General features: G+C 68.3%; 72 protein-coding genes, 2 tRNA genes and 1 pseudogene (1 of these 75 cut by a window edge). 62 read left to right on the top strand and 13 right to left on the bottom strand.

What is annotated here, in order from left to right:
- Together RR49_RS05975 and RR49_RS05970 are read right to left on the bottom strand one after the other, a co-directional pair.
- Positions 1 to 621 carry the 5' portion of a COG4705 family protein gene (locus RR49_RS05975; protein WP_045247150.1) on the bottom strand. The gene continues 165 nt to the left of window position 1, outside the view, so 621 of the gene's 786 nt are visible here — the first part of the coding sequence; its start codon is at positions 619 to 621; its stop codon lies beyond the left edge, outside the window.
- Positions 618 to 1,214 carry a DedA family protein gene (locus RR49_RS05970; protein ID WP_045247149.1) on the bottom strand — a complete coding sequence of 199 codons (597 nt, stop codon included), beginning with the start codon at positions 1,212 to 1,214 and terminating at the stop codon, positions 618 to 620. The genes RR49_RS05975 and RR49_RS05970 overlap by 4 nt, the downstream gene beginning before the upstream one ends.
- Before the next feature lie 77 nt (positions 1,215 to 1,291).
- On the opposite strand from RR49_RS05970, the gene RR49_RS05965 reads away from it, so the two are divergent.
- Entirely contained in the window at positions 1,292 to 2,041 is a 750-nt protein-coding gene (locus RR49_RS05965) for an ABC transporter permease (protein WP_245610957.1), read from the top strand.
- A gap of 81 nt (positions 2,042 to 2,122) precedes the next feature.
- Here RR49_RS05965 and RR49_RS05960 read toward each other — a convergent pair whose 3' ends face one another.
- Complete coding sequence (locus RR49_RS05960) at positions 2,123 to 2,563, bottom strand: Hsp20/alpha crystallin family protein (RefSeq protein ID WP_045247147.1); 441 nt, start codon at positions 2,561 to 2,563, stop codon at positions 2,123 to 2,125.
- Between the two features lie 348 nt (positions 2,564 to 2,911).
- Positions 2,912 to 3,517, bottom strand: a complete 606-nt coding sequence (locus tag RR49_RS05955) for a DUF1269 domain-containing protein (protein WP_045247146.1) — start codon at positions 3,515 to 3,517, stop codon at positions 2,912 to 2,914.
- Between the two features lie 152 nt (positions 3,518 to 3,669).
- Between RR49_RS05955 and RR49_RS05950 the strand changes: the two genes are divergently transcribed.
- A complete protein-coding gene (locus tag RR49_RS05950; protein ID WP_045247145.1) occupies positions 3,670 to 4,950 on the top strand; it encodes a PucR family transcriptional regulator in 1,281 nt (426 codons plus the stop codon).
- Between the two features lie 190 nt (positions 4,951 to 5,140).
- On the opposite strand, the gene RR49_RS15140 is transcribed toward RR49_RS05950, so the two are convergent.
- Both RR49_RS15140 and RR49_RS15395 read right to left on the bottom strand, forming a co-directional pair.
- A complete protein-coding gene (locus RR49_RS15140; RefSeq protein WP_048809179.1) occupies positions 5,141 to 5,779 on the bottom strand; it encodes an Rv1352/Rv1906c domain-containing protein in 639 nt (212 codons plus the stop codon).
- Between the two features lie 154 nt (positions 5,780 to 5,933).
- Positions 5,934 to 6,179, bottom strand: coding sequence for a helix-turn-helix domain-containing protein (locus tag RR49_RS15395; protein ID WP_048809178.1), 246 nt, complete (start codon positions 6,177 to 6,179; stop codon positions 5,934 to 5,936).
- Between the two features lie 104 nt (positions 6,180 to 6,283).
- On the opposite strand from RR49_RS15395, the gene RR49_RS05940 reads away from it, so the two are divergent.
- The 58 genes and pseudogenes from RR49_RS05940 (at position 6,284) to RR49_RS15660 (ending at position 44,405) form a co-directional block, all read left to right on the top strand.
- On the top strand, positions 6,284 to 6,517 hold the full coding sequence (locus tag RR49_RS05940) for a helix-turn-helix domain-containing protein (RefSeq protein ID WP_045247144.1): 234 nt from the start codon (positions 6,284 to 6,286) through the stop codon (positions 6,515 to 6,517).
- Positions 6,514 to 6,762: an aminoacyl-tRNA hydrolase gene (locus RR49_RS05935; RefSeq protein WP_045247143.1), complete on the top strand. Its 249-nt coding sequence runs from the start codon at positions 6,514 to 6,516 to the stop codon at positions 6,760 to 6,762. The genes RR49_RS05940 and RR49_RS05935 overlap by 4 nt, the downstream gene beginning before the upstream one ends.
- A 113-nt stretch (positions 6,763 to 6,875) precedes the next feature.
- Positions 6,876 to 7,694 carry a hypothetical protein gene (locus tag RR49_RS05930; RefSeq protein ID WP_157013164.1) on the top strand — a complete coding sequence of 273 codons (819 nt, stop codon included), beginning with the start codon at positions 6,876 to 6,878 and terminating at the stop codon, positions 7,692 to 7,694.
- Complete coding sequence (locus RR49_RS05925; RefSeq protein WP_045247141.1) at positions 7,691 to 8,113, top strand: hypothetical protein; 423 nt, start codon at positions 7,691 to 7,693, stop codon at positions 8,111 to 8,113. Before RR49_RS05930 ends, RR49_RS05925 begins: the two co-directional genes overlap by 4 nt.
- Positions 8,110 to 8,448: a hypothetical protein gene (locus RR49_RS05920; RefSeq protein WP_045247140.1), complete on the top strand. Its 339-nt coding sequence runs from the start codon at positions 8,110 to 8,112 to the stop codon at positions 8,446 to 8,448. Before RR49_RS05925 ends, RR49_RS05920 begins: the two co-directional genes overlap by 4 nt.
- Entirely contained in the window at positions 8,448 to 8,600 is a 153-nt protein-coding gene (locus tag RR49_RS15670) for a hypothetical protein (RefSeq protein WP_048809177.1), read from the top strand. The genes RR49_RS05920 and RR49_RS15670 overlap by 1 nt, the downstream gene beginning before the upstream one ends.
- On the top strand, positions 8,597 to 9,178 hold the full coding sequence (locus tag RR49_RS05915; RefSeq protein WP_045247139.1) for a hypothetical protein: 582 nt from the start codon (positions 8,597 to 8,599) through the stop codon (positions 9,176 to 9,178). The genes RR49_RS15670 and RR49_RS05915 overlap by 4 nt, the downstream gene beginning before the upstream one ends.
- On the top strand, positions 9,175 to 9,339 hold the full coding sequence (locus RR49_RS15665; RefSeq protein WP_048809176.1) for a hypothetical protein: 165 nt from the start codon (positions 9,175 to 9,177) through the stop codon (positions 9,337 to 9,339). The genes RR49_RS05915 and RR49_RS15665 overlap by 4 nt, the downstream gene beginning before the upstream one ends.
- Before the next feature lie 22 nt (positions 9,340 to 9,361).
- Positions 9,362 to 9,904, top strand: coding sequence for an NUMOD4 motif-containing HNH endonuclease (locus RR49_RS05910; RefSeq protein ID WP_045247138.1), 543 nt, complete (start codon positions 9,362 to 9,364; stop codon positions 9,902 to 9,904).
- Between the two features lies 1 nt (position 9,905).
- Positions 9,906 to 11,135, top strand: a complete 1,230-nt coding sequence (locus RR49_RS05905; RefSeq protein ID WP_045247137.1) for an ATP-binding protein — start codon at positions 9,906 to 9,908, stop codon at positions 11,133 to 11,135.
- Complete coding sequence (locus RR49_RS05900) at positions 11,132 to 11,752, top strand: hypothetical protein (RefSeq protein ID WP_048809175.1); 621 nt, start codon at positions 11,132 to 11,134, stop codon at positions 11,750 to 11,752. The genes RR49_RS05905 and RR49_RS05900 overlap by 4 nt, the downstream gene beginning before the upstream one ends.
- Complete coding sequence (locus tag RR49_RS05895) at positions 11,752 to 12,654, top strand: recombinase RecT (protein WP_045247135.1); 903 nt, start codon at positions 11,752 to 11,754, stop codon at positions 12,652 to 12,654. Before RR49_RS05900 ends, RR49_RS05895 begins: the two co-directional genes overlap by 1 nt.
- Positions 12,654 to 13,025, top strand: coding sequence for a hypothetical protein (locus tag RR49_RS05890; RefSeq protein ID WP_048809174.1), 372 nt, complete (start codon positions 12,654 to 12,656; stop codon positions 13,023 to 13,025). The genes RR49_RS05895 and RR49_RS05890 overlap by 1 nt, the downstream gene beginning before the upstream one ends.
- Before the next feature lie 111 nt (positions 13,026 to 13,136).
- Positions 13,137 to 13,574 (top strand): hypothetical protein, encoded by a 438-nt coding sequence (locus RR49_RS05885; RefSeq protein WP_048809173.1) that lies wholly within the window; start codon positions 13,137 to 13,139, stop codon positions 13,572 to 13,574.
- Positions 13,571 to 13,873 (top strand): glutaredoxin family protein, encoded by a 303-nt coding sequence (locus RR49_RS05880; RefSeq protein WP_045247133.1) that lies wholly within the window; start codon positions 13,571 to 13,573, stop codon positions 13,871 to 13,873. Before RR49_RS05885 ends, RR49_RS05880 begins: the two co-directional genes overlap by 4 nt.
- The gene (locus RR49_RS05875) at positions 13,870 to 14,325 is read left to right on the top strand and encodes a hypothetical protein (protein ID WP_045247132.1); all 456 of its coding nucleotides are present in this window, start codon (positions 13,870 to 13,872) and stop codon (positions 14,323 to 14,325) included. Before RR49_RS05880 ends, RR49_RS05875 begins: the two co-directional genes overlap by 4 nt.
- On the top strand, positions 14,322 to 14,711 hold the full coding sequence (locus tag RR49_RS05870; RefSeq protein ID WP_048809172.1) for an HNH endonuclease: 390 nt from the start codon (positions 14,322 to 14,324) through the stop codon (positions 14,709 to 14,711). The genes RR49_RS05875 and RR49_RS05870 overlap by 4 nt, the downstream gene beginning before the upstream one ends.
- Entirely contained in the window at positions 14,711 to 15,388 is a 678-nt protein-coding gene (locus RR49_RS15135) for a hypothetical protein (RefSeq protein WP_048809171.1), read from the top strand. Before RR49_RS05870 ends, RR49_RS15135 begins: the two co-directional genes overlap by 1 nt.
- Positions 15,389 to 15,695: 307 nt before the next feature.
- On the top strand, positions 15,696 to 15,956 hold the full coding sequence (locus RR49_RS05855) for a hypothetical protein (protein WP_045247130.1): 261 nt from the start codon (positions 15,696 to 15,698) through the stop codon (positions 15,954 to 15,956).
- Positions 15,956 to 16,435 (top strand): single-stranded DNA-binding protein, encoded by a 480-nt coding sequence (locus RR49_RS05850; protein WP_045247129.1) that lies wholly within the window; start codon positions 15,956 to 15,958, stop codon positions 16,433 to 16,435. Before RR49_RS05855 ends, RR49_RS05850 begins: the two co-directional genes overlap by 1 nt.
- Before the next feature lie 38 nt (positions 16,436 to 16,473).
- A pseudogene (locus tag RR49_RS16220) lies at positions 16,474 to 16,845 on the top strand (HNH endonuclease signature motif containing protein); the annotation flags it as partial.
- A gap of 377 nt (positions 16,846 to 17,222) precedes the next feature.
- On the top strand, positions 17,223 to 17,867 hold the full coding sequence (locus RR49_RS05840; RefSeq protein WP_045247128.1) for a hypothetical protein: 645 nt from the start codon (positions 17,223 to 17,225) through the stop codon (positions 17,865 to 17,867).
- Positions 17,864 to 18,064: a hypothetical protein gene (locus tag RR49_RS05835; RefSeq protein ID WP_045247127.1), complete on the top strand. Its 201-nt coding sequence runs from the start codon at positions 17,864 to 17,866 to the stop codon at positions 18,062 to 18,064. The genes RR49_RS05840 and RR49_RS05835 overlap by 4 nt, the downstream gene beginning before the upstream one ends.
- Complete coding sequence (locus tag RR49_RS05830) at positions 18,061 to 18,288, top strand: hypothetical protein (RefSeq protein ID WP_045247126.1); 228 nt, start codon at positions 18,061 to 18,063, stop codon at positions 18,286 to 18,288. Before RR49_RS05835 ends, RR49_RS05830 begins: the two co-directional genes overlap by 4 nt.
- On the top strand, positions 18,285 to 18,623 hold the full coding sequence (locus RR49_RS05825; protein WP_045247125.1) for a hypothetical protein: 339 nt from the start codon (positions 18,285 to 18,287) through the stop codon (positions 18,621 to 18,623). The genes RR49_RS05830 and RR49_RS05825 overlap by 4 nt, the downstream gene beginning before the upstream one ends.
- 216 nt (positions 18,624 to 18,839) lie before the next feature.
- A complete protein-coding gene (locus RR49_RS05820) occupies positions 18,840 to 19,349 on the top strand; it encodes a class I SAM-dependent methyltransferase (protein ID WP_048809168.1) in 510 nt (169 codons plus the stop codon).
- 34 nt (positions 19,350 to 19,383) lie between these two features.
- Positions 19,384 to 19,719 (top strand): hypothetical protein, encoded by a 336-nt coding sequence (locus tag RR49_RS05815; RefSeq protein WP_157013163.1) that lies wholly within the window; start codon positions 19,384 to 19,386, stop codon positions 19,717 to 19,719.
- A gap of 47 nt (positions 19,720 to 19,766) precedes the next feature.
- Entirely contained in the window at positions 19,767 to 19,982 is a 216-nt protein-coding gene (locus RR49_RS05810) for a helix-turn-helix domain-containing protein (RefSeq protein ID WP_045247122.1), read from the top strand.
- A 192-nt stretch (positions 19,983 to 20,174) separates the two neighbouring features.
- Positions 20,175 to 20,675, top strand: coding sequence for a helix-turn-helix domain-containing protein (locus tag RR49_RS05805; protein WP_045247121.1), 501 nt, complete (start codon positions 20,175 to 20,177; stop codon positions 20,673 to 20,675).
- Complete coding sequence (locus RR49_RS05800) at positions 20,672 to 21,964, top strand: PBSX family phage terminase large subunit (RefSeq protein ID WP_045247120.1); 1,293 nt, start codon at positions 20,672 to 20,674, stop codon at positions 21,962 to 21,964. The genes RR49_RS05805 and RR49_RS05800 overlap by 4 nt, the downstream gene beginning before the upstream one ends.
- A gap of 20 nt (positions 21,965 to 21,984) precedes the next feature.
- On the top strand, positions 21,985 to 23,589 hold the full coding sequence (locus tag RR49_RS05795; RefSeq protein WP_045247119.1) for a phage portal protein: 1,605 nt from the start codon (positions 21,985 to 21,987) through the stop codon (positions 23,587 to 23,589).
- A complete protein-coding gene (locus RR49_RS05790) occupies positions 23,570 to 25,480 on the top strand; it encodes a phage minor capsid protein (protein ID WP_045247118.1) in 1,911 nt (636 codons plus the stop codon). Before RR49_RS05795 ends, RR49_RS05790 begins: the two co-directional genes overlap by 20 nt.
- Before the next feature lie 172 nt (positions 25,481 to 25,652).
- Entirely contained in the window at positions 25,653 to 26,120 is a 468-nt protein-coding gene (locus tag RR49_RS05785) for a Dps family protein (protein ID WP_045247117.1), read from the top strand.
- Positions 26,121 to 26,251: 131 nt separating this feature from the next.
- The gene (locus tag RR49_RS05780) at positions 26,252 to 26,836 is read left to right on the top strand and encodes a hypothetical protein (protein WP_045247116.1); all 585 of its coding nucleotides are present in this window, start codon (positions 26,252 to 26,254) and stop codon (positions 26,834 to 26,836) included.
- Between the two features lie 18 nt (positions 26,837 to 26,854).
- Positions 26,855 to 27,703: a phage major capsid protein gene (locus tag RR49_RS05775; protein ID WP_045247115.1), complete on the top strand. Its 849-nt coding sequence runs from the start codon at positions 26,855 to 26,857 to the stop codon at positions 27,701 to 27,703.
- A gap of 17 nt (positions 27,704 to 27,720) precedes the next feature.
- Positions 27,721 to 28,092 carry a hypothetical protein gene (locus RR49_RS05770; RefSeq protein ID WP_045247114.1) on the top strand — a complete coding sequence of 124 codons (372 nt, stop codon included), beginning with the start codon at positions 27,721 to 27,723 and terminating at the stop codon, positions 28,090 to 28,092.
- A 4-nt stretch (positions 28,093 to 28,096) separates the two neighbouring features.
- Complete coding sequence (locus RR49_RS05765; RefSeq protein WP_045247113.1) at positions 28,097 to 28,432, top strand: hypothetical protein; 336 nt, start codon at positions 28,097 to 28,099, stop codon at positions 28,430 to 28,432.
- A 64-nt stretch (positions 28,433 to 28,496) separates the two neighbouring features.
- Positions 28,497 to 28,958: a hypothetical protein gene (locus RR49_RS15130; RefSeq protein WP_157013161.1), complete on the top strand. Its 462-nt coding sequence runs from the start codon at positions 28,497 to 28,499 to the stop codon at positions 28,956 to 28,958.
- Positions 28,955 to 29,293, top strand: coding sequence for a hypothetical protein (locus RR49_RS15125; protein WP_048809166.1), 339 nt, complete (start codon positions 28,955 to 28,957; stop codon positions 29,291 to 29,293). Before RR49_RS15130 ends, RR49_RS15125 begins: the two co-directional genes overlap by 4 nt.
- Before the next feature lie 11 nt (positions 29,294 to 29,304).
- Positions 29,305 to 29,640, top strand: coding sequence for a hypothetical protein (locus RR49_RS05750; RefSeq protein WP_048809165.1), 336 nt, complete (start codon positions 29,305 to 29,307; stop codon positions 29,638 to 29,640).
- Positions 29,640 to 30,092, top strand: a complete 453-nt coding sequence (locus tag RR49_RS15120) for a minor capsid protein (RefSeq protein ID WP_048809164.1) — start codon at positions 29,640 to 29,642, stop codon at positions 30,090 to 30,092. The genes RR49_RS05750 and RR49_RS15120 overlap by 1 nt, the downstream gene beginning before the upstream one ends.
- A 99-nt stretch (positions 30,093 to 30,191) precedes the next feature.
- Positions 30,192 to 30,899, top strand: coding sequence for a phage tail tube protein (locus RR49_RS05740; protein WP_045247111.1), 708 nt, complete (start codon positions 30,192 to 30,194; stop codon positions 30,897 to 30,899).
- A 72-nt stretch (positions 30,900 to 30,971) separates the two neighbouring features.
- Entirely contained in the window at positions 30,972 to 31,406 is a 435-nt protein-coding gene (locus RR49_RS15115; protein ID WP_048809163.1) for a DUF7426 family protein, read from the top strand.
- A 35-nt stretch (positions 31,407 to 31,441) separates the two neighbouring features.
- On the top strand, positions 31,442 to 31,627 hold the full coding sequence (locus RR49_RS05730; RefSeq protein WP_045247110.1) for a hypothetical protein: 186 nt from the start codon (positions 31,442 to 31,444) through the stop codon (positions 31,625 to 31,627).
- Positions 31,620 to 32,189 carry an NUMOD4 motif-containing HNH endonuclease gene (locus tag RR49_RS15385; protein ID WP_048809162.1) on the top strand — a complete coding sequence of 190 codons (570 nt, stop codon included), beginning with the start codon at positions 31,620 to 31,622 and terminating at the stop codon, positions 32,187 to 32,189. Before RR49_RS05730 ends, RR49_RS15385 begins: the two co-directional genes overlap by 8 nt.
- The gene (locus RR49_RS05720; RefSeq protein WP_045247109.1) at positions 32,186 to 34,987 is read left to right on the top strand and encodes a hypothetical protein; all 2,802 of its coding nucleotides are present in this window, start codon (positions 32,186 to 32,188) and stop codon (positions 34,985 to 34,987) included. Before RR49_RS15385 ends, RR49_RS05720 begins: the two co-directional genes overlap by 4 nt.
- A complete protein-coding gene (locus tag RR49_RS05715; protein WP_045247108.1) occupies positions 34,984 to 35,844 on the top strand; it encodes a hypothetical protein in 861 nt (286 codons plus the stop codon). Before RR49_RS05720 ends, RR49_RS05715 begins: the two co-directional genes overlap by 4 nt.
- Positions 35,845 to 35,850: 6 nt before the next feature.
- The gene (locus tag RR49_RS05710; protein WP_045247107.1) at positions 35,851 to 37,044 is read left to right on the top strand and encodes a hypothetical protein; all 1,194 of its coding nucleotides are present in this window, start codon (positions 35,851 to 35,853) and stop codon (positions 37,042 to 37,044) included.
- Positions 37,037 to 37,855: a hypothetical protein gene (locus tag RR49_RS05705; RefSeq protein WP_045247106.1), complete on the top strand. Its 819-nt coding sequence runs from the start codon at positions 37,037 to 37,039 to the stop codon at positions 37,853 to 37,855. The genes RR49_RS05710 and RR49_RS05705 overlap by 8 nt, the downstream gene beginning before the upstream one ends.
- Positions 37,852 to 38,862, top strand: coding sequence for a hypothetical protein (locus RR49_RS05700; protein ID WP_045247105.1), 1,011 nt, complete (start codon positions 37,852 to 37,854; stop codon positions 38,860 to 38,862). The genes RR49_RS05705 and RR49_RS05700 overlap by 4 nt, the downstream gene beginning before the upstream one ends.
- Positions 38,863 to 38,900: 38 nt before the next feature.
- Complete coding sequence (locus RR49_RS05695; protein WP_211255144.1) at positions 38,901 to 39,752, top strand: M15 family metallopeptidase domain-containing protein; 852 nt, start codon at positions 38,901 to 38,903, stop codon at positions 39,750 to 39,752.
- Positions 39,753 to 39,772: 20 nt separating this feature from the next.
- Positions 39,773 to 40,207 (top strand): DUF2746 domain-containing protein, encoded by a 435-nt coding sequence (locus RR49_RS05690; RefSeq protein WP_048809161.1) that lies wholly within the window; start codon positions 39,773 to 39,775, stop codon positions 40,205 to 40,207.
- 2 nt (positions 40,208 to 40,209) lie between these two features.
- Entirely contained in the window at positions 40,210 to 40,596 is a 387-nt protein-coding gene (locus RR49_RS05685) for a hypothetical protein (protein WP_045247103.1), read from the top strand.
- Positions 40,596 to 40,979, top strand: coding sequence for a hypothetical protein (locus RR49_RS05680; protein ID WP_045247102.1), 384 nt, complete (start codon positions 40,596 to 40,598; stop codon positions 40,977 to 40,979). The genes RR49_RS05685 and RR49_RS05680 overlap by 1 nt, the downstream gene beginning before the upstream one ends.
- A complete protein-coding gene (locus RR49_RS05675) occupies positions 40,979 to 42,568 on the top strand; it encodes an SGNH/GDSL hydrolase family protein (RefSeq protein WP_045247101.1) in 1,590 nt (529 codons plus the stop codon). Before RR49_RS05680 ends, RR49_RS05675 begins: the two co-directional genes overlap by 1 nt.
- 200 nt (positions 42,569 to 42,768) lie before the next feature.
- Positions 42,769 to 43,674: a tyrosine-type recombinase/integrase gene (locus tag RR49_RS05670; RefSeq protein WP_048809160.1), complete on the top strand. Its 906-nt coding sequence runs from the start codon at positions 42,769 to 42,771 to the stop codon at positions 43,672 to 43,674.
- 306 nt (positions 43,675 to 43,980) lie between these two features.
- A complete protein-coding gene (locus RR49_RS05665) occupies positions 43,981 to 44,238 on the top strand; it encodes a hypothetical protein (RefSeq protein WP_045247099.1) in 258 nt (85 codons plus the stop codon).
- A gap of 29 nt (positions 44,239 to 44,267) precedes the next feature.
- Positions 44,268 to 44,405 (top strand): hypothetical protein, encoded by a 138-nt coding sequence (locus RR49_RS15660; RefSeq protein WP_157013159.1) that lies wholly within the window; start codon positions 44,268 to 44,270, stop codon positions 44,403 to 44,405.
- Positions 44,406 to 44,924: 519 nt separating this feature from the next.
- On the opposite strand, the gene RR49_RS05660 is transcribed toward RR49_RS15660, so the two are convergent.
- From RR49_RS05660 to serS, 6 genes are all read right to left on the bottom strand, one after another.
- Positions 44,925 to 46,028 carry a tyrosine-type recombinase/integrase gene (locus RR49_RS05660; protein WP_048809158.1) on the bottom strand — a complete coding sequence of 368 codons (1,104 nt, stop codon included), beginning with the start codon at positions 46,026 to 46,028 and terminating at the stop codon, positions 44,925 to 44,927.
- A 75-nt stretch (positions 46,029 to 46,103) separates the two neighbouring features.
- A tRNA-Ser gene (locus RR49_RS05655) sits at positions 46,104 to 46,195 on the bottom strand.
- Positions 46,196 to 46,341: 146 nt separating this feature from the next.
- Entirely contained in the window at positions 46,342 to 47,610 is a 1,269-nt protein-coding gene (locus RR49_RS05650) for an LCP family protein (RefSeq protein ID WP_048809157.1), read from the bottom strand.
- A gap of 78 nt (positions 47,611 to 47,688) precedes the next feature.
- A tRNA-Ser gene (locus RR49_RS05645) sits at positions 47,689 to 47,773 on the bottom strand.
- Positions 47,774 to 47,913: 140 nt separating this feature from the next.
- Positions 47,914 to 48,738 carry an HAD family hydrolase gene (locus tag RR49_RS05640; RefSeq protein ID WP_048809156.1) on the bottom strand — a complete coding sequence of 275 codons (825 nt, stop codon included), beginning with the start codon at positions 48,736 to 48,738 and terminating at the stop codon, positions 47,914 to 47,916.
- Positions 48,735 to 50,015, bottom strand: a complete 1,281-nt coding sequence (gene serS, locus RR49_RS05635) for a serine--tRNA ligase (protein ID WP_045247097.1) — start codon at positions 50,013 to 50,015, stop codon at positions 48,735 to 48,737. The genes RR49_RS05640 and serS overlap by 4 nt, the downstream gene beginning before the upstream one ends.
- Positions 50,016 to 50,089: 74 nt before the next feature.
- Here serS and RR49_RS05630 point away from each other — a divergent pair, with 74 nt between their 5' ends.
- The gene (locus RR49_RS05630) at positions 50,090 to 51,085 is read left to right on the top strand and encodes a diacylglycerol/lipid kinase family protein (RefSeq protein ID WP_045247096.1); all 996 of its coding nucleotides are present in this window, start codon (positions 50,090 to 50,092) and stop codon (positions 51,083 to 51,085) included.
- Here the strand turns inward: RR49_RS05630 and RR49_RS05625 are convergent.
- Positions 51,072 to 51,428 carry a hypothetical protein gene (locus tag RR49_RS05625; RefSeq protein WP_045247095.1) on the bottom strand — a complete coding sequence of 119 codons (357 nt, stop codon included), beginning with the start codon at positions 51,426 to 51,428 and terminating at the stop codon, positions 51,072 to 51,074. The two genes, RR49_RS05630 and RR49_RS05625, sit on opposite strands and share 14 nt — an antisense overlap.
- A 204-nt stretch (positions 51,429 to 51,632) precedes the next feature.
- On the opposite strand from RR49_RS05625, the gene RR49_RS05620 reads away from it, so the two are divergent.
- On the top strand, positions 51,633 to 52,702 hold a 1,070-nt coding region (locus RR49_RS05620), incomplete at its 3' end, for a sigma-70 family RNA polymerase sigma factor (RefSeq protein WP_157013158.1).

The raw sequence follows: 52,702 nt of genomic DNA, 5'->3' as shown, positions 1-52,702 counted from the left end.
GACCGAGGCGCCGAGCGGACGGGTGAGCACGTAGGCGAACCAGAACGCGAACACGGCGCCGAAGCGCAGGAAGCGGTAGCCGAGTGCCGGAACGAGGATGAGCACCGCGAACACGAGGATCGACGGAGCGTAGCCGAGTCCCAGGGTCACCGCGGCGAAGTCGCCGACCGCCGTGCCGAGGGCGAAGGTGCCGATGACGGCCGCCCAGTAGAACGCCTCGCGCCGGGTCGTGGTGATCGCGTGCACCGACAGGGTGCGCTCCACCCGCCACCAGACGAGGAAGACGGCCGCGAGGAACACCGCGTAGAGCGTCGCCGACACCGCATACGGAAGGCCCACGACGACGTGCGCGACATCGGCGGCCATCGTGCCGAAGACGCCCACCATCGCGACGGCGAACCAGTAGACCTCGGGCACGTAGCGCCGACGCGTGAACTGCAGCGCCAGTGCCGCGCAGAACAGCACGAACGCGATCAGCACGGCGACCACCGGCGGCAGCACCCGGATCGAGAAGTCCGACAGCGCCTCGCCCAGCGCCGTCGACGCGGCTTTGGCCACCCAGAACGACGGCGTCGGATCGGGCACGCGCGAGGGCGCGGCATCCGAAGTCGTCGCGCTCATGCGCGCTTGGCCTTCGAGCGCTTCACGAGCGCCCCGATGACGACCGGCGCGACGGTCACGAGCACGATCGCGATGCTGATCCACTCGATGTTGTTGGCGACCCACGGCACCCCGCCGAGCAGGGCGCCGGCGAGCCCGAGAATGCCCGCCCAGATCACGGCGCCGATCGCGTTCCACATCGAGAAGCGGGCACGCGGCATGTCGGAGACGCCCGCCGCGGGCGAGATGTAGGTGCGCACGATCGGCACGAAACGGGCCAGGATGATCGCGCCCACCCCGTAGCGCTCGAAGAAGCCGTGTGCTTCGGCGAGGTACTCAGGCTTGAACAGCCGCGCCCCGGGACGGAAGAGGCGCCGCCCGTAGCGACGACCGATCCAGAACGACAGCTCGGCGCCGACGATCGCGGCGACCGCGGCGATCGCCGCGATCAGCACCCAGGAGGTGTTCAGCGGCACCGCGAGGATCGCCGCGGCGAACAGGAGGCTGTCGCCGGGCAGGAAGGGGAAGAACAGACCGTTCTCGATGAAGACGATGACGGCGACGAGCACGAGGGCGAGGGGACCGAGGCTTCCGAGACTGTCGATGATGTTCACGCGCCCATCCTGGCGGTGCGATTCAAAGAATGCGCCGAGATTCGGGCCTCAGGATGCCGCGGGGCTACGCTCGCGCTGTGAATCCGCCGACCGACCTGCTCCCCTCGCTCGTCGGTGTCGGGGTGCTCGCGGCCGTCACGACGGTCGTGCTCGCCGCCTTCCGCGTGCCGGGCCTGTGGTCGCCGCTGCTGGCGATCGTGCGCGGCGCGGTGCAGCTCGCGGTGATCAGCGTGCTGCTGACCGGACTCATCACCGACGCGAGGCTGATCGCACTGACCCTCGTCGCGATGTTCGTGATCGCGGCGTCGGTGGCGACCGGACGCATCGGATGGTCGCGGCGCCACGCGGCGATGATGACGACATCCATCGTGTCGGGGGTCGTGTTCGCGACGACGATCGTGTTCGCGACCGGTGCGCTCGAGCTGACCGCACGCTACGCGCTGGCGATCGGCGCGATCGTCATCGGCAACGCCATGAGCATCGCGACCCTCACCGGCCGCATGTTCACCCGCGGAATCGTCGACCACTGGGACGAGGTGGAGGGGTGGCTCGCCCTCGGCGCGCGGCCCCGGCAGTCGACCCTGGCGCTGGCGCGGCAGGCCGTGCGCGATGCCCTCATCCCCTCGATCGACCAGACCAAGACGACCGGTCTCGTCGTGCTGCCGGGCGCCTTCGTCGGCGCGATCTTCGGGGGGATCTCGCCGCTGGAGGCGGGCCGGTTCCAGATCGTCGTGCTCGCGGCCATCATGGCGGCCGGGGCGGTCACATCCGTGCTCGTCGCGCTCTGGATGGGACCGGTGCGGATGAAACCCGCCGACCTGCGGTAGCTGCGGGAATGCGCGAACGCCCCCGGCCCGTACTCGGGCCAGGGGCGCTCCGTCTGTGCGCCGGTCGGCGCGGTCGATGGGTCAGGCGGCGGGAGTCGCGCCCTCGGTCACGGTGACCGCCTCGGCGGCGCCGGCCACGGCCACCTTGCGCGGCTTCGCCTTCTCGCTGACAGGCAGGGTCACGCTCAACACGCCGTCGCGGTAGCTCGCCGAGATGGTCTCCGTGTCGATGCCACGCCCGAGCTGCAGCTGGCGCAGGTAGGCGCCGGCTTCCCGCTCGCGGGTGATCCAGCTGACGCCCTCGCCGCTGGGCAGGGTGCGCTCGGCGCGGATGGTGAGCAGCTGTCCGTCGACGTCGACGTCGATCGAACCCGGGTCGACGCCCGGGAGGTCGGCGGTGAGCACGTAGTGGTCGCCGTCGCGGTAGACGTCCATCGGCATCTGGCGCGGACCACGGCGGGTCTGGTCGAGAGTCGTGGTCGCGAAGCGCTCCAGGTCGCGGAGCAGGTCGTAGGTCGCCATGGGTTCTCCTGTGTGAGCGGGGCGGATGCAGCATCCACCCGGGTCTGCGAAAGTTGAGTCTGATTGGCTCAACTAGAGCGAGATTAGCACTCGGGCAGTGAGAGTGCCAGCGAAGGCGGCGTCGTTCGCCGACGGCGAAATGGGTGAGATCCCGGGGCGGGACCGCTCCATCGCGGTCCGGAGCCCACGACTGCGCATTGTGCACAGTCCCCCGGAGCAGGCCGGCTCGCCGAAGGATGCCACGCCCACCGGCAGACCGAAGACCCTACTTCCGCCCGGCCCGCCCGCCGAACGCGCGGCGAAGGGCTGCCGGCGCTCCTGCACCGGCAGCCCTCTTCGCATGGCGGATCAACTGGCGCCGAGCTTCTCCTTCAGCGCCGCGGTGCGCTCCGCCGCATCGGTCTTGCGCTCGGCCTTGCGCTGCTCACGCGCGTGACGCCGCGCCTCCTTCTCGGCTTCACGGTAGGCCTCCTCGGCGGCCTCCATCTCGTCGAGCACCTCCTCGCGCGGGCGCCGGATGACGACGCCGTCGAGCTTCGCCATCTCACCGTCGACGACCTCACGGGCGTACTCGGTGACCTCGGCGATGAGGGCGGTGCCGCCGATCGGGATGGCACTGCTGATCTGCTCGAGCGCGCCCGCCGAGCGGTCGACGCGCCGCAGATCGAAGGCGCCGCCCACGAGCAGCCCGCCCGTCCAGCCGAGCAGCATGCCGATGGGTCCGCCGATCACGCCGATCAGGAGTCCCACGAGGCTGCCGCCCCAGGTGCCCATGGCGCCGTTGTTGTCGACGCCGTCGGGCATCGAGATGCGCCCGTCGGCGTCGCGGGTGACGACGGCCGCGGCGGCGACGTCGACGCGGCCTTCCATGCCTGCTCCCTTCAGCTCGCTGAGCGCCTGGAAGGCGTTCGAGCGGTCGTCGAAGGTGACGGCGATGATGTTCGATTCGGGCATGACGGTGACCTCCTGATCACGGGGGATGTTCGCGGGCGGTTGTCCCGCATGACCACCACGATCGCGGTGTTCGCGTCGCCGCTCATCGGTCGCTTCGACCACTCTTCACAGCGCTCTCTGTGCAGAGTGCACGGTGCGCCTAGGCTGACCGCATGTCCTCCCCGGGTCGGCTGCGCGAGCTCGTTTGCACGCTCGACGGCGCCCCCACGACGGCCGCCTCACTGCCCGACGACGAGCTGGAACGCCTGCATGCCCCACTCGGCGAGGGGCCGGTGCGCTGGGTGGTCGCGACCGTGGACCACACGCTCGGTGTACTGAGAGCGCGGCCCGATGCGGACGCACTCGCGCCGTGGCCCCACATGCGCGCCCTCGCCGAGCACGTGCTCGCCGAGGCGATCGAGCGGTGCGTCGCATCGGAACCGACCACCCCCGACGAGCGCCTGGCAGAGCGCGCGTTCGCCGACGACATCGTCGCTCGCGACATTCCGCTGGGGCGGGTCGTCGACACGATGCGCATGATGCAGCACGCGTGGCTCGACGCCCTCGTCTCTCGGGCGGTCGAACTCGGAGGGGCGGCCGACGTCCCCGCACTCACCCACGTCGTGACCCAGACCGTCGACGGGTGGGTAGGTGCGTTCATCTCGGCAATCGATGCGGAGCGGCGCCGTGCGTTCCAGTCGGAACACGCACGCCGGCGGGCGATGGTGCGCTCCCTCGTCGCGGGAGAAGCGGTCGACGACCAGGTGGCCTCATCCGTGCTGGGGGTTCCGGTCGAGAGCTGGCATCTGGCGAGCACGATCGGCGCACCGCCCGGAGCGACGATGACCCCGCGCGCGGTGGACGCGGTCGCCGATGCCCTGCAGCGCGCGGTCGGCACCACGCGCTCGGTGCGGCACGCGACAGGGTCTGGCGAGGTCTGGCTCTGGGTCACGACAGACGGCCCGGTGCGCGTGGAATCCCTCGATGCGCTGCGATTCGACGACACACTGCTCGTCGGCATCGGCGAAGCCCATCCGGGTCGCGCGGGTTTCCGGAGAAGCCATCTCAAGTCACTCGCGGCGCTCGCGGTGAGTCGGGGCGAGCGCCGCCGCCGCGGCGCGCTCTACCGCGACGTCGCCCTACGGGCGCTCCTGCTGCAGGACCCGGAACGGGCGATGTGGTTCGCCGAGACAGTGCTGCAAGACCTGTCGGCAGACACGGACGAGATGGCCGAGCTGCGCGAGACCGTGCGAGTGTTCTTCGACACACGCACGCGCATCGCACCCGCCGCCGACCGCCTGTTCATCCATCGGAACACCCTGGTCAGCAGGCTCGAGAAGGCCGAGCGGCTGATGGGTCATCGTCTCATCGAGCGGACCACGGCCACCCAGGCCGCGCTCGAGGTGCGCGCCTCCGAGCCGTTCATCGCGGCCCGCGCGCAGGCCGACTCCTGACGCACTCGAGAACTCACGGACAACGCGAAAACCCCCGGGCATCCGGGGGTTTCTGGCGGAGACGGAGGGATTTGAACCCTCCCTCGCACCGCGGCAACGCGTTAGAGGATTGAAATTTCGCGGGTGGCCAGTCCGAAATGAAGCTACGAGCACCCACGAAATCGGCCATTCGTTGACGCAGTCAACAGAGCTATCCCAACTTCGTCCAAGTGCCGCAGCCGCTTGACTCGAACACCTGACCCTCTCGCAGGGTCGCAGTTGCTGCGCCCTCCTGCACGACGTTGTTATCGAGAATCCGAGAGTCCGAATCGGTTCCCGCCTTCCATGCGTAGTAGCAGAGCCCCGAGTCGATCTGCCCCGTCCGGTACGTGCCCGCAGCGACGTCGGTGCCCACGACGTAGACGCCGCCCGAGAATGAGTTCTCAGCGATCTTCTGCTCTGTCGCGGACACGGCAGCTTCACGCTGACTCACGGCGTCCTCTCGCGCCTTCAAGTCGGCTTCGCGCGCGGCTATGTCAGCATCCTTCTGGGCTGCGCTGTTCCGGGCAGCAGCTAGCGAGTCGCCAAGGTTCTTCGCCTCGGCCTTCGCGATGCTGAGGTCAGACTCGGTGTTTGCTAGTTGAGTCGATAGGAGTTCAACGGACCGTGCCTGGTCCTGGATTCGAAGGATAGTCGGCACCCCGATTGCAGCTACCACCACGATCGCACCGAGAATCGCGAGCGCCGGCACCCAGGCCTTCCCGCCCGGCTTCACCTCTCGCCCGATGCCCCTAATCCGCTCGCGCCAAGTCGCGGGCCCTTCCGGTGCTGGCTCAACTTCGTCTCCCATGATTACCCCCACTGATGAATGTGCAGTGACCACTCTGCCGCTTGTAAGTGTCCCATGCCAGTCCTATAGTCGAACAAACATTCGAAACTTGGGGGTTTGATTGCTCACTGTCGCAGTAGTCGCAGAGGTAGCACGAGCATGTGGCGTAAGCCCGTCATTCGCCATTGAGCGCTTGCTCGGCGCGATCGGCGATGGCTCGATAGCTGACGTCCAATGCTCGGCAGAGCTCAGCGAGTGCGGACAGTGGAATGTCACGGTGCCCATTGAGGTAGTTGAGGACGGTGCTCTTGGCGTAGCCCGTACGACGCACGAGCTCATCGATGGTGATGCGTTGCTTCGCGCGCTGGCCCCTTAGTTCGGCTGCCACCGCAGCATTGAAGGCGTCTCCGTAATCTCCCATACGGGGACCATAGCAGCAATTTGACTACCAAGGGTAGTCAAATTGCTACCTTGAAAGTTCGGACAACGCTTGTTCGGTACTCATTCGTACTCTATAGTCTTCATATGACTACCGACTCGAAGACACCAGCGGAGCTGGTCGAGGACGCAATCCTCGCCGCGGATCGCTCGGTGAAGTGGACCGCCGAGCGTGCGGGTCTCGCGATTCCGACCCTGCGCCGCAAGGTTCGCGGCGGCGGAGAATTCACGATCAGCGAGATCGCCCGAATCGCTAAGGCACTCGGCCTCCATCCCACACAGCTCCTACCCGAGGAATTCCGAGTAGAGGATGCGGCGTGAGCACCCAAGCGCTGTTCACGCTCCGCGAGATCGCAGAGCAGCTCAGCATCCCGTACGAGGTCGTGCGGGACAACGTCTACGCAGGGCGCTGGCCGCACTCGAAGTTCAGCGAGCGCACTCGTCGCATGTCCGCCGAGGACGTAGAGCGGGTTCGTGCGATGACGCATCACGAGCCGAGTGACCCGACACGGTCTGAGGCTCACCAGCGGACGAAGCGCATGCGTGAGCTGCTTCGGGCGGTCTGACGTGGCAGGCATGGCGTGGCCTGGTGCGGCATGGCCTGGCGCGGCAGGGCATGGCAGGCGCGGATGGGCCTGGTTTGGCAGGGCTTGGCGCGGCAGGGCACGGCAGGCATGGCATGGCAGCGCTGGTTCCGGCAGGGCTCGGCTGGGCGCGGTGCGGCCGGCATGAGGAAGTTCGCGCGAGTGGATCACATCGACGTTCGAGTCGTCGACGCGCACGGGCGGTCACGCGACCGCACCACGAGAAAGCGCCCCGCAGCAACGGGGCGCTCGAACGAGATGGGATTCTCATGGCGAGTGTAACCGAAGGCGCAGCGATTCAGATCGACCGGATCGCTGCGGAGACAGTGCGCGTTCCGATCGTCGGCACATCGCCGCTGATCGTGCATAACTTCTCCGAGAAGTCGAAGCGTCAGATGCTCGACGCGCAGCAGGGCCGGAAGAAGCTGAAGGAGGTCCGCGACCCGCGATCCGAGTACACCGCGGCGCTGTATCGGATCAGCGATCCGAACGGTGACCGTTTCGGGTTCCCCGTTACCGCCTTCAAGGCGGCGACCATTGGCGCCGCTCGGTTCTACGACAAGTCGGTGTCGATGACGTCGCTGCGTCAGTTCATCTTCATGCGCGGCATCCTCTCCGAGGCCGACCCGCAGCAACTCGTCGAGATCGTCGGGGAGCCGCGGATGCGGGAAGACGTGGTGCGTCTCGGCGGCCCGTCGAGATCCGCAGACCTCCGGTACCGCCCTGAGTTCCCGACGTGGTCGGCGGTTCTCGAGGTGACGTTCGTTACCTCCTCGATCTCGCGTCAGTCGGTCTTGTCTCTCATCGATGCGGGCGGCCTGGGCATCGGGGTCGGCGAGTGGCGTCCCGAGAAGCGCGGTGAATTCGGCACCTACGCGGTCGACGCGTCACGTGAAATCGAAGTGCTCTCATGAGCCTCCGCGATGAGCTGCTCAGCATCCGCGCCGCGTACGGCGCCCTGACACCGATGAACGTGGTCGACGCGTCCCGTGCGGAGGATGCGCCCCTTCACTGGCGGTTCGAGTGGCGAGACGACGTTGCGGCAGAGAAGTACCGCCGGGACCAGGCAGCCGAGTTGATCCGCAGCGTCAAGATCACATTCGCGTCCGATGCGGAGACCACCACAGACGTGCGCGCCTTCGTCGCGGTCCGCGGGGAGGACAGCCCGTCGGAAGGCTACGTGCCGACCGAGGAGGTGCTCGCCGACCCGTTCAGCGCGCGCCTGCTCCTCAGCGAGCTGAAGCGTGAGATCCGCATCCTCCAGGCGAAGTACGGACACCTTGCGAAGTTCCGCGAGCTGCTGCTCGAAGCAGCAAAGGAGAAGGCAGCATGAGCGACGCGTTCGACGTCGTGGATATCGCCGAGGGGCTGCGCGCCTTGGCGAACACGGTGGTGCTGTTCCCGGACGAGCGGCCCGGGTTGAAGTACCCGGACAGCCCGCTCACGGTGACCGTGATCGCTGACTCGGTCGAGTCCGTGGCCGCGTGGGCCGAGCATCTTCGCGAGCGCATCGAGGTCACGGATCTGGCGGACGGGCAAAGGGTGACGGCGGTCCGTCACCTCTGCGGGGCCGTGCGATTCGAAGTCGTCCACGTCGGCACGCCCGAGCGCACGCTGATGCGCCCGGCCGATGTGACGGAGTCGTTCGAGTGCGTGGAGGTCGCGTGATGGATGCCTCGAAGGTGGCCGTCCGCCGCACCGATCGTGCACGTGCTCGCGCGGTGCTCGCTTCGCGGGTGGACGAGGTCGCGGAGAAGGTCGCGCCCTGGATGATCCCGTTCCTCGTCGCCATGGCGATCTGGGGGGCGGCGGTCCTGTGAGTGTCCCGCAGATCGTCATGAACGGCGACTCCCCCCGGGCGCGCCTGTTCGACCCGATCGAGTCCCACGAGGCCGCGGACGCGTCCGCGTCGTCCGTCGCCGCGTCTCAGGCCGCTGTCCTCGACGTCCTCGCGTTCGGGATCGCGCTGACCGATAAGCAGATCGTCGTCGAGGTGCGGCGCGCCGGGCACCGGTTCTCCGACTCCCGCATCCGCACCGCCCGCGGGGAGCTCGTCGCCGACGACCGTGTGCACAAGGCCGGACGGGTGAAGCAGGACGGCGTGTCCGCCGCGGTTTGGCGCATTGGCCCGACTCTCCCCTACCAGTCCCGTGTCGAGGACGTCCGCGACCGTCTGCTCGCGGCGGGCATCACCCGCACGGACCAGCAGATCTCGCAGGCGATCACTACCGCGTGGGAGTCGTACCGCGACCAGCACGACACCGACCCGGATCTCGACATCGAAGACGCCCGCCGGCCGAACACGTGGCTGGACCTTGTCTGGTCCGTGTTCGACAGCCTCGAGGTCGACCTCGAGGAGAACACCCTCCACGACCGTCTCGGCGGTGACCCGCTGTGATCGGGTTCGCCGCCGCCCTCATCCTCGGTCTGCTGCTCGCGCCGTTCGCGATCGCTGACCGCCCCATCAACGGACTCGACCTGCTGGTCGTGGTCCTTCTCATCGCGGGTCTGGCAGGGCTCCGCGCGATCAGATCCCGCCGCCGAAAGGAACACCGATGAACCGCATGGATGGAGACCGCTGATGGCCCGGTGGCTCGCCGTTGTCGGCTACGAAGGCATCTACGAGGTTAGCGACGAGGGTGCAGTTCGATCCCTCCCCCGCCGCGACTCTCTCGGCCGCGCCATATCCGGGTCCGAGCTGCGCGCCGCCGTCCGCGACAGCGGACACCTCCACCTGAGCCTGTGGCGAGACGGTCGAGGGCGCACGTTCGAGGTCCACCGCATCGTCGGCGAGGCGTTCCTCGGCCCACTGCCGGCCGGACTCGAAACCCGTCACCTCGACGGCAACCCCGCTCACAACGCCGTGTCGAACCTTCGCTACGGCACGAGGGGCGAGAACAACGAGGACCGCGTGCTCCACGGCACGCACCACAACTCCTCCAAGACCGAGTGCCCCCGTGGGCACCAGCTCGTCGCTCCGAACCTCCGCCTCGGCGCACTCGCGAACGGCGGCCGCCAGTGCCGCGCCTGCGGCCAAGAACACTCCCGCGCACACCACGCGCGTGAACCCTTCAACCCGGCGCGCGCCAACGCCGCGTACGCCCGAATCATGCAGGAGGCCTGAGATGGCAAAGACATTCACCGTCCAGAACTACAAGGGGATCCGTGAGATCACCCTCCACCCGACTGGCTCGTTGGTCGTAGTCGCCGGCGCGAACGGTGCCGGGAAGTCGAGCTTCATCGACGCGATCGCCGAGCTGGTCGATCCTCGCGGTGTCCGCCTGACGCCGAAGCCGATCCGTGACGGCGAGGCCGAGGCGCGCGCCGAGTTCGTCGACGACGACCTGCAGGTGCGGATCGTGCGCACGTGGAAGAAGGACGACGCGGGGAAGCTTGAGGTGTTCGCGCTCGATGGCGCGAAGTACTCGAAGCCTGCGGAGATCGTCGCGGAGCTGACGGGCGGGCTGATCTTCGACCCGGTCGCGTTCCTGAACCTCGACGAGAAGCGGCAGCGTGACGCGCTGCTCGAGAAGGTTGACCTGCCGTTCGACATCGACGAGGTGGCGCGCGAGAAGGCGGGCGCCGAGCAGCGCCGCCTTGAGGCTGGGCGCGACGTGCGCCGCCTCCAGGGCGCTCTCGCGTCGATGCCGAACCCGCTCGACGCTCCCGCCGAGGAGGTGTCGGGAGCCGCGGTGCTCGCCGAGATCGAGGCCGCTCAGGACCTCCAGCGCCACCGCGAGCGGGTGATGAGCGAGCTCGATGATGCGGCGGAAGACGTCGCATCCCTCACGGCGCGCATCGCCAAGCTCACAGAGGAGCTGGAGGAAGCATCCGCGCAGGTCAAGACGTTGACCGAGGCGCGGGACGCTCTGCCCGCGCCGGTCGACATCGAGCCGCTGCGCGAGAAGCTCGCGGCCGTCGACGAGACCAACGCCGCCGTGCGCGCGAGACGCGAGTACGCGAAGGTCGCTGACGAGTGCGCCGCCGCGGAGACCGCGCAGGCCGCCGCGAACCGCGAACTCGAGGCGATCGAGAAGCGCAAGCGGGAAGGCCTCGCCGCGGCCACGTTCCCCGTCGACGGCCTGTCCGTGGATGAGAACGGCGTCACCTTCGACGGCGTCCCGTTCACGCAGGTCAACTCCGCGATGCGCCGCCGCGTCGCGTTCGCGATCGCCACCGCCGGCGACCCGAAGCTCCGCCTGGTGATTATCAAGGACGGCGACCTCCTGGACGCCGATTCCCTCGCCGCGATCCGTGAGCTCGCCGACGAGCGCGGCTACACGGTCCTCGTGGAGCGCGACCGTGACGAGTCCCGGCAGATCGGCTTCACCATCGAGGACGGCGCACTCGCATGAGCGCTCTTGCTGTTCTGGACCGTACTCTCGCCGACTCCGCTGACCGTGAGTCGTGGCTGGGCGTGCACGACCGCGTCATCGGGTCGTCGACGGCGGGGAAGTTCGCGAAGCCGGGTTCGGTAGAGACGTACGTCCGGCAGATCCTCGAGCCCCGCACGTTCGCCGGCAACGAGACGACCCGGTCGGGTCACGACTGGGAGCCGGCGCTGCTCGCCGCGGTCGGCGCGGAGCCGAACAGCTTGTTCGTCCACGCCCCCGACAACGACCGGTTCGCGGCCACCATCGACGGCACGAAGCCCGCCGCGGACGGGTTCGCGATCGTCGAGACGAAGACGAAGCACGAGAAGGTCGTCGCTGGTCCCACACCGTACGAGGTGCGGCAGCTCGCCTGGCAGCTCTACTGCATCCCGGAAGCGACGCACGCCGAGTGGGTGTGGGGTGAGCTGGTCCGCGACCCCGCGTCGCCGGTCGGGTGGCGGCTCCGCCGTCCGCCGCAGACGCTCCTGTTCACCCGCGACCACCCCGCGATCGCCTCCGCCACCGAACTCATTGTGCCGATCGGGCACGCCGTTCTCGCCGCGCTCACCGCGGCCACTCTCATGAAGGTTCCGTTCTGATGTCCGAAGTTGCTCTGCCCAGTTCCGTCCGCCCTGACACCTGGAACGCCGACACCGCCGCGATGATGGAGTTCGCTGGCCTCACGTGGATCGAGGGTGTCGGCGACGCTGCGCACCGCGTGTTCGCACCGTCCGGTGTGATGGCCGCGTTCATCGCCGCGTGCGCCCGTACCGGTCTCGACCCGACTGCGAAGCAGATCTACGCCGCGCAGATGGGTGGCAAGTGGACCGTGCTCGTCGGCATCGACGGGATGCGGGTTGTCGCGCAGCGCACCGGCCAGTACGACGGGCAAGACCCGATCGAGTGGCTCGCGGCCGAGGACGGCCAGTGGACCACGGTGCCGCCGAAGGCACCGTACGCGGCGCGCGTCGCGATCTACCGGAAGGGCGTCAGCCGTCCGCTCGTTCAGACGGTGACGCTCGCCGAGTTCGGTGGCCGCGGAGGGAACTGGTCTCAGCGCCCATCGCACATGCTCGGCATCCGTGCGGAGTCTCACGCATTCCGACGTGCATTCCCGATGGAGCTGGCCGGCCTGTACACGCCGGAGGACTTCGAGTCCGACGATGTCGACACGTCCGATGCCCCGTGGGAGGAGCGCGAGGACTGGGGGGCGCTGATCGCGTCCGCCACGACCACGGGCGATCTCGCACGGGTCGGTGCGCGGATCGCCGAGTCCGGGCAGGGGAACGACGACATCCGCGCCGCCTACCGTGCGCGTGCCGCCGTTCTCGCGACCGAAGCGAACACCGTCGACGCGGATGTCGTCGACGACCAGACTCCCGCCGAGGGTGAGGACGCGTCCCCCACGCCCCCCGCCTCGCCCTCGGCGGGCACCCCGGACGACTACGAGGCCGCCGCATCGGCGGAGTTCGACGCCGCTGTCGAGAGGGGTGAGATCTGATGCCACTCCCCACACAGACGCGTCTGAATGACCACCTCATGCGCTGGGACAGGGAGATCAAGGATTTCGACACTGCGATCACCACCTACGGGCAGCGGAAAGCGGACCACGAGTATCGCCGGGCCGTGGTGATGGAGGAGGCGAAGCATCGTGGCGACGCGAAGCTCTCGCAGGCTGCCGCCGAGCGGATCGCTGACGCCGATCCGGAAGCCCATCGGCTCCACCGCGAGTTCCGCGCCGCCGAATCGACGGTCGAGGCAAAGAAGGCGCGACTCAGATGGTGCGCCGCGGTCGCGGACGCACTCCGATCGGAGGTGAGCACCGAGCGCGCAGAGCGCCAGCTGTACGCCGACCACAGCGTCGACCCGTAACCCGTCCGGTCGGCGTCCCCCATCGCTGACCGAACGAAACCGGGGGCCGAGCTGATTCCAGCAGCTCGGCCCCCACCACCCAATCACTATCCCTGAGCAGGAAAGCAGACCATGGGCTCCCCCATTCTTCCCGACCCGGTCCCGGAGCAGGTGCAGACGGATACCGTCGGCGCCCCGCCGCCCCGCCGGAACCGCACATCCGCCCGCAAGGCCGGCTCCTCGTTCGAGCGTTCCATCGCCGACTGGCTCGCCAGCCGCCTCAACGACGACCGCATCGACCGCCGCGTGAAGCGAGGCGTGAAGGACCGCGGCGACATCACCGGTGTGCGCACCATCCGCGGCGGACGCGTCGTCATCGAAGCGAAGAACACCACCCGCATCGACCTGTCCGGGTGGCTGCGTGAAGCGGAGGCCGAGCGCGGCAACGACGACGCGGTCGTGGGCTTGGTCGTCCACAAGCGTCGCGGGATCGCGGACCCTGCAGAGCAGTACGTCACGATGCGGCTCGAAGGCCTCGCTGTTCTCCTCGAGGGTGGGTTCGACGCATGAGCCTTCCCTCTCACCTCACCGCGCCGCCGTCCGGCGATATCACCGTGTGGACGAAGCCCTCCTGCGTGCAGTGCACGGCGGTGAAGCGTCGCCTGACCGAGGCCGGGGTGCCGTTCACCGAGCGCGACCTCACAGCGGAGGAGCACGAGAGCGACCTCGAGTACTTCCGGAAGCTCGGCTACCGCAGCGCGCCGATCACGGCGCACGGGGCGGTCGCTGTCCCCGGGTTCGTACCGGCCGAGATCGACAGGATCATCGCCGCCTGGCGCGCTGAGAAGGATGCGGAGGTCGGCGCATGAGCGCGCTCTTCGAGCTCGACGACTTCCCCGAGACGCGAACCGAGTGGGTCATCGTGGGCGACTGGGAGCGCTGCGGGCTCTGCGGGACGCGCTGCAGCTTCAACCAGGGCGGCACCCGCACGGGCACCGTGTGCGACGACTGCGCGCAGATCGACGGGTGCCGGATCCGAGAACACGACGCGATCGTGATGCGCGGCCGGGACCGGAACCTGCCGGGTGCCGTGCGCATCGCCCGCTGCCTGCACTGCGCGTGGTTCCTGAACGCGCACCGGTGGGAAGACGGGCAGTCGATCCCCCTCACCGTCGACGAAGTCGCGCAGGCGATGGAGCACCACGTCAGGCCGCTGCACACGTCGCACTGGGGCGTGTCGCACGAGATCGACCAGCATGACGACCTCGTGGCCGCGCAGGCGCGACGTCGCTCGAGCTACCTCGGGAGCGTGGCAGTATGAGCACCCCGCATCCTCCGGTCGACGTGAAGCGTGCCGTAATCCGCCGCGACGGCGAGTACTGCCTTCTCGCGCTGTCCCGATGCCAGGGCGAGGCGACGACCACCGATCACCGCGCGAACCGCGGCATGGGCGGCTCCCGCGTCCTCAACGACCCCGTGAACCTGATCGCCGCGTGCGCTCTGTGCAACGGGGACAAGGCCGACGCGCCCGCGCTGGTGCTGCTCGAACTCGAGCTGCGTGGCCTGTGGGTGCGGCCCGCGGCGACGCACGAGAAGACCCTCGCGCGTGCCCGCGAGACGCCGGTGGAAGCGCTCGACGGTACCCGCTGGTTCCTGCTGTCCGAGTCCGAGCGGATCAGCGTCGAGGAAGCGATGGGGGCCCGCTGATGCCGTGGTTCAAGGTCGACGACGCTCTCGCGTTCAGCATGAAGGCGATCAACGCCGGGAACCCTGCTCTCGGCCTGTGGGTGCGGGCGGGCTCGTGGTCGATGCAGCAGCTCACGGACGGGTTCGTGCCCGGGTCGATGGTGCCGGCGCTCGGTGGGACGGAGGCGGACGCGGAGGCGCTGGTGACGGCTCGGCTGTGGCATCCGCATGACGGCGGGTTCCGGTTCCATGACTGGTCGGACTATCAGCCGACGAAGGAGCAGGTGCTCGCTGAGCGTGCTGCCGCGACGGAACGCAAGCGGGTGTCACGCGAGAAGTCACGTCAGAGGTCACAGGGTGAGTCACGCCGTGACGCACGCGGGATAGACGCCGTGATTCCGGCTTCCCCGACCCGACCCGACCCGACCCGACCCCCCTCTACTACTCCTGACGGAGCAGTAGAGGGGTCGCGCGAGGCTGCGCTCTCCCCCTTCTGCCCGAAGCATCAGCCGAACGGCCCCGACGGGAAGTCCTGCCGGGCGTGCGGCGACGCGCGCATGGCGCTCGAGGTGTCGCGGGCTGCGACTCGTGCGAAGCCGACGCCGCTGCCGACGCGTGACCCGGAGTGCGAGACGCATCCCGGCTATCCGCTGCCGTGCGACCGGTGCGCTCGCGAAGCGGCGGAGGTGGCCTCGTGAGAGTCGAGATCCACCTCGCCGACAGCACGTGGGCGGAAGTGCTCACGTTCGCCGAGGAGCACGGGACGACGGTCGCGCGGGTGATCGAGGCGGCACTGCGCGACGCGGTGCGGCCGTCGTCGATCGCGAAGCTCCGCAACGCGGCGCGACGGAACCAGGTCTTGCAGGCGTGGGGAGAAGGCCTCACGGACGCGGCGATCGCTGAACGCACTGGGGAGGTCCGCGGCTACGTCGCGGGCGTCCGTAGGTCGAAGAACCTCCCTCCGCATTCCGTGCGGAGGGCCACTGGAACACGAAGGAAACGAGCATGAGCACATTGGGATATCCCCGATCGCAGGTCGTGTACCTGCACCTCAACCCGGGTCGCTACGCAAGGGACCTGATCGTCTCGAAGGTCGCGAAGTCGCGTGAAGCGCAGGTCGAGCCGGGGACGGTCATCGTAAAGGCCAAGATCACCGTCCCGGCCGGGTTCTTCGACGAGGCGATCCCGTACGTCGAGATCGAGTTCAAGCCCGGCGACGAGATCCAGCCTGCCGAGGTCACCGTCAGCGCGGAGGTCGAGAACTGATGGCCGGCGAGACCGTCATCACCGTCGTGGGCAACCTCACGGCCGACCCCGAGCTGCGGTACACGCAGAACGGGCTGCCCGTCGCGAACTTCACCATCGCGTCGACCCCCCGCACGTTCGACCGTCAGGCGAACGAGTGGAAGGACGGCGAGGCCCTGTTCCTGCGGGCGTCGGTCTGGCGTGAGTTCGCCGAGCACGTGGCGGGTTCGCTGACCAAGGGCAGTCGTGTCATCGCGACCGGTCGTCTGCGTCAGCGCTCCTACCAAGACCGTGACGGGCAGACCCGCACCGCCATCGAGCTCGAGGTCGACGAGATCGGCCCCTCGCTGCGCTACGCCGTGGCCACGGTGACGCGAGCAGTGAGCAACGCGAGCGCTGCGCGACCGGGCGTCTCTGAGCAGTGGGCGACTCCTGAGTCGGGCGGCGATGAGTGGTCCACGCCGGGATCGGCGTACGGGGATTCGGAGACACCGTTTTGATCGCTCAGTCTGGGGTTTTGTCTACCACGCGCGGTAACATGATGGCAGCCCCGAGGAGCGCGCCAACGCTCGCTCGGGGCCTGACCCACTCGCTTGACTCAACCAAGGATGGGCTAGCAGTGAATGCTACCCGCACCGCGCTTCCCATCGATCTGAGCACCGTCGACATCAAGGCAGTCCTGGCCAGGTTCGACCAATCCAAGTCGGGCGGGTGCTGGCCATGGACCGGCGGGACTGGGAAGGCCGGGTACGGGCTCGTGTCGCGAGGCCGCTCCCGCACACGCTTACTGGCGCATCGCGTGGTCTACACGATCCTCCGCGGTCCAATCCCCGGCGAACTTCCGCTCGACCACCTATGTCGAAACCGGATCTGCGTGAACCCAGCGCACCTGGAACCGGTGACGGTCGGGGAGAACAACCGTCGAGGGTTCGGCGCATCAGGTATCCACGCCCGCCAGACGCATTGTGTTCACGGGCACGAGTTCACCGCGGAGAACACCGCGATCCTTCCTAGCGGTAGCCGGAAGTGTCACGCATGCTCGCGAGAGCGGGATCGGCGGCGGCCCAGCGGGTGGGCACGCGGACGAGCTGGGGGCGGCTCATGACTGTCTTATGTGCGACGACCGTGGGGCTCCGCGGCATCCGCCCGTGCACCCACTTCGGCCTCCACCGGGTGACGTGCCCGGATCATCCCGGGTGGGCGGAGACGCTGCGTCCGGGCACGTGCCGGGGGTGCCTGCCTCGGCAGGCTGACCGAGGGTTCCTCTGCCAACGCTGCTACGAGCTCGTGGAGTCCGCGTGCCTGCGGTGGCCGCGGTGGCTGCGTCTCGTGCTCGCCGCCGACGGGCGCCTCGTCGCCCCGGAAGGCGGCGGGCAGGCCGACGGGTACTCGAACCTTCAGGTCACGACCCTCGCGATCGACGAGTGCACCCGCCTCCTCGCGTCCCGCGCGGACCGGACCGTCGACCTGTGGGTGCACGATGAAGCCGGAGCGGCCGACGCGATCCGATTCGCGCACGCCGCGCACAACGCGTTCGACGCCCTGCAGACCGAGGAACGCCCGAAGCACATCGAACGGGTCCGCTGCCCCGGCTGCGGGTTCCTCACCCTCACGGAGAACCCCACCCGGGAGCACCGCGGGAAGACGATCATCGAGTGCCAGCAGTGCGGGCACGTGCTCGACGAGATCCGCCTCCCGTCCGCGCCCCGCTGGTTCGGGTCCGAGGACTGCGAGTCCGACGACCACCTCGACTGCCGTGGCCTCGAGTGCCGGTGCGCCTGCCACATGGTCGGCCGCGCGTCCCTCCCCCAGGGCATCCATGCGGTGTTCGACGCGGACCAGCACACCACCGGGTACGTCGACCGGTCCGTGTGGGTTATCACCGCCGGCGTCGTCCACTACGAACCCATCGAAGAACGGAGAACAGCATGACCACGTTGCAGGTCGAATCCGACCCGGTCGTCTGCACGGTGTGTGAGACGGCAGTGGCCCGGTTCAACGATCAGGGTCTCGCGTCGAAGCTCACCATCCACGGCATGGAGTGCGCCGGCCATGGCTTCACGGGCTGCGCGCATGACGGGCCCTGCTACCGCCGGGTCACCGACCACGAGAACGGGAGCAAGTCATGAGGAAGCGTCTCGCGCGCATCGTGCGCCGTTTGGCCGCCTGGCGGTACCTGCCGCAACGTGCGTTCGCGCCGCTGGAACGTCTCGCGTTCTGGCTCGCGCCGCACTCGCTGACCTGCAAGTCGTGCGGGGCGCGTTTCGTCCAGCCGTCGTTCGGGTCACTCGCCCATGCGCGGCGGGCATTCGACCACTACATCGACGTCCACGAGGATGGGAGCAAGTCGTGAGCAACCCACATCGGATCGAGGTCACCGATCCCGAATCCACTTTCACGAGCGGTGTCCGCATCGTCTGCGACGCCCCGGTGGGTGCACCCTGCCGCCTGTGGTGCGATGAGACCGAATGCGAGGAGGGCGCCAGCGAGAACCATGAATCGCACACCCTCAGCGACCAGGGATACTGCGCGCGCACCGAGGGATGGTTCGATGACTTCCCTGCCGACTGCTACGACGGCGACGTGCTTGCGTTCGACGCCCTGCACTCGGGGCCGGTGATCCTGACATGGAACGGCGACTGGATGGTGTGGAGCTACGACACCGGTTCGACCAGTCAGGAGTCGTGATGCTCGAAGGACGCGATAGAGCGCACACGATGCGCGAGGCCAACCGCCGCTGGCCACACGAACACGAATCAGGTGAGGTGACGAGTACCGCTCGGGCCGTGCGTCGCCTTACCTTCCGTCAGGGCGTCGAATGGGCGCTCGAAGAGATAGCGGCGGGGCGAATCGACCGCCCCGAACCGACCGATCCGTCGGCAGACCACGAGGATGGGGGCAGCGATGCCTGAACCGCTCGTGCTCGATCCGGCCTCTGGCAGCCGGATGATGTACTTCGACAAGGCCGACGACCGCGTGCTGTTCGGTGACATCCGTAACGAATCTCACGTCCTCTGCGACGGGCGCGCCCTCAACATCGAACCGGACATGGAGATGGACTTCCGGGCGCTGCCGTTCGAGGACGGCGCGTTCCGCGTGGTCGTGTTCGACCCGCCGCACCTCGTCCGCGTCGGTGACAACGCCTGGATGGGCAAGAAGTACGGTCGCCTCGATCCGCTGAACTGGCGCACCGATCTCGCCGAAGGCTTCGCGGAGTGCTTCCGCGTGCTCGCCGACGACGGTGTGCTGATCTTCAAGTGGAACGAGACGCAGATCCCGGTGTCACAGATCCTCGCGCTCACCCCGTACCGCCCACTCGTCGGGCACAAGTCGGGGAAGACGGCGCGAACTCATTGGGTGACGTTCATCAAGACGCCCCTACCGACCGATCGGGGGTCTGACGTTGCCGGCTGACCGTGAAGCCCTGGCCCGCCTCCTGCATGACGCGGTGACCGCGAAGGCCCGCGCCGAGCGCGCCAACGTCGACCAGTGGGAGGACCTCGCCGCCTACTTCCGGGCGAACTTCCTGCGCATGGCGGACGCGGTGATCACCGCCGGGTGGGCGCCAGCACCGTCCCTGTTCGAGCTCGCGCCGCCCGTCGAAGATCAGGCGCTGCGTGAGCGGATCAAGCTCGCGATCCAGACCGCCCAGGACGACGAGGGTCACCTGCTCTACTCGATCCCGCCAGGCGTCGCCGGCATGTACGCCGACGCCGTCATGCGGGTGTTCACCGGCCGCCCGTACCCGTACGCCACCGATTCAAGCGAACACCCTCCCGCTTGAACCACCACCCGACCGATTCAACTCCCCTCGAACACTCGGAGCACGACATGACACCAGACATCCCGGAGTGGATCACCGTCGCCGTCGCGGCGAAGATCACCGGCAAAGCACCCCGCACCATCTACCGGTGGATCGACCGCGACCTCCTCGCCACACGAGAAGACAGCCAGGGCCGCATCCTCGTCCTCTCGAAATCCGTCGGCCGCGTCGCACTCGACCAGAAACGCGGCCGCCCGAAAGGAATCCCGACACGCCGACCCTGAACACCGCCGAAAAAAGATGCAAATGTGGCAAAAACGGCATGATCAGACGTAGATGGTGGATCACTCCGCCCAACGACAGAAGCCCCGGACCTCACAGAGGACACCGGGGCTTCGTCACTCCCCGACCACCGTGACCGCGCACCCGCGCAGCAACCCTGAACGTGGCCTGGCGCCACCGAAGAGGTGACACCGATGGCGATCAACGACACCCAACGCGACGAAGTCCTCCGACTCCACGCCCAAGGCATCGCCCGAAACGAAATCGCCCGCCGAGTCGGCATCAGCGCCGGATCCGTCACCAACATCTGCAACGCCCACCACCGCAGCTTTGACCGGTCAGCGACAAAAGCCGCACAGGCGGCTCGATCACTCGACCTCGCCGCGGCCCGTCTGAAGCTCGCCGAGCGCCTCGATGTCGCCGCGAACGCGATGCTCGACATGATCGAGCAGCCGTTCACGGTGTACGCGTTCGGTGGTCGCGACAACGTGTTCAACTCGGCGACGCTCGACTCCGCTCCTGTGGATGCGCGCCGCACGATCATCACGTCGGCGGCGATCGTGTTCGACAAGCTGTCGAAGGTCATCGAGTCGACGACGGAGGGCAGCGCGGACGCGGAGTCTGTGCTGGACCGGCTCGAGGCGGAGTTCGACGGCGAGTTCACCGACGTGGATGATGCGGAGTTCGGGCAGTGACTCGTCCGCCGGCGTTGTCGCGGAAGCAGCGGTGGAGCATCGCGCGCGCGTCGTCGCGGAAGATCGCGCTGTGGGTTGGTGCGGTGTCCGCCGGGAAGACGATGGTGTCGCTGTTCGCGCTGTTCATCGCGATCCGTCACACGCGCGGCCGCGGGCTGATCGTCATCGTCGGGAAGACGCTGCAGACGATCGAGCGGAACGTGATCGGCGAGATGCAGAAGCCCGAACTGTACGGGCGTCTCGCGAAGCAGGTGAAGCACACGACCGGGTCGAACACGGCGGTGATCCTCGGCCGGGTCGTGCACCTTGTCGGCGCGAACGATGCCCGCTCTGAGGAGAAGATCCGAGGCTCGACGATCGAGCTCGCGTACGTCGACGAGGCGACGCTGGTCCCGGAGGCGTTCTGGGCGATGCTCCTCACCCGTCTCCGCGTCGCCGGCGCCCGGCTCCTCGCGACCACGAACCCCGGCTCGTCACAGCACTGGCTGCGTGTGAAGTACATCCTCGACGCCGTCGCGCAGAACATGATCGTGTTCCACTTCACGATGCACGACAACCCGCTCTACTTCGAGGGCGGCGACCCGGGCCCGGCGTACATCGCCGACATGGAAGCCGCGTTCCGCAAGAGCAAGCTGTTCTTCGACCGGTTCATCCGCGGCCTGTGGACGAACGCTGAGGGCGCGATCTACGACGGCTGGGACCCCGCCGAGCACGTCATCGCGTGGGAGAACCTGCCCCCGATGTACCGGCTCCTCGGCGTCGGCATGGACTTCGGTATCCAGCACGCCACGTCGGTGGTGCTCCTCGGCCTCGGCTACGACCGGAAGCTGTACCTGATCGACGAGCTGCGGATCGAAGCGGACGCGCAGACGCAACGCCAGTCCCCCAGCCAGCAGGCGAAAGCGATCGCCGTATGGCTGAAGGCTAACCACCTCCCCGAGGGTCACCTGCGACCGGAACTGATCTTCGCGGACCCCGCCGCTGCACCGTTCCGGCAGGAGCTGCGCGAGTCGGAAGGCGTCGACACGATCGCAGCTGACAACGCGGTCGCGTACGGCATCGGCCTGATCGCGTCGCTCCTCGCCCGCGGGCTCATGAAGGTCACCGACCGCTGCACGGGCGTCATCAAGGAAATGCCCGACTACCGGTACGACCCGAAGGCCACGGAGAAGGGCCTCGACGAACCGATCAAGGTCGGCGACGACTCCCTCGACGCGTTCCGGTACGTCGTCGCATCCACCGAACACGAATGGCGCGACGAAGTCGGCCCGCGACCGCACACGTTCTAACCCGCGACGGGAGGTCACTGATGCCGCTTCCCGCGTCCTCCACCACCGCCCAGTGGCCGCCGAAGGTTCTCGACAACCTGCTCCCCGCGATGGCCCGGTGGGGCGCATGGTGGGCGAACGACCTCGCCCGCCTGCAGGCGGTGTACGGCGGCGGCCTCATGCCCGACCGGACCGGGTTCTTCGCGTCCGACACGGGCGGGATGAAGGTCCACTCCCTCGGCCCGATCCGCTGGTTCATCGCGCAGCCCGCCGTCGGCACACAGTTGAACACGAAACTGCCCGTCCCGATCGCGGCGGAGATCTGCCAGGCGTCCGCGGACCTGCTGTTCTCCGACCCGGTCACCGTGACCCACACGGACGAGGCGGCGCAGGCGCGGCTCGGTGAACTCCTGGACGACGGGTTCCACGCGTCGATCGCGGAGGCCGCGGAGATGTCCGCGGCGCTCGGCGGCGTGTACCTGCGGGTCACGTGGGACGACACACTGAACCCGGATGCCCCATTCACGACCGTGAAGGACGCGGACGAAGCGATCCCCGAGTTCCGGTTCGGTGTGCTCACCGCGGTCACGTTCTGGGCGGTCGTCGCCCGCGACGGCAAGCAGGTGTGGCGACACCTCGAACGCCACGAACTCACCTCGACGGGCGTCGGCGTGATCCTCCACGGCCTGTACGTCGGCGACGACACGACCCTCGGCATCCGCATCCCGCTCTCCTCCCGACCCGAGACGGCCCCCCTCGCCGTGTACACCGACCTGAACAGTGAGGGCACGATCAGCACCGGCTCGCCGGGTCTCGCGGTCGTGTACGTCCCGAACCAGACCCCGAACCGGTCGTGGCGGAAGGATCCCCTCGGGCAGAACCTCGGCCGCTCCGACCTCGACGGCATCGAGCACCTGATGGATCAGCTCGCGGAGACCATGTCGGACTGGATGCGTGCCCGCCGCGCCGCGCGCGCTCGCGTGCTGGTCGCGAAGGAACTCGCGAAGTCCGCCGGCCCCGGCCAGGCGTCCGTGATCGACATGGACCAGGAGACGTACGTCTCCACCGACATGTCAGCGAACTCGGGTTCCTCGCCGGCCCCGCTGTCGATGGCGGACCGCATGAACGTCATGCAGCCCACGTTCGACCCTGCCGGGTACAAGGCGACCGCGGACGAGCTGATCGAGCAGATCCTGCAGATGGCCGGCTACTCGATGTCGACGTTCGGTGTGCAGGGCGACCAGCGCGGCGACCGGACCGCGACGGAGATCGAAGCCCGCGAACGCCGCTCCCTGATGACCCGCGCCCGGAAGATCCGCATCTGGCGTCCCGCGCTCGAGGAGTACGTCGAGAAGCTGCTCGCCATCGACCGGGTGTTCTTCAACCACCCGAACCCGACCGAGGGCGTGCAGGTCGAGTTCTCCGACGGGGTGCAGGAGTCGCAGCTGCGTCTCGCGCAGACCGTGCAGGCCCTGTACGCGTCGGAGTCCGCGTCCGTCGAGGAGCGCGTCAGCATGCTGCACCCCGACTGGGACGAGACGCAGATCGGTGAAGAGGTCGCCAAGATCAAGGACGAGTTCGCGCACACGCTCCCCGACCCGACCATGAACCCGTTCGGTCAGGCCGATGGCGCAGCAGCCGTCTGAGCCGTCGTCGCAGCAGATCGCGGCGGCCCTGATCGGCTTGTACGTCCTCGCTGAGCACGAACTCCTCGCGGGCCTGACCGCTGTGCTGCGTGCACCGTGGTCGGTTCAGCGGGACGCGATGATCCTGAACCGTGCCCGCCTGCTGGTGAGGCAGGTGCTCACGTACCTGACGGCACGGTCCACGCCGATGCTGCAGGCGATGGTCACGGCCGCGTCGGCGGAGGGACGCCGCGACGCGGAGCTCGTGCTCGAGCGCGCGCTTCGTGCCGGCGGCGGTGCGGGCGGCCGTGTCCCCCCAGGCCGTGACGTGACCCTCCCCGGCGGGGAACCGTTCGACCTGTCCCTGTCGCATGGTGAGCGGGCGGCGCGCGCGATCCGCGACGACATCACATCGTCGCTCGCGGATGTGCGGTTCCGCATCACCCGCCTCCCCGACGACATCTACAAGATGATCGCCCCGAACGGCGCGATACGGCAGGTGCTCGACAACCAGGTCACGCCGGCGCAAGCGCAGGCGATGGCGTGGCGGGTGTTCGTGTCGCAGGGCATCACCGGGTTCACCGACAAGTCGGGCCGGAACTGGTCGCTGTCGGCGTACGTGGAGATGGCGGTGCGCACCGCGGCGACCCGGGCGTACAACGCGTCCCATCTGGCCCGGATGCAGGCGCTCGGCGTGGAGTACTTCACTGTCGACGACACGGGTCACCCGTGCCCGCTGTGTTTCCCGTGGCAGGGCCGCGTGCTCACGTTCGCCCCGGTCCCGTTCCCCGCTCTGCCCGTCGACGCGACGATCGCGGAAGCGACCGCGGCGGGCCTGTTCCACCCGAATGCGATCCTCGGAAACGGCCCGGTTCGGGTGCTCGGTGAGGCTGAGAACGGCGTGAAGGCGTGGTACTCCGGCCCGTCAGTACACCTGACGACTGCGCGGGGTCATGACCTCACCGTCAGCCCAGATCATCCGGTGCTCACCGCGACCGGATGGCTGCCCGCGAAGGCTCTCCGCGAGGGCATGCAGGTATTCAGCACTGCCAGTAGTGAGCGTCCGGAACTGGTTCCCGTACCGGACGTGAATCTCCACGACCCACAGACCACGTTCGAGGACGAACTCGATGCGCTCGCGGCGCTGGGAGGCCTGGCGCGAGTTCCCGCCGCCGCTGACGATCTCCACGGCGATGGGCGCTTCATCCAGGGCGAAATCGAGGTTGTAGTGGCCGATCGGCGGCTGCTGCCGATAGTGGAGTCCCGCGGCGTCGAGCAGGGCAGCGAAAGCGACTTCGTGCGGGCCGATGTGCAGGCCCTTCTGGGAACGGGTGCGCGCGCGGCGCTGCTTGACAGCCTCTGTGTCCATGGTGCGGTAGCTCGGACCCTGGCGGATGCTGACGCCGCGGTCGCGGAGACGCCGACGGATCGTCGTGTCGCTGACGCCGAATCGGTGAGCGAGATTCTCAGCGGTCTCGCCGCTGGTGTAGAGCCGGACGAGTTGGTCAACGTCGAGTTCCTTCACTTCGAAGGGCATGCCTACGACCTCCAAACGTCGACGGGCGCCTACGTCGCTAGCTCGATCTTAGTACATAACTGCCGCCACACGCTCCTGCCCGTCTACCCGGGGGTGACGGTCCTCCCGGAACCGCAGGTGTGGGCCGAGGAGATGCAGGCGAACTACGACCTGTCGCAGAAGCAGCGTCGCCTCGAACTTGAGGTGCGGAAAGCGAAGCGGCAGCTCGAGTTCGCGGTGTCCCCGGAGACCCGCGCGGACGCGCGCACGAAGGTGCAGGCCGGGCAGGCGAAGATCCGCGACTTCATCGCCGAGACCGGGTTCGCCCGCGACTCCCGCCGTGAGCAGGTCGATCTGACCGACGGCCGTATCAAGCTCCCGACTCCCATCCGGTAGCCGGGTCATCAGCGCTGGGTTTGCCTCCAGAGAAGAGGGCATGGGACGCCATGTTCATCGGCTCGACGTATCGCGGTCGCTAAGCGCGAAGTGGTGGGTGCGGCTCAGGTGCCGCCTAACGGGGAACGCAGCCAGCGGACGCCCACCACGCCCCCAACTTCGAAGGAGAGACATGGTCAACGCGACGACGATCCCCACGGCTGTTGTCACCGGCGTCACGAAGGCGCTCCTCCCGGTCGTGATCGACTGTCAGGCGCTCGTCCTGGAGGCGAAGCAGGCGCACTGGAACGTGCGCGGCGCGAACTTCATCGGCGTGCACAAGCTGCTCGACAAGCTCGTCGACAACGCGCTCGACTATGCGGACCTCGCCGCGGAACGCATCATCGCTCTCGGCAGCCCCGTGGACGCGAACCTCGCGACGGTGCAAGCGCAGTCGACGCTCCCCCCGATCACGCCCGGCTTCGCGCAGTCGGACGCCCTCATCGCGCAGGTGCTGGCCCAGATCGACGCGGCTCTCGCGACGGTCCGTGCGGCGGTGGAAGCGCTCGACGAGATCGATCAGGTGTCGCAGGACGTGGTCATCGAGATCGCTCGCGGCCTCGACAAGGACCGCTGGTTCCTGTTCGCGCACATCGCCTGACCATGTCCGATCTGAGCCGTCGCGCAGCGGCTCGTGAACGCCGCCGCGCGCTGATAACCGTCCCGCCGAGCGCGGGCTCATCCCCAACCGACCCCCACGAGCCTGGCGCTCAGAAGGAGACACCGAACATCATGCCCGAACCCGAAGTCACTCCCACCCCGACCGAGCAGCAGAAGCCCGCGGAGACGCCCGCCGAGAACCCTGCGGAGAGGGTCGAAGACCTCCCCGAGTGGGCGCAGAAGCTCATCAAGGACACCCGCAAGGAAGCGGGAGACCACCGCACCGCGGCGAAGGCAGAGAAGGACCGTGTCGCCGCGATCCTCGCCGCCGCGGGCATCAAGCCCGACGAGCCCGACCCGGTCAAGGTCGCTCAGCAGGCCACCGAAACCGCGAACGCCGCAGTGCGGAAGCTCGCCGTGTTCGAGCAGGCCACCGCCGCCGGCGCAGACCCGACGAAGCTCCTCGACCGAGCATCGTTCCTCACTTCCATCGCCGGGATCGACCCGACCGATGGTGCAGCGATCAAAACGGCCATCGAAGCCGCGATCGCTGCGGACCAGACCCTCAAGGCGACCCGGGCGGTCGGCGCGAGCACTGTCGAAACTCCCGGCGGGCCCGGCGAGCAGGGACAGATCACCGAAGCGCAGCTTGCGCAGATGACCCCCGAGCAGATCGCAGACGCCCACTCCAAGGGGCAACTGAACCACCTGCTCTAACCTCGAAAGGAGCCCGCCGTGGCTTTCAACAAGTTCAAGCCGGAGATCTGGAGCGCGCTGCTCCTCGTCGCTCTCCGCAAGTCCCTCGTGTACAGCGCGTTCACGAACCGCGACTACGAAGGCGAGATCGCCGAAGCGGGCGACACCGTCCGCATCACGTCGGTCGGTCGCCCCACGATCGCGAACTACGTGCCCGGTCAGACGGTCATCTCCCCGGAGACGGTCGCGGACAGCCAGCGCACCCTCGTCGTGGACCAGGCGAAGTTCTTCGCCTTCCAGGTCGACGACGTCGACAAGCGGCAGGCGAAGGGCGGCATCCTCGACCAGCTGAAGGACGAGGCTGCGTACGCGTTCGCCGACACGGTGGACCAGTACATCGCATCGTTCTACACGTCGATCCAGACGGCCAACCAGCTCGGCTCGATCAGCGTCTCCGCCGCGACCCCCTCGCAGGCGTACGACAACGTCCTCGTCCCCCTGAAGGTCCGCCTCGACAAGGCGAACGTCGCTACCCAGAACCGGTCCGTCGTGGTCACCCCCGACTTCCACGGTGTTCTGCTCCGCGACCCCCGCTTCATCAAGGTGAACGAGGCGGGCACGTCGGAGGGCCTCCGCAACGGTATGGTCGGCCGCGCCGCCGGCTTCGACATCCTCCTCTCGAACAACGCCCCGAACACGTCCGGGTCGGAGTTCGCGACGATCGCCGGCAACGACCGTGCGATCACGTTCGCCGAGCAGATCAACAAGGTCGAGGCGTACCGGCCCCAGTCCTCGTTCTCCGACGCCGTCAAGGGCCTCCTGCTCTACGGCGCGAAGAACGTCCGTCCCGACTCGCTGGCGAGCGCGCTCGTCACGGTCACGGCCTGAGAAAGGAGTGCTGACACATGGCACGCGCAACCCTCACCCCGACCCCGTTCGCCCCGAACGCGGGCATCGCCGACCCCGCCGGAACCGCGTCGGTCGCGGGCGCAGGCAACGGCTTCACGATCCCCGCGCAGGGATCGAAGCTCGTCCTGCTCCGCGTCACGAACGGCACCGGCGGCTCCGGCACCGCATCGATCCTCGCCGGCTCGCAGCCGTCGGCGATCGCGTCCGGCCAGGGCCCCCTCGTCGACACCGTCGGCGCGGGAGCGACCCGCTGGATCGGCCCGTTCGAGTCCGCCCGGTTCCAGCAGCCGGACGGCACCCTCGCGATCGAGACGTCCGTGGTCATGACGGTCACGGCGTTCACGGTCGACGGCCGCTACGTGGGCTGATCCCATGGCCGAGACCGAATCGACCGAGCCGACCGAGACTCCCCACGTCTTCATCCGAGGAGAGGGCGGCGGCATCTTCAAGATGGACCTCCCCCTCCACGAGTCGATCGAGGAGCGTCTCATCAAGGGCCACCTGACCCGCGTCGCGAACGCGGAAGGCGACCCGTACGACCCGACGACCGACACCACGCAGGTGGCGTCGACGCCGACGGAACGTCCCCCGCTGAACGCGAACAAGGCGACCTGGGTGGGCTGGGCGGTGGCGAACGGCATGAAGCCGGACGACGCCGAAGCAGCCACCAAGGACGACCTGATCGAGAAGTTCGGCGTCCAGAAGTAACCGCCTGGTGGGCGGGGCCTCACCCGCCCCGCCCACTGGCACCACTCGACGAAGGGAACCAGCCGTGAGCATGTACTTCGGGAACTTCGTCGTCCCCTCTCTTCTCGCGCAACCCGATGACCTCGCCGCATGGACGGGCGCGGGAGCGCCCGCGAACGCCCTGGCGGTGCTCCGGTCGTGCACGACGCTCGTCCTCGAAGGCGTGCAGGGCACGATCTACGACGTCGACCCTGACACGGGCCTCGCCACGGACCCGGTCATCGCCGGCGCGCTCCGCGACGCGACCTGCATTCAGGCGGCCGCGTGGATCGCGCTGAACATCGACCCGGCGACGGGCGGTGTGCTGCAGGCGTCGAAGACGGCCCGGTCGAAGGCGATCGGCTCCGCCCGCGTCGAGTACTCCGACTCCGAGGTGCAGGCCGTCACCGCCGCGCGCGCCGCCGCCTACCGCGGCCTGGTGCCGGAAGCCGCACGGTTCCTGCAGCAGCGGAACCTGCTCGGCACGAACGTGTGGACGATCGGATGAGCGACGAGCTCGCGGACTTCTACGTCCACACCGTGACCGTGGAGACCCACCAGGGCACGAACGGGTACGGCGCGGACGTCCTCGAAGCCCCCCACATCCTGACCCCGCCCGACACCGGGTGCTTCGTTGAACGGAAGCGTCGCCTCGTGCGCGACAAGGCCGGCGAGCAGGTCGTGTCCGAGACGACCGTCTACACGTACCGGGACGCCGAGCCACTGTTCACCGTCGACTCCGTAGTCACCATCGACGGGGTCGCATCCCGAGTGCTCACCGTCGCCGTGTCCGACTCCGGCGGCCTCGAACTCCCCGACCACATCGCGGTCTACCTGACCTGAGAGGGACGACCATGGACGACGGCCGCCTGTTCGACAAGCTCACAGCCCTCGAGGAAGCCGTCGACGACCTCACCCCTCTCGCCGTCGGCCGCGGCATGGAGCACGTTCGCGGCGTCGCGGCGACGCTCACCCCGATCCGGTCCGGGCAGCTCGTCGGCGCGGCGGGCGTCACCGTCCACGGCGACGAGGCCGAACTCACCTACCCCGGACCGTACGCCCGCCGGCAGCACTTCGAGCTGGACTGGAAGCACACGCACGGGCAGGCACTGTACCTCGAGCAGCCGATGCGCACCGAGGCGGACGCCGTCATGCAGATCATGGCCGACACCCTCGGCGCGGCGTTCTGATGGGCACCACGACGGAACTCCTCGAAGGGTTCGCGCAGCTGCTCGCCGACGCGGGCCTCGCCGCGTGGAACCCGACCGGCGTGTACGCCGACGACACGCTCGGGATCTTCATGAAGCTCATGCCGACGAGCCCAGACCGGGCGGTGACCCTCACCATCGTCGACACCACCGACGACCCGACCATGCCGCTCGGCGCGAAGATGCTGCAGGTCCGCGGCCGCGGTGCCCCCGGTGACCCGACCGATGTCGACGACATCCTCGACCCGATCTTCACCGCCCTCCACGGGCTCACGGGCGTCACGTTCGGCTCCCAGACCGTCATCCAGTGCCTGCGCCGCATCTCCGCACCGATGGGCATGGACCAGTCGAAGCGGTGGGAACGCGCCGACCAGTTCTACCTCGACGTCGACGCCCCACCCAGCACCCTGCGCCCCGACCGTGGGGCGTGGTGATCCCCACCCTCTGACCACCGACACTCCCGTCGGTGCCCGCCCCCGAACCGCTTGGTGAGGGGCTTTCACCCTGCCCCGATCAGCCTGAGGAGGCTCATCATGACCACCGCTCTCGCCCGCCGGTTCAAGCTCGACGTCTCGTCGATCGCGAACCCGACCGTCTGGGTGCCTTTCAAGGGCATCAACGACCTCAACACCCCCGTCACCCCGAACCTGCAGGCCGCCGACGACTACGACACCAACGGGTGGTCGTCGTTCGAGAAGACCATGCAGGGTTGGGTCGTCACCGCGAAGGCGCTCCGCAAGACGTCGGGCGGCACGTTCGACCCGGGCCAGGAACTCGTCCGCGGGCAGCAGCTCGGCTTCGGTGACGCCGGCCGCGTGAACGTCCGCTGGTACGACCGCAACGGCGGCCCCGAGGCGTTCCAGGGCGTCGCGATCGTCGGCTGGGCGCCGTCGAAGACCGGTGTCGCCGACCTCGACGAGATCACGGCGACGTTCACCGGCGACGGCATCCTCGCCCCGATCTCGAACCCGTTCAGCGACCCGCTGGTGCCCGTCCTGCTCGGTGCGACGCCGTCGGGCGCCGCGGCCGGGTCGATGGTGCAGATCACCGGTTCCGGATTCGCCGGCGTGACCGGCGCCACGGGCGTGAAGATCGGCGGCACGAACGCGTCGAGCTACTTCGTCGTGTCCGACAACGTGATCGTCGCGATCATGCCCGCTGGTTCCGCGGGCTCCGCCCCGATCACGGTCACCAACCCGACCGGCACCTCCACCGCGCTGCCGTACACGCGCGGCGCGTAACCCAACCCCCCGGGCGCACGTGTGGGGATGCGTGCGCCCGGGGCTCATCCCCACAGGAAGGATCCCCACACCATGACTCTTCGCGAGTTCACCGAGTTCGCCGCCGGCCCGCTGCAGTTCCCGTACCAGGGGAAGGTGTACACCGCCCCGGAGGTCGGTATCGAGCTCGGTCTGCGCCTCAACGGCATCACGAATCTGGGGCAGGAAGCGGAACTCCCGTTCCCCGACCTGTGGCCCGATCTCTTCGGCCCCGCCTACGACGAGATGCGCGCTGACGGCGTGCCGGTCGCGTTCGTCACCCGCGCCGCGGCGACCGTCATCGCCGACTTCCAGTACGGCCGCGAGTACGCGACCGCGATGTGGGAGACCGGTGCCGACCCAAAAGCAATGGCGGAGTACATGAAGTCGAAGGGGAATCGGGCTACGCGGCGATCGCGCAGTACGGGTGGGGCGAGCAAGACCCCGTCACCGGCATCTTCGAGGGCTACGACCTCCCGAAAGAGCTGACGAAACCCGCCGGCACAAGCGTCTCCTTCGACGCCGTGTTCGAGCAGTGGACGCTGCTCGTCGGCACGTTCCACCAGGTGCTGCACGTCGACCTCGAGTCCGTGTGGCGGGTGAAGTCGTGGCGCTGGTTCGCGGCACGCGTGAAGTTCCTCCTCTCCACCGACACACCTCTCGCACGCTACTTCGCGCCCGACGACCCACAGGAGGTGCCGCATGAATGAGCGCTGGATGGATCATCCGCAATATCCGCTCATTGAGGTGAGTGATCTCGGACGGGTTCGATCCGCTGCGTTCATTGGTGACGGCATCGTCGGTCGCCGCGGTTGGCACTACCGACCCCGTCTGCGGAAACTCACTGTGAACGACGACGGTTACCTCACCGTTCAGGTCGGCGCGTCTCCCGCAGGCCGCATGGTCAAGGTGCACACGCTCGTGTTGGAGACATTTGTCGGCCCGCGACCGGCCGGGATGGAAGTGCTGCACCTTGACGCGAATCGCGCCAATCCGGCTTTGAGGAATTTGCGGTACGGGACTCGCTCGGAGAACCAGCGTCAGCGAGTCGCTGACGGCAACCATCACCTTGCGAACAAGACGCACTGTTCGCGCGGGCACCGACTTGTTGCACCGAACCTCCGCGCACAAGGGATCAAGCACGGCAAACGACAGTGCCGTGCTTGCCACCTCGGAACGCAGTGGGCGCGTCGGCATCCTGGCGTCTCCTTGCAGGAGTCCTGCGACAAGTACTACCCGCCCGCCGAGTCGAGAACCGGGGGTCTGGCATGAGCGTTGATTCCGGTCCCACCACCGTCGGCAGCATCGTCGGGAGGCTGCGGATTGACCGCGACGAGTGGGTCGCTCAGCTCGCGGCGACGAAGAAGGACATTCACGACATCGAGTCGGCGAACCCGGACATCCGTGTGGGTGCGACGACCGGTGAGGCTGTCGCGAAGCTCGCCGCGGTGGATCGGCAGACTCAGCGTCTCTCGAAGACGACCGACGGGGTGACGGCGGCGGAAGCACGCCTCACCGCGGCGATGAAGGCCGCCGACGCCGCGTTCGCGCGCGCGGCCCTGGCGCAGACGCGCCTGAACGAGGTCCGCGACCGCGGCGTGACCACCGGGTCGCGTCTCATGTCCGCGGAGATCGCGCTGACGGAGGCCCTGCGCCGCCTCGACGCCGCGAACGAGAAGGCCACCGCCGCCGAGGCCGCTCTCGCCGCCGCGCAGCAGGCAGCGGCTGCGGCGGCGCTCGAGGAAGCCGCCGCGCAGGACGACGTCGAACGGTCCACGGTCAAGGCGAACGAAGCGAACCGCACCAACGTCACCCGTGTGGGCGCGATCGCGACCGCTGTCGCGCTGCTCGTCCCGCTCCTGGCGCCTGTCGGTGCTGTAGCGATCGGTATCGCCGGCGCGCTGCTCGGGATGGGGTCGGCCGGTATGCTCGCCCTGTTCGGCATCCGCAAGGAGATGCAGGACGGCACCGCGGTCGGCACGATGTACCGCGCCGGCCTCACCGAGTTGCTCGGCATGTTCGACACCCTGTCGCGCACGGCCGCGGTGAACATGCTCGGCTCCTTCCGCAGCGTCGTCAGCCAACTGCAGGCGGACATGCCCGCGCTGAACACGCAGGTCGCGCAGTTCTCCGGGATCCTCGGCCGCACGGGCGCCGCGGCCGTCGGCGGCACGATCGCCGCGCTGCGCATCCTGAACCCCCTGTTCCTCACCGCGGGCGTGTACGTGCAGTCCCTCGCGGAGGGGTTCCAGCGGTGGGCGACGGGGAGCGGGATCGAGAAGTTCACCGGCTACGCCCTCTCGATGCTCCCTACCGTCACCGACGTGCTCGGGCGGTTGGCGTCGATGGTGATGCACATCCTCGAAGCCCTCGCGCCCCTCGGGACCATCGGTATGGCCGTTCTGTCCGGGATCTCCGACGTCATCAGCAACATCCCTGTGGATGTGCTCAGCGCTCTGATCGTGAGCGTCACGTGGGGTGCGATCGCGTTCAAGGCGTGGGGGTTCATCGCGCCGATGCTCGCCGCTGTTGCGGAATCGATGGCGTATGCGACGAACTCCATGAACCTCTTGAACGGGGCCATCACGATCGGCACCGGCCCGATTGGCTGGGTCGTCGCTGGGCTGAGCGCGCTCGCTGGGGTGCTCGCGGTCGTCATTGCGAGCAACAACGGTGCAACGGCCGCGATGCAGAACTACACGGCTGCCGTCGAAGCGGACTCCGGCGCGATCGGACGCAACGTGAAGGCCGCTGCCGCGAAGGCTCTGCAGGACGCCGGCACCCTTGATGCCGCGAAGCGGCTTGGGATCTCGCTGCAGGACGTTACGGCTGCCGCGCTGGGGCAGCAGGATGCCGTCAACCGGGTGAACAAGGCTCTTTCGCAATACAGCGGTAGTTCCGCCGCCACGGGTCATGTGGTTGGGCAGCAGGCGGACGATGTCGAGAATCTTCGGAAGTCGATCGGCGGTCAGACGGACGCCATCAACGCGACCATTTCCGCCTACCAGAACCTTCAAGCCGCTCTGGTCGACACCACAGCGACCTCGAACGCGCAGGCGGCCGCCGACACCGCCGCGGCCGCGGCGCTCGGCATCAGCGTCACCGCCATCCAGGCCGCCCGCGCCTCCCAGAAGGACATGAAGTCGTCAACGGAGGACGCCACGGCGCAGATGTACCTGCAGTCGGATGCCGCGGGCCTGCTGAAGCAACAGCTCGACCTCCTCAACGGCAAGGCGATCTCCGCCGCCGACGCGCAGAACCGGTTCGATTCGTCGCTCGCGAACATGGGCCAGCACATCGACAAGACCGGCAAGGACGTGAAGCGCGCGACGACGAGCCTCGAGGGCATGTCGGCGGCCGCGGTCGCGAACCGAGGGGAACTGATCTCGTCGGTGCAGGCCGCGCAGAACGCCGCGCAGGCCTACCGCGACAACGGCGCGAGCAGCGATGACGCGCGGCAGAAGCTCGTCGACATGAAGAAGGCGATCATCGAGCACGCGGTCGAGCTCGGTGAGGACCGGAAGCAGGTCGAGGCGTTCGTGAACTCGATCTTCCAGATCCCCGAGTCCGTGCCGCAGACGAAGATCGAGGTCGACACGGAGGCCGCGAACGCTCAGATCGCGGCGCTGAAGAAGAACCTCGACCAGCTCAGCCGCAACGTGGACATCGCCGTCACCCTGCACGGGGCGGAGAACCTCAGCAACGTGCAAGGTCTCGTGAAGTTCGCGAACGGTGGCACACCGCGTGGTCTCGCGGCCGGCGGTGGGGGCAGCGTGGTCGGCCGCGGCACTGCCGGATCCGACAGTGCGGGGCTCTATCGGCTCGCGAACGGTGAAGAGGTGACCTCGAACATCTTCGGGCAGGCGGACCGGAACCGTGCGCTGCTGAAGCAGATCAACGCCGGGTACACACCGCAAATGCAGACCCTTCAAGCCGCACCGGCGGCGACGAGGGCCTCTGAGACTCACGTCCACATCAACGTCACCGGTGTGAACCAGGAGGACCCTCGAGTGCTCGGCATGATCATCGGTGACCGTGTGACGCGCGCGCTCGCGGCGGTGCCGAAGTGAGCGGGACCGTCACGCTGACGTCGCCGCTGGGCAGCGTCACGCTGTACACCGCGAACCAGTACCGTGACGGCGCGTTCCAGGCCGGCGCGCAGTTCTTCCACGACTGGTACACGCTCTCCGACTCGAAGACCGAGATCCGTGAGCGTGCCGCCGCGGACGGCGCGTTCGGCATCGACCGGGACTGGCGATCATCGCTGCCGCTGAACCTCACGGGCCGGTTCCGTGGGGCGACGTGGGGTCAGATGCTGATGAGCTTGCGCGCCGTGCTCTCGGCGGGCACCCCGGTGACGGTGACGGTCGACGACGCGATCGGGGTGTCCTCCCGCATCGTGTCGGTCCGGCATTTCGAGCCGTCGCCGAACCCTGGCGCCCAGTACGTCGAGTTTCAGGCCGTGCTGGTCGCGACCGACGCGCGCATGTTCGGGCCGACTCAGACCGCCACGGCGACCCCGCCGACGTCCGGGACCGGGCAGGCGTGGCCGCAGGTGTTCCCCGTCGACTGGGGCACTCCGGGCGGCGATGGGCGCGCGTCCGCTATGAACGGCGGGTCGGCGGTGTCGCCGCTGACGATGACGGTCACGGGCGGTGCGGACGGTGTCGAGCTGGTCGAGACGACGTCGGGACGCATCCTCCGACTCGAGCGGTTCATCCCGGTCGGGGCGACGGTGGTGTTCGATGCGGACGCCGGGGCCGTGTACCTCGAGGTGCCCGAGAACGACCTCACCGGGTTCATGACCCGGCGGGAGTGGGACGGGTTCCAGATCGCGCCGTTCGGCAGCCGCACAGTCCAGTTCAACCCGCTCGGCACGCTGGTCGGCTCCCCGCTGCTCACCCTCGTGTGGGCTGACGCGAATTGAGGACGGATGCTGCGCTGGTTCATCGCTGACCTTCGGACGGGGCGGCAGGTCGTCGACGTGCAGGTCATGGCGGAGTCGACGTGGTCGCGGGCGCTGAACAGCGCGGAGCAGATCACGGCGGTCCTGAACATGCAGGACCCCGCGACCATCGCGTTGAAGCCGCGTCAGGCGATGGCACCGGGCCGCTCGATCCTCGCTGTCGCGATCGGTGACCTGATTCTCGCCGCCGGCCCGATCTGGAAGCACGGATACGACCGCGACAAGAAGACGCTCACGGTGACGGCGCTGGGCATGTGGTCGTACTTCGATCACCGTTTCCTGCTGCCCGTCGTCGCGGCCACCGCCGACGTTGGGACGTTCATCGTCCCCGATCCGGCATCGGCCGGGAAGACGATGCCGAACAGCGCGCTGGCGACCAACCTCACCGCGCTCGAGTACGGCACCATCGCGAAGCGGTGGGTGCAGCAGGCGCAGGCGTGGACGGGCGGGAACGTGCCGGTCGTGTTCGAGGACGACCGCGCAGGGATCCACGACCGCAACAACGACGCCGTCGACTTCAAGAACATCGGCACCCTCCTGAGTCAGCTCACTCAGCTCGAGGACGGGCCCGACATCCGATTCCGGCCCCGGTTCACCGCCGACCGGCTCGGGGTCGAGTTCCTCCTCGAGACCGCGACGGACGCCGACCGGCTCCTCGCCGGCGACAGCGTCCACACGTGGACGGTCGGCGTGCACGGCACCGGGGTCTCCGCCCTCACCGTCGACTCCGACGGCACGCAGCTTGCGAGCATCGCGTGGGCGTCCGCAGGTCGAGGGATCGACTCGGTGCTCGTCTCCCGCACGACCGACACGACACTCCTCGACCTCGGCTTCCCACTGCTCGAAGCGCTCGACACGTCCCATTCCACGGTCGTGTACCAGTCCACCCTCGACGGCTACACCGCACAGGAAGCCGCGATCGGCCGTTCCGTCCTCGAGACCTGGACTTTCACCGTGGAGGCCGCACGGCAGCCGTACCTCGGCGCGTACTGGGAGGGCGACTGGTGCGTCGTCACGATCCCCCGCTACGACCCCGACAGCGGCGTCGGCGACCCCTACCTGTTCGAACCGACCACGACGCGGCGGCGCATCGTCGCGATCGATGGAGACGCGAAGGGAATCACCGTGAACGTGACGACGCAGGCGGCGCACGATGGGTAGCGGCTACTCCACGCCCGCTCAGGGTGAACTCGGCGCCCTGATCCGCGAGCTGCAGAGCATCCAGCGCCGGCTCGATGAGCTCGAGACCCCCACGGGGACGAGCGTGAACAGCCTCGTCGCGCAGGTGCAGCAAGCGATCGCGAACATCACCGCGACCGTGACCGCCGCGATCGACCTCAACTCGTACACGAAGGCGGAGATCGACGCGAAGGTCGCGTCGCCCGGGGCGATCACACCGACGACGGTCACGGCGTCGGGCGCGATGTCCGCGACCGACGTGACGGCCTCGGGCCAGGTGAGTTCCAACGGTGCGCCCCTGAAATCGCAGCCGTCATACAACTATCCGGTCGCGACTTCGTACAAGGGCGCGTGGATCGATGGGGCGACCTACCAGATCGGATACTCCTCCTCCGCGGGAGTGACTAAGACCGGGCTGACCGCGATGACCGCGGATGACGTGAATCGGTTCCTGTCATTGACTCCTTACTGGGGTCGATACGTGTGGGACGCCGACGATTCACCAGCCAAGGTGTTCCTACTTGCCGGCGACGTGCAGGCCGCCGGCTTTGGCCCGGATGTCGCCCCAGTGGTGGACACCACGGAGCCGCTGCACATGGTCGGCCCGGACGGGGCCTCGATCCTCGGAACCGACGGCAATCCTGTGGTGATCCCCGTCGGCGAGGCGTACTCGATCAACTACTCGCAGCTCGTCGTCCCTCTGCTCGCGGTGGCGCGCGCGGAACGCGCCGCACGCACCGATCTCGAGGCGCGTGTGTCCGACCTCGAAACCCTGATGAAAGGACGCTCATGACTCTCACTCCGTCATGGCCCGGCGTGTCCGGCGCGGCGACGACCACACACGTTCGGAAGGCGCTGAGCGGCCTGTTCGCGACCAGCGCGACAGGTGCGCTGCGCGCCGGGATCCTGTCGGGCGCGAGCGCGCTCGTCACCGCCCGCAGCGACATGAACGTCGACGTACAACCGTTCACCGGCGTCGCGTCGCAGTTCGGTGGGGCGATCATCTTCGCAAACGACGGGGTGATCCAACTGGATGCCCCGCTGATCTCCCCGACCGCGGGCACGAACTTCTACGTGGTGTACGCGAAGCAGAACGAGCACACATCACCCGGGACGGACGCGAACGACGCTCAGGTCGCGTCGGCCGCGCTGTCGACGGTCGACTTCGCGACCGCGCGCGCCGCGCTGCCGCCGGGGGCGCTCGAGCTGGCGACGGTCCAGATGCCCGCCGGAAAGGCGTCGACGAACGCGTCCGGCGTGATCATCCTTCCCTCCTACACGTACACGGCGCCTGCGGGAGCCGTGGTGCCTGTGCGCAACTCGGACGAGCGGGCCGCGTGGGCACCGGCTGACGGGGACCTGTGCTTCCAGATTGATACGGAGGTCATGTATCAGCGTCTCTCTGGAAACTGGGCTCCCATTGGGTCGGGTGTGGCGTTGCTGTCTCAGACGGGCTCCGGCACGTCGGCGGAGATCCCGGCGACCACGGCGGGAACCACAGTCCTTACGAAGACGTTCACCGGGACCGGTGGGCTGGTAGCGATCACCGCCGCCGGCCGCATCTACACCGGCTCGGAGCTGCAGGGCGGCATCAAGATACTCATCGACGGGGTGCCGGTCGGGGGCGAAACACCGTATGACACGGTCACGGGAACAGGGATAGCTGTCGGGACGCACTTCAGCCGGACAGTGTTCACTCGGGCCGCGAGCGGAACACGGACCGTGACGCTCGTCATCTCCAACACGCAACCGAACACGGCGTCCGCGTACGGTCTGATGCTCGAAGTATTCGAGATGTGATGATGCCTCGCTACAAGAACGGGCAAGTCCCCACCGACGTGCTGGTGAAGATCGCCTCGGGCACGAACACTGACGGCTACTGGGAGCACCTGCTCCCACCTGCAACGCTCCTCAAGCACAACGCGCTCGTCGCGCTTGGGCAGAAAGCGTCCGGCCGCACCTTGCAGATCACGCCGGGCTACAACGCGTACCGGCCGCTCGCCGCGCAGACACTCGCGAAGAAGAACGCGATCGCCGCCGGCCGCCCCGGGGATGCCGCCGCACCGGGGACGTCGTCGCATGGCCTCACTTTCCGGGGTGCGATCACCGGGAACGTTGAGGCCGACTCGGCGGCGATGGACTACGGCAACTGGCAGTACGTGTTCGGGACGTACGCCGCGTTCGCGGCTGCGTGCACGGCGGTCGGGTTGATCCCCGGAGTCTTCTCCTGGGAGCAGTGGCACGTCATCGACCTTGACCCGTGGGCTGCGATATCCGCCTCCACCTCATCCACCCCCTTCCCTATTGAGGAGCTTGACATGACTGACATGATCCTGGTTCACCATGAGTCCGCTGACTGGCGCAACGGCACCGTCCTGGCCGCTGCTGGTCACTGGCACCCGTTCTCCGGTGAGGAGTGGCAGTACGCGTCCTCTAAGACCCGGACGGACGGTAAGCCGATCTTCGATGGTGTGCCCATCGTGAACACCGACGGTAACCCGCGCGCATACGACCTGCTGCGGAACATGTACTCGCCTGTCGTGCAGGCGACGACGCTCGCTGACGCTGACCTCGCGAAGCTCGTCGAACAGATCGCCGCGAAGCTCCCCACGATCACTGGTGCGACTCCCGACCAGGTGCAGCAACTTCTCGTGAACGCTCTTGGCGGCCTCACCCTGAAGGCGTCGTGAGCGCCGGACCCGTATCCCGCATGAGCCGGGTCTGGTGGTTCGTTTCCGCCGCCGGCGTGCTCACGTTCCTGATCTCCGGGCTCATCCTCCTGGGCGGTACCCGCGCGCCCGACGGTGAGTCGTGGCTGCGGGATCCGGACAGCATCATCCTCCAGATCCTCGTTGTTGTCGGCGCGATCATCAGCGTCGGTGCACCGGCTGCGGGCAAGCTGCAGCGCATCGGCACTGGGGTCGAGAAGACCGTCGACCACGTCGTGAACTCGCACGGCGGAACGATCCTGCGCGACGACATCGACGAACTGAAAGACCTCGTGAAGGCCGTCCGCGTCGAGCAGAAGCAGCAGCGCGACGACATCATCGGCATCCGCGAGGAGATCGGACAGATCCGCAGGTCGGAACGTGACCAGTGGAACGCGATCGAGAACACCGCAAACCGCACCCGAAAGGAAACCTGACCATGTCCCTGAACAGCATCCCTGCCGTGACCGTCGACGCCGGTGCGCTCGGCTCGGTCATCGAGAACCCGTCGACCCGTCGGAAGGTGTACAGCGTGTGGGTGATCATCGGACTCGCGCTGACGGGTGTCGTCGCGGCGCTCACGGCCGGTTCCGGTTCGTTCGTGCTCGCCCAGCAGGCGGGCCTCCCGTGGCCCGCTGCGGTCGGTATCGCTGTGCTCGCCGGCGCGGCCGGCGCGTACGGCGCCCTGTCGCCGCAGATGGCGATGCTCGCCCGCGCGAACACGCCGGCCGCTTCGGTGCCGGCTGTCGTCGCGCCCCCCGTGACGGACACGGCGCCTGCGGACGTCGTCGTGTCGTCGGACGCGCTCCCGTCGGCCGGTGACTGATGACGTACGAGAAGGTTCGGCCGGGCGGGTGGCGTGACCGCCCGTACCTGTCGACGGCGCTGAACCCGTCGGCGCTCGACCACTTCGAGGAAGGCATCTACGAGGCGTCGGTCGCCGCCGAGAACGCGCTCCCGAACACGCCCGACGGGCGCACCGAGCTCGCTGCGTCGCCTGAACTAAGTGCGGCCTTTGTGCGGGCGTTCGCTGGCACAACGATCACATACGACGGTTCCGGGAACGTCACGGCCGTGACCGAGGGCGAGATCACGACGACCTACACGTACAACCCAGACGGGACCGTGGCGACAGACACGCGTCTCGGCGTCACCCGCGAGTACACGTACGACGGCTCGGGCAACCTGACCAGCATCGAGGAGGTGTGATGGACCCCGTCACTCTTGGCATGGCGAAGACAGATGCGAAGCGGCGTATCGCGTCCGATGCTCGCGTCAACCGTGGCCGCCTTGTCGCGGTCGGCGACTCGATCACGGAAACGAACTCGTCCCGTCTGAACAACATCTGGGGCAACTCGTGGGTGACTTTCGCCGTGCTCGCCTCCGCAGGGCGGCTGACGCACGTCTATACCTGTGCGAAAGGTGGCGCGAACACGACCACTGTGCGGGGGTTGTGGAACACCGAAGTTGTGGGCGCTGGCCTGGACTACGACCTGCTGGCCATCGCCGATGGCACGAACGACACCGCCCCGCTGACGGAGACCCTGCCGAACAACCAGGCGATGATCGACCATGCCCTGGGCGTGGGCGCGCGCGTTGTCGTCGCGACGATCCCGCCGGCTGGCTCGCAGGCCGTTACAGCACCTGCGGACTTCACGCTCACCGCCCTCCCCGGATACGCGGGCGGTACCCTTCCGGCAGGCACGTACTACTACCAGATCGTGACACGCACCTCGCTCGGTCAGAGCACACCCACCGTGGAGAAGTCGGTCACCCTGTCTGCCGTAGGTGCGGTGCGGATCGATTGGACTCCCGCGCCTGGAGCGACGGGATACAGTGTCTGGGGCCGCACGACGGGCGCGTCCAAGCCGTTGGTGTGGCAGAACGGGACCGGCACCGCGCAAGCGACCCCGCAGAACACGTTCACCGACACGGGCGCAGCCACGACGGCAGCGACGATGCCCAGCACGAACACCACGGCCAGCACCGCCCCAACCGACACGGTCAAGACAAAGATCGCAACGGTCAACGGGGTCAAGCGCACCCTTGCACGGCGCTACGGCATCCCCGTCATCGACCAGTTCGCGCGACTGCACGACTGGTCGGCGGGTCGTTACAAGCCGGGGCTCTGCTCGGACGGCACACACCCCACGACCATTGCAGAGCGAAGCATGGGGGTGACGTTCGCGGATGCCATGGTGAACGTGATCCCCGTTGCCGAGCCCGAGCTGTGCCGCACGCGGGATGACCCACTGAGCATGCTCGCCCTCCAAGCCGACGGCGAGTTCACGGGCCTGTCCACACGCGGGCTGCTCTACCCGAAGAACACCGGCGACAACCGCCCCGCGAACTGGTCGTGGTACGGAGACACAGCCACCGCCGCGTCAACGCTCACCACGGACCCGAATGTCGACGGGTACGTCTACACGATCTCCCGCACGGCATGGAGCGGCGCGTATTCCGACATCAGCAGTTTCACCGACTGGACACCCGGTGATCTGGTCTACCTCGCATTCAAGCTCAAGACGGCCGGGCTGGACGCGATCGAAGGCGGATCGGTGACAGTGGCGATCAAGGCGATCGGATCGACACGGGCCACCTACCTCTGCTCGATGGGCATCTCCCGCGATGCACCCATAACGAGCCTGCCGGGCGGCTGGGCAGTATGGCGCAGCGAGTCACGCATCCCCGCGGGCACGACGTCGCTGCAACTGTCGTTCGGCGTCGTCGGAGCAGGCGTGTCCGCGTCCATCGCCCAGATGACCGTCCGAAACCTGACGCGCCTCGGGCTCACCTGACCCGCACTAAACACGAAGTATGCGTGCGGGTTCCTCCCCACGTGTACAGCCCCCTCGGGTGGCTCCCAGTTCTCTGGGAGTCGGCCCGAGGGGGCTGTTCGTCGTTCTAGGCTCAGAGCCTCCCGAAGACGGGAGCGCCCCCGCCGCAGCGCCAACTGCAGACGGGGGCTGGCAGACATCCATTCAGAGTGGAGGTCGCCGTGAGTGACACTATCGCGCGCCCCGCCGCGCACACCATCACCCCCGCCGAGCACGCCCGCACCGGGTTCCTCAGCCGCTACACCGGCGGCACCGCCGCCCTGTACGGCCTCGACCTGCGCATCTACTTCGACTGGTGTGCCACCCACGGCATCGACCCGCTCGACGCCCGCCGGCATCACATCGAAGCGTTCGAGACGCACCTGGCCGCGGAGAAACACAACGCGCCCCGCTCCGTCCGCCGACGCCTGCAAACCATCCGCGGCTTCTACCGGCTCGCGTACGCCGACGAATACATCGACCGCGACCCGACCGTGCTGCTGCGGATGCCGCGCGTGCACCGCGACATCACCCGCCTCGTGTGGCTCGACCGGTTCCAGATCGGCGCGCTCCTGCGCACCGCCGCGGCCACCAGCCCCGCCCACCACGCGCTCGTCGCGCTCATGGCCATCGGCGGCCTCCGCGTCAGCGGCGCATGCGCCGCACGCCTCGAGAACCTCCACCAGTCGACCACCGGGGAATGGACCCTCACCGTCACCGAGAAGGGCGACCGCCCCCACATCGTCGACATCCCACCCGTGCTGCACGAGATCATCCAGACCACCCGGAACGGCCGCACCGAAGGCCCCATCGTCCGCAAACGCAACGGCGACCCGCAAACCCGACACGGAGCGTACGCATGGGTGCGGGCCCTCGGCGCGAAGACCGGCATCCCCGACGCGCACCCGCACGCCCTCCGCCGCGCCGCGATCGCCACCGTCATCGACTCCGGCGCCAGCATGGAAACCGCCCGCGACTTCGCCGGCCACGCCGAAACATCCACCACCGAGCTCTACCACCGCCGCCGCGGCGCAGCCGGAGTCCCCGGATCCGCGATCACCGCCGCGATCTTCTCCAACGTCGCATAAGCCCGCACCTCATACCGGAGGGATATAAGCCCACACCTTCTATCCATCACTGGGGCGAGGGCCCCGAGTTAGCGAGTCTGATCACCACCTAAACTCACTCCCCCACGGCCCAAACGGGCCCAGATCGAAGGAGCAGAAACATGGTCAGACGAATCAGCAGGATCGAGATCTGCAAGCAGTGCGGCACGGTGTACTCGGCGGATCGATCGGTCAGCGATCCTGTGGGACTTTGCGCCGAGTGCACCGAGGAATGGTGGCGAGCTAGTCGCGCCTAGCAGTGTCGGCGGCTACACGCAGGATCGGGGCATGTCTGAGTGGCATCCGATCCTCGCCGCCGTCGAGACGTCCCCGGCGGTCTGGGAGCTCCGAGCGCCCGACGGGAAGCCGTACGGCCGGGTCGAGCTGCGCCGCACCGTCGACGGCCCCCGCTACCGGTGCGAGCACCGCGGGGAGCTGCTTGGGTGGGCGACGACGCTGCGCCTCGGATGCGAACGCGTGCATCAGGCGTATGTGCGCGGGCACGGGCCTGCAGGCGGCGCGGTCGCCGCATGGCCGGGCATGTGATGTCAGACCCTCACAGCAGACTGCCCGACATGCTCTCGACCCCGGAACATGAGCCGCTCACCCCCGAGCAGGAGGCGCGCCGAGAGGCAGCTCTCGATCTCGCGGCCCTCGCGCTCCTCGACGCGCGCGACGAGATCATCGCCCAGATGTGGGCCGAGGGCAACTAGTGGACCGGTCCTAGGTCGCCCGATGCTATGGCTTGAACGGGGTATCACACTCGGGATGCGCGGGGTCTGGAACGAGGATGGAGAAGCAGATCGTCGGAAGGCAGGACGTGTCGTTCGTGCCATCGTTGCTGTTCGCCATTGACCCTGCGGGGCACCGGACCGGGGCTGCCGGATGCGCTGGCGCGGCCGGTGGCGCGGCGTGCTTCACCTGATCTTGAGGCGCGGAGGGCGTCGGCGTCTCGACGACTGAAGCCGCAGAGGGCGTCGGCGTGGGCGTCGGTGCGAGTGTTGGAGTCGAGGTTGGGGTAGTCGATGGCGACGGCAGCGTAGTCGTGGCCACCGTCCCGACCTGCGGGGTATCGGTCGCACGCGGCGGGAACGCTGTCGTAGCTGCGTAGACGCCGCCCGCAATGGCGGACGCGAGCACGACCGCTCCCCCGACTGCGACGATCCTCTTGACGTTCATATGATCCCCCTCGATTCTTACGTTGCTGATTCGCGCGATCCCCTGCTGTTGGACTATCGCGCCTCTATCCGCGACATGGCGTCCGCGGCGTCCTTCATTGCCTGCGGCATGAGGTGCCCGTAGATCTGCGTCGTCGTCTGCACGGACTTGTGACCGAGGCGGCGGGAGACCACGAAGATGGGGACGCCCTCCTGCAGCAGCCACGAGGCGTGCGTGTGCCGTAGGTCGTGAGGGCGTGGCTCCTTCCGAAGTTTCGCTGCGTCGACGGCGTCCTGCCAGCCGTGGTTGTGGAATGTCGTGTTCGTGAGCTGCGACCCGAGCGTGTTGGGGAAGACGAGATCATGTGGGCGCCCCGCGGAACGGAGGTCGTCGGCAAGTGCGCGCGTGATCGACACGTCGCGATCGCTCGGAGTGTTCTTCGTCGAACCGATGTAGAAACGCCGGCGCTCGTCGCCCTTCCACGCCTTGTCGACCTGGATGAAAGGGATCTCAGCGTCGAGGTGCAGGTCGTTCCATGTCAGAGCGGTCGCCTCACTGAAGCGCATGCCCGTGCCGACGAGCACTCGTGTGAGGAGTTGATGTCGCGCGGGGACGTGGGCGAGAAGGGCGTCGAACTCCGCCTTGGTCAGGAAAGTCGCGCGGCGCCCGGCGCGATCCTCATTCGGGAGATCGACGAGCTCGCACGGATTGTCACCCCGCCAACCCTTCCGCACAGCGAGCTTGAATGCGCTCGACAGCAGCCCCATGCGGTTCGCGATCGACTTCCTCGTCGCGCCCTCCCTACGCTGACGCTGCACCCACGCTGCGATGTGCTCATCCGTCACAGCGTCGACGCGTAGGCCCCCGATCTGCTCGGTGACGTGATTCGCGATCATCGAACGGTAGCCCGCGATCGTGCCTTCGTTGGCGCGCGTGAGTAGCGAGAGGTGCCGCTCGAGCAAATCGGTAACGGTCGGCGAGCGTGATGCCGCAGCTTCGAGCATCTGCTCCGCCATCGCGAAGCTCTGGCCGTTCGCGTCGAGCAGTCGACGAAGCGTCTCCGCTTCGGTCTCGGTCGGGAAGGTCATGCTCGTCTGGCGGCCCGACTGAGGGTCACGCCAGAGCACCGCGAACGACGCCGTCCCGGTCCGTTGGACCCGCTTCCGCACGCTCGCCATGCCCGTAAGAGTAGGGGCTACGTCAACACTTTTCGAGTCTGTGTCAACTTGCGAGCTGGAAACCCTTGGAAACACTGGCGGAGACGGAGGGATTTGAACCCTCGGTCCCCTTACGGGGACTCCACCTTAGCAGGGTGGTGCACTAGGCCTGACTATGCGACGTCTCCAGGCGTGCGGCGGCAGAACCGCGCACGCACCCGGCAAGCATAACCGGTGGAGCGCGTGTGTCCGAAACCCGTTCGGCACCCGGGCGGGGCGCGTCATGGAGCGGTGGATGCCGCGGCCTCCGCATCGCGCGGGGCTGCGGCATCCGTCACTTCTTGAGGTTTCCGTCCGAGCAGGTCTCCTGCGCCGCCGTCTGACCCGAGATCGACGACGGAAGGGTCGCGGTCGGGTTCGGCGTCGTCGAGGTCGACGGCGTGCTCGTGGTCGACGGCGTCGACGTCGGCGTCGGGGTGGCCGACGGCGTGACCTCGATGACACCGCCGTTCTGGCCGACCTTGCCCGTCAGCTGCAGTGCCTCGTTGTTCTCGAGCGCTGTGAACAGCGCACTCGCCGCCGACGCGTTCGGCACGACCTTGTTGGGGTTCGAGGGGTCGGTGAGGGTGGGGTACTGCACGAACACGATGTCGCTGTACGGGACGCTCTTCAGGGCTGTCGCGAGCTGCACCAGCGTGATGGGGTTCGTGAGCGACTTGCTCGGCGTGATGTTCTTCACGACGATCGACGCGAGCTGCAGCAGGGTGGTCGGGTCGGACAGCGTTCCCGCGCTGATGAGCTTCTGCGCGAGGCGGGACATGTACTGCTGCTGGTTCGAGATGCGGCCGAGGTCACTGCCGTCGCCGATGCCGTGGCGGGTCCGGAGGAACTCCAGCGCCTGGATCCCCACGAGGTTGTGCATGCCGGGGCCGAGGTCGAGGCCGGTGTTGTTCGGGTCGTAGATGCGCCCCGACACACAGACGTCGACGCCGCCGATCGCATCGGTGATCTGGATGACACCACCCCACGTGATCTTCGCCGCACCCTGGATCTGCATGCCGGTGAGAGAGGTGATTGTCTGCGCCACGCAGCCGAGGCCCGCCACCGAGTAGGTGGAGTTGAGCGGCTGCTTGCTCATCGCGGAGGTCTTCGTGCCGTCGTCACGGGTGCAGGAGGGGATCGGAAGCATCAGGTCGCGCGGGAAGGAGATGACCGTGACCCGACGCGGGTTGTCGGAGATGTGCACGACGATGTCGACGTCGTTGTTGATCGATCCGTCGTCGGCGCCGCTGCACCGGCCGGGGAACATCGCGGCGAAGTCGGGGAGGCACTCGTCGGTTCCGACGATCAGCAGGTTGTAGCCGCCCTGGATCGCACCGATGTCCGGCGGCACGCTGTCTTCGCCCGGGAGGGCGACCGCGTTGCTGACGTAGTCGGTCGTGAAGCTGTACACCGTGAAGCCGACGACGCCCACAACAGCGACCAGCACCGAGGCGACCGCGACCGCGAGGATCGTGAACAGCTGAGAGACGGGCCGCGGCGAGCGCAGCTGCCCGTGCCGGGCCACCGTGCGGCGGCGCGGCTGGGGAGTCGACGGTGTCACTCAGGTCCTCTCGGGGTCAGGGTCGGCCGGCGGCCGGTCCCTCGCTCCTCGGGCCGTTCGGGCAGCCGTCGGGATCTGCGGAGGGTGTGGGATTCGAACCCACGGGACATCTCTGCCCACTGGTTTTCAAGACCAGCTCCATCGGCCGCTCGGACAACCCTCCCGACACGTCCGCCGAAGCGGTCGAGTCGAACCGGCGACGAGTCTAGTCGACGAGGCTCGGCGGCAATTCTCGCAACGAAGCGCTGAGCGGTGCCTGAACGAAAGGTGCGTGTCGGCGATGAGTCGAACGGATGCCGCGGCTCACAGCGCGCGCAGAACCTGCGCGACCCCGCCGTCGGCGACCGATGCGGTCACCTCGCCGGCCGCCTCCCGCACCTCGTCGGGGCCTTGACCCATCGCCACCGCGCGGCCACCGCCGGCGAGGGCCCAGGTGAACATGCCGATGTCGTTGCGGCCGTCGCCCATCACGAGCACCCGGTCGGAGGCGACATCCAGCCAGGCGCGCACCTTCTCGAGCGCGGTCGACTTGTCGACCCCCTTCGGGGCGATGTCGAGCCAGGCCGTCCAGCCGACGGCGTACGACACCTGGTTCAGGCCGATGCGGGCGACGAGGTCGATGAAGTCGTGCTCGGTCTGCTCGGGAGAGACGACGACCACGCGGGTGACCGGCTCGGCGGCGAGCTCGTCGAAGCCGACACGCAACGCCCGCTCGAGCTGCCAGTCGTCGAGGTAGTCGGTGAACAGGCGACGTCCATCGGCGAGTTCGACAAGGTAGTGCGCGTCGGGCAGGTGCGCCTTCAGAAGCGTGAGCACCTCGGACGCGTCAAAGGTCTCCGCGTGGAAGCGCTCGTAGTCGCGGCGGTCGCCGATGCGCTTCATGATCATCGCCCCGTTCGAGCACACCACGTACTCGGGAAGGATCCGCAGAGCACGCACGATGCCGATCGTGCCCTCCCAACTGCGGCCCGTCGCCAGCATCACCCGGTGGCCGCGCGCCTGGGCGTCGGCGACCGCGTCGACGACGCCGGGACTCAGCGACTCGTCCTCGAGCAGCACCGTGCCGTCGATGTCGAGCACCACGAGGGCCCCCTCCGACACGGGGGCGCCGGGGGTGGCATCGGTCACGCGACCGGCTCCATGACCTCGAGCCCGCCGAGGTAGGGGCGCAGCACCTCGGGCACCGTCACCGAGCCGTCCGCGCGCTGGTGGGTCTCGAGCAGGGCGACGATCCAGCGGGTGGTCGCGAGCGTGCCGTTGAGGGTGGCCACGTGCTGCGCCTTCGCCGGCGCACCCGACTCGACCGCCGGACGGTACCGGATGTCGAGGCGACGCGCCTGGTACGTCGTGCAGTTCGACGTGCTCGTCAGCTCGCGGTACGAGCCCTGCGTGGGCACCCACGCCTCGACGTCGTACTTGCGTGCGGCACTCGAGCCGAGGTCGCCCGCGGCGACGTCGATGACCCGGTAGGAGAGGCCGAGGTCCTGCAGCATCCCCTCCTGCAGGGCCACGAGGCGCAGATGCTCCTCCTCGGCGGCCTCGGGAGTCGTGTAGACGAACATCTCGAGCTTGTTGAACTGGTGCACGCGGATGATGCCGCGGGTGTCCTTGCCGTACGAGCCCGCCTCGCTGCGGTAGCAGGTCGACCAGCCGGCGTAGCGCTTCGGCCCACGGTCGAGGTCGATGATCTCGCCCATGTGGTACCCGGCGAGCGGCACCTCGCTCGTGCCGACGAGATAGAGGTCCTGCTCGTCGAGGTGGTAGACCTCGGCGGAGTGCTTGCCGAGGAACCCGGTGCCGTGCATCACCTCGGGTCGCACGAGCGTCGGCGGGATGATCGGGGTGAATCCGGCCTGCAGCGCACGGTCGAGCGCGAGCGACATGATCGCGATCTCGAGACGCGCCCCGATGCCGGTGAGGAAGTAGAACCGGGCCCCGGAGACCTTGGCGCCCCGCTCCATGTCGATCGCGCCCAGCTTCTCGCCGATCGCCAGGTGGTCGAGCGGTTCGAAATCGAATGTCGGTTCGCCGCCGTGCGTGCGCAGGGTGACGAAGTCGTCCTCGCCGCCGGACGGCACCCCGTCGACCACGATGTTCTCGATGACCGCGAGAGCCTCGTCGGCGGATGCCTCGGCCTCCCCGACCGCGGCCTGCGCCTGCTTGACCTGTTCGCTGAGCGTCTTCGCCTCGGCGACGAGCGCCGCCTTCTCCTCCTTCGGAGCCTGGGCGACCTTCTTGCCGTGCGCGTTCTGCGCCGCGCGCAGCTCCTCGAACGTCGTGAGCGCCGCGCGCCGGGCGCGGTCCGCCGCGAGGGCGCGGTCGACGGTGTCGGGCGACTCACCGCGAGCCGTCTGAGAACGCTTGACCAGCTCGGGGTTGTCACGCAGAAGCGCCAGATCGATCACCCCACAAGTCTATGGGCGCCGGATGCAGCCTCGCCGGGCCGCAGGGCAGACCCCCCGCCGCTAGGGTGTGGATCATGACCGACCCGGTGCCCACGGTGCGGCGCGCGGCTCTCATCTACAACCCGGTGAAGGTGGATCGCGACCGGTTGCGCACGCAGGTCGTGCACTACTCGGGACGGGCCGGCTGGGAGTCGCCTCTCTTCTTCGAGACGACCGTCGGCGATGCCGGCTCCGGTCAGGCTCGTGCCGCGGTCGCGGCGGGAGCGTCGGTCGTGCTCGTGGCCGGCGGTGACGGCACCGTGAGAGCGGTCGCCGAGGCGATGGCCTACACCGGGATCCCCGTGACGATCGTCCCGAGCGGAACCGGGAACCTGCTCGCCCGCAACCTGCGCCTGACCCTCGACGACCCCGAACGGGTCATCTCCTCGGCCTTCGACGGCGAGATCCATCCGATCGACATCGGCCTGGCGCGGATGACCCGCCTCGACCACACCGTCGAGGAGGCGTCCTTCGTGGTCATGGCCGGCATGGGCCTCGACGCCGCGATGATCGCGAACACGCGCCCGCGCATGAAGAAGGCCGTCGGATGGGTGGCCTACGTCGACGGCGCCGCGCGCTCGCTGCCGAAGGCCGCGCCGTTCCGCATCGTCTACCAGCTCGACGACGACAAGCTCGCCAGCTCCCGCACCTACAGCGTCCTGTTCGCCAACTGCGGGTCACTGCCCGCCGGCATCGCCCTGATCCCGGACGCGTCGATCGCCGACGGCGCGCTGGATATCGTGCTCATCCAGCCCCGCGGGTTCTGGGGCTGGGCGGCCGTGTGGCGACGGGTCTGGTGGGACAACTCGGTGCTGCGCCGCTTCAAGGCCGGCCGGCTCGTGCTCGAGCGCCGCCGCGATCGGGCCGTGCGCTACCTCTCGGCGCACGGGATCGACACGCGCACCGAGACTCCGCAGGCCGTGCAGCTCGATGGCGACCACTTCGGCATCGCGATCGGGATCGACTGCCGCGTCGCCGAGGGGGCACTGCTCGTGACCGTGCCTTCGGGGCACGACGTCAGCCGCTGGTGACGGCGTCGCGACTCCACACGTGCGACCGCGCCGCGGCATCCCATCGCAGCGTGCCCTGACGGTGCATGTCGACGAACATCTGCACGTAGGCGGCCGGAGACGTCGCCGTCTGCGCCATGAGCGTGCGCGGCACGATGCAGGTGACGACGCCGTCGGCGCCGTGCACCCTCACGTGCGAGGTGAGCAGGATGCGCAGCGCGCGTTCGGGGTCGAGGCCCTTGCGTCGGGTCATGCCGCGCGCGATGCCCGGGAACTTCCATACCGGAATCGCCGTCACGAGGGACGACGGGTGGATGTCACAGGGGACGGCGGTGATCGCGGCATCGAGGGACGACGTGCTCATACCGGTCAAGATCCGGATGACGGCATTCCATGTCGCGACCGGCCCCGGCCTCATCGGGATTCCGTAGGGTGGCACGGAGGACATCTCCCGCTCGCCGACGCGCACCGCCCGAACCGTGCGTGTCGCGACATGATCGCGCCCGCCCCGACTCCTGTCTGACAGGGGCGGGCGTCATGCGCCCGCGGGAGACGGACGGGGGAGGACATGGTCGACGACGCGCGCCGGAGTGACGCCGCACTGCTCCTGCAGGCGAGGGACGGCGATGCCGCGGCATGGGGGCAGCTCTGGAGCCGCCATCACCCCGCCGCGATCAGTGCCGCGCGAGCGCAGGGCGTGACAGAGGCGGACGCGGAGGATCTCGCACAGGAAGCGTTCGCCCGCGTGCAGGAGGCGGTGCAGCGGGGGAACGGGCCGACCGAGGCATTCCGTCCCTACCTGTTCACGACCGTGCGCCGGCTCGCCTGGCGCCATCTCGAACGAGCCGGCGTCGAGCCCACGAGCGACCCGCGCGGGCTTGACGCCCTTGCCCCGACCGTCGACTCCCCCGAGGACCAGGCCGTCGCCCTGTCGGATCGCGACGCGATCGTGCGGGCGTTCCGGAGCCTCCCGATCGCCTGGCAGGAGGTGCTGTGGCTGACGGCCGTCGAGGGACGCGGGCCGCGCGACGCGGCGCCGCTGCTGGGCCTGCGCCCGACGGCGGTGGCGAATCTGAGTCGTCGCGCCCGTGAGGGTCTGAAGCGGGCGTGGATCACCGAGAACCTGCCGAGCGCGACAGGCCCCGAGTGCGCGTGGACGAGGGAGCACCTCGCGGCACGGGTGCGACGGTCGGCGACGACGACGCAGAACGAGCGGATGTCTCGTCACCTCGCCGAGTGCGACGCGTGCCGCGCCCTGGCCGCCGAGGCGAGAGACCTGTCCCGGCATCTCGCACTCGTGCTGCTGCCGATCGTGTTCGGCGCGGGTGCAGCGGCGTTCGCCGCACTCTCGGGAGCTCCGGCGGCCGGTGGCGCCGCGGCCACCGCGTCGAGCGCAGGTGCCACGGCGAGCGGGGTGTCGGCGGGATCCGCGACCATCGCGACCTCGGCGATCGTCGGCGGATCGGTCGCCCTCGTCGGTGCCGTCGCGGCGGCCGCTGTGGCGGCCACGATGTTCGCGACGTCGGTGTCACCGCCTCCCGCTCCGCCCGCCGCCGCAGCCGTGCCGATGACCGACGACGGGCCGTCCGCCTCCCCTTCGATGCCCACCGCCGAGCCCGATCCCACCCTCTTATACCC

Origin of the sequence: Microbacterium ginsengisoli, assembly GCF_000956535.1 — a bacterium.
Lineage (GTDB): Bacteria > Actinomycetota > Actinomycetes > Actinomycetales > Microbacteriaceae > Microbacterium > Microbacterium ginsengisoli.
This window is presented reverse-complemented; position numbering and strand designations above follow the sequence as displayed.

What these genes read in the sequence shown, in the direction of transcription:
- RR49_RS05720 (WP_045247109.1), top strand. Translation starts at nt 32,186, where the DNA reads ATGAGCGTTGATTCCGGTCCCACCACCGTCGGCAGCATCGTCGGGAGG.
- RR49_RS05765 (WP_045247113.1), top strand. Translation starts at nt 28,097, where the DNA reads ATGGCCGAGACCGAATCGACCGAGCCGACCGAGACTCCCCACGTCTTC.
- RR49_RS05790 (WP_045247118.1), top strand. Translation starts at nt 23,570, where the DNA reads ATGGCGCAGCAGCCGTCTGAGCCGTCGTCGCAGCAGATCGCGGCGGCC.
- RR49_RS15140 (WP_048809179.1), bottom strand. Translation starts at nt 5,779, where the DNA reads ATGGGAGACGAAGTTGAGCCAGCACCGGAAGGGCCCGCGACTTGGCGC.
- RR49_RS05880 (WP_045247133.1), top strand. Translation starts at nt 13,571, where the DNA reads ATGAGCCTTCCCTCTCACCTCACCGCGCCGCCGTCCGGCGATATCACC.
- RR49_RS15115 (WP_048809163.1), top strand. Translation starts at nt 30,972, where the DNA reads ATGACTCTTCGCGAGTTCACCGAGTTCGCCGCCGGCCCGCTGCAGTTC.
- RR49_RS15135 (WP_048809171.1), top strand. Translation starts at nt 14,711, where the DNA reads ATGCCGTGGTTCAAGGTCGACGACGCTCTCGCGTTCAGCATGAAGGCG.
- RR49_RS05705 (WP_045247106.1), top strand. Translation starts at nt 37,037, where the DNA reads ATGGGTAGCGGCTACTCCACGCCCGCTCAGGGTGAACTCGGCGCCCTG.
- RR49_RS05805 (WP_045247121.1), top strand. Translation starts at nt 20,175, where the DNA reads ATGGCGATCAACGACACCCAACGCGACGAAGTCCTCCGACTCCACGCC.
- RR49_RS05855 (WP_045247130.1), top strand. Translation starts at nt 15,696, where the DNA reads ATGAGCACATTGGGATATCCCCGATCGCAGGTCGTGTACCTGCACCTC.
- RR49_RS05885 (WP_048809173.1), top strand. Translation starts at nt 13,137, where the DNA reads ATGGGCTCCCCCATTCTTCCCGACCCGGTCCCGGAGCAGGTGCAGACG.
- RR49_RS05905 (WP_045247137.1), top strand. Translation starts at nt 9,906, where the DNA reads ATGGCAAAGACATTCACCGTCCAGAACTACAAGGGGATCCGTGAGATC.
- RR49_RS05835 (WP_045247127.1), top strand. Translation starts at nt 17,864, where the DNA reads ATGACCACGTTGCAGGTCGAATCCGACCCGGTCGTCTGCACGGTGTGT.
- RR49_RS15395 (WP_048809178.1), bottom strand. Translation starts at nt 6,179, where the DNA reads ATGGGAGATTACGGAGACGCCTTCAATGCTGCGGTGGCAGCCGAACTA.
- RR49_RS05690 (WP_048809161.1), top strand. Translation starts at nt 39,773, where the DNA reads ATGAGCCGGGTCTGGTGGTTCGTTTCCGCCGCCGGCGTGCTCACGTTC.
- RR49_RS15670 (WP_048809177.1), top strand. Translation starts at nt 8,448, where the DNA reads ATGGATGCCTCGAAGGTGGCCGTCCGCCGCACCGATCGTGCACGTGCT.
- RR49_RS05680 (WP_045247102.1), top strand. Translation starts at nt 40,596, where the DNA reads ATGACGTACGAGAAGGTTCGGCCGGGCGGGTGGCGTGACCGCCCGTAC.
- RR49_RS05900 (WP_048809175.1), top strand. Translation starts at nt 11,132, where the DNA reads ATGAGCGCTCTTGCTGTTCTGGACCGTACTCTCGCCGACTCCGCTGAC.
- RR49_RS05925 (WP_045247141.1), top strand. Translation starts at nt 7,691, where the DNA reads ATGAGCCTCCGCGATGAGCTGCTCAGCATCCGCGCCGCGTACGGCGCC.
- RR49_RS05830 (WP_045247126.1), top strand. Translation starts at nt 18,061, where the DNA reads ATGAGGAAGCGTCTCGCGCGCATCGTGCGCCGTTTGGCCGCCTGGCGG.
- RR49_RS05820 (WP_048809168.1), top strand. Translation starts at nt 18,840, where the DNA reads ATGCCTGAACCGCTCGTGCTCGATCCGGCCTCTGGCAGCCGGATGATG.
- RR49_RS05770 (WP_045247114.1), top strand. Translation starts at nt 27,721, where the DNA reads ATGGCACGCGCAACCCTCACCCCGACCCCGTTCGCCCCGAACGCGGGC.
- RR49_RS05920 (WP_045247140.1), top strand. Translation starts at nt 8,110, where the DNA reads ATGAGCGACGCGTTCGACGTCGTGGATATCGCCGAGGGGCTGCGCGCC.
- RR49_RS15385 (WP_048809162.1), top strand. Translation starts at nt 31,620, where the DNA reads ATGAATGAGCGCTGGATGGATCATCCGCAATATCCGCTCATTGAGGTG.
- RR49_RS05890 (WP_048809174.1), top strand. Translation starts at nt 12,654, where the DNA reads ATGCCACTCCCCACACAGACGCGTCTGAATGACCACCTCATGCGCTGG.
- RR49_RS05960 (WP_045247147.1), bottom strand. Translation starts at nt 2,563, where the DNA reads ATGGCGACCTACGACCTGCTCCGCGACCTGGAGCGCTTCGCGACCACG.
- RR49_RS05870 (WP_048809172.1), top strand. Translation starts at nt 14,322, where the DNA reads ATGAGCACCCCGCATCCTCCGGTCGACGTGAAGCGTGCCGTAATCCGC.
- RR49_RS05875 (WP_045247132.1), top strand. Translation starts at nt 13,870, where the DNA reads ATGAGCGCGCTCTTCGAGCTCGACGACTTCCCCGAGACGCGAACCGAG.
- RR49_RS05810 (WP_045247122.1), top strand. Translation starts at nt 19,767, where the DNA reads ATGACACCAGACATCCCGGAGTGGATCACCGTCGCCGTCGCGGCGAAG.
- RR49_RS05780 (WP_045247116.1), top strand. Translation starts at nt 26,252, where the DNA reads ATGCCCGAACCCGAAGTCACTCCCACCCCGACCGAGCAGCAGAAGCCC.
- RR49_RS15660 (WP_157013159.1), top strand. Translation starts at nt 44,268, where the DNA reads ATGCTCTCGACCCCGGAACATGAGCCGCTCACCCCCGAGCAGGAGGCG.
- RR49_RS05740 (WP_045247111.1), top strand. Translation starts at nt 30,192, where the DNA reads ATGACCACCGCTCTCGCCCGCCGGTTCAAGCTCGACGTCTCGTCGATC.
- RR49_RS05910 (WP_045247138.1), top strand. Translation starts at nt 9,362, where the DNA reads ATGGCCCGGTGGCTCGCCGTTGTCGGCTACGAAGGCATCTACGAGGTT.
- RR49_RS05950 (WP_045247145.1), top strand. Translation starts at nt 3,670, where the DNA reads ATGTCCTCCCCGGGTCGGCTGCGCGAGCTCGTTTGCACGCTCGACGGC.
- RR49_RS05795 (WP_045247119.1), top strand. Translation starts at nt 21,985, where the DNA reads ATGCCGCTTCCCGCGTCCTCCACCACCGCCCAGTGGCCGCCGAAGGTT.
- RR49_RS05895 (WP_045247135.1), top strand. Translation starts at nt 11,752, where the DNA reads ATGTCCGAAGTTGCTCTGCCCAGTTCCGTCCGCCCTGACACCTGGAAC.
- RR49_RS05940 (WP_045247144.1), top strand. Translation starts at nt 6,284, where the DNA reads ATGACTACCGACTCGAAGACACCAGCGGAGCTGGTCGAGGACGCAATC.
- RR49_RS15125 (WP_048809166.1), top strand. Translation starts at nt 28,955, where the DNA reads ATGAGCGACGAGCTCGCGGACTTCTACGTCCACACCGTGACCGTGGAG.
- RR49_RS05685 (WP_045247103.1), top strand. Translation starts at nt 40,210, where the DNA reads ATGTCCCTGAACAGCATCCCTGCCGTGACCGTCGACGCCGGTGCGCTC.
- RR49_RS05665 (WP_045247099.1), top strand. Translation starts at nt 43,981, where the DNA reads ATGTCTGAGTGGCATCCGATCCTCGCCGCCGTCGAGACGTCCCCGGCG.
- RR49_RS05660 (WP_048809158.1), bottom strand. Translation starts at nt 46,028, where the DNA reads ATGGCGAGCGTGCGGAAGCGGGTCCAACGGACCGGGACGGCGTCGTTC.
- RR49_RS05850 (WP_045247129.1), top strand. Translation starts at nt 15,956, where the DNA reads ATGGCCGGCGAGACCGTCATCACCGTCGTGGGCAACCTCACGGCCGAC.
- RR49_RS15120 (WP_048809164.1), top strand. Translation starts at nt 29,640, where the DNA reads ATGGGCACCACGACGGAACTCCTCGAAGGGTTCGCGCAGCTGCTCGCC.
- RR49_RS05675 (WP_045247101.1), top strand. Translation starts at nt 40,979, where the DNA reads ATGGACCCCGTCACTCTTGGCATGGCGAAGACAGATGCGAAGCGGCGT.
- RR49_RS05955 (WP_045247146.1), bottom strand. Translation starts at nt 3,517, where the DNA reads ATGCCCGAATCGAACATCATCGCCGTCACCTTCGACGACCGCTCGAAC.
- RR49_RS05785 (WP_045247117.1), top strand. Translation starts at nt 25,653, where the DNA reads ATGGTCAACGCGACGACGATCCCCACGGCTGTTGTCACCGGCGTCACG.
- RR49_RS05930 (WP_157013164.1), top strand. Translation starts at nt 6,876, where the DNA reads ATGGCAGCGCTGGTTCCGGCAGGGCTCGGCTGGGCGCGGTGCGGCCGG.
- RR49_RS05750 (WP_048809165.1), top strand. Translation starts at nt 29,305, where the DNA reads ATGGACGACGGCCGCCTGTTCGACAAGCTCACAGCCCTCGAGGAAGCC.
- RR49_RS05710 (WP_045247107.1), top strand. Translation starts at nt 35,851, where the DNA reads ATGCTGCGCTGGTTCATCGCTGACCTTCGGACGGGGCGGCAGGTCGTC.
- RR49_RS05625 (WP_045247095.1), bottom strand. Translation starts at nt 51,428, where the DNA reads ATGAGCACGTCGTCCCTCGATGCCGCGATCACCGCCGTCCCCTGTGAC.
- RR49_RS05700 (WP_045247105.1), top strand. Translation starts at nt 37,852, where the DNA reads ATGACTCTCACTCCGTCATGGCCCGGCGTGTCCGGCGCGGCGACGACC.
- RR49_RS05630 (WP_045247096.1), top strand. Translation starts at nt 50,090, where the DNA reads ATGACCGACCCGGTGCCCACGGTGCGGCGCGCGGCTCTCATCTACAAC.